Raw genomic sequence first — 49,119 nt, forward strand, 5'->3', positions numbered from 1 at the left:
CGTGACCCTCAATGCAAGGTTCAGAGAGAAAATCATCCAACAGAGTTGATGACACGTCGAGGGGTGAGGTTCGCGACCACCTGAGCCGTCCGTGGTGCACCTCTCTTCGACAGAACACTCTTCGAGACGCACCTATCGCCTGCACCAAACAAAACCCGTGCCCCATTCGACAGGACTTGCTATAGCCTCCGGCATCACCGCGAAAAGGCCATCATGACGTTCATCATGCCAACAGCATCAAGACGCGCGAACCGCAGCGTCATGCCGGGTTTCGGGCTGACGCTCGGGACCACGCTGCTTTTTGTCGCCCTGATCATCCTGCTGCCGCTGTCGGCGCTGTTCTGGCAGCTTGGCCAGCTCGGCTTTGCCGATTACTGGCGAATCATCACCAATCCGCGCACGCTCGCGGCCTTCCGCGTCACGATTTCGGCAGCCGCCCTTGCCACCGTCTTCAATGCCTGTTTCGGCCTGCTGCTCGCCTGGGTGATCGTGCGCTATAAATTCCCCGGAAAACGCCTGCTCGATGCGCTGATCGACCTGCCCTTCGCGCTGCCGACCGCTGTTGCCGGCATCGCGCTGGTGGCGCTTTACGACCGCAATGGCTGGATGGGCATGCTTCTGTCGGAGTTCAACATCAAGGTCGCCTATACCTGGTGGGGCATCGCGCTCGCCATGACGTTTACCTCAGTACCCTTCGGCGTGCGCACGGTTCAGCCGGTGATGGAAAGCCTGAGCCATGATCTGGAAGAGGCCGCGCAGACGCTCGGTGCCACCGATTTCCAGGTGTTCCGCCATATCGTGTTTCCGCAACTTTTCCCGAGCTTCATCATGGGCGCGTCGCTCGCCTTTGCCCGTTCGCTCGGCGAGTTCGGGGCGGTGATCTTCATCGCCGGCAACATGCCGTTCAAGACCGAGATCGCCTCGCTGCTGATCATGATCCGGCTCGATGAATATGATTTCCCGGCCGCAAGCGCTATCGCCGGAACGGTGCTGGCGCTGGCGCTTGCCGTGCTGATCCTCGCAAACATCGCCCAGAACCGCGCCGCGCGACATATGTCGAGGGGAGGCTGAGCCATGGTCCATCCGCAAGTCAGGGCGCTACGGCGCAGACGCAGCATGAAGCGGGCGGCACTGGTGTTCGTCGCCGTTGCCTTTGCCGCGCTCATCATGGGCCTGCCGAGCGTGGCAATCTTTGCCCGCGCCTTTTCCGAAGGCATCGGCGTCTATGCCTCGGGCCTCCTCGAGCCGGAAACGCTGCATGCGATCAAGCTGACCGTGATCACGGCGCTGATCGCGCTGCCCGTCAATATCGCCTTCGGCATCTGCGCCGCCTGGGCCGTGACCCGGTTCCGGTTTCCCGGACGCCGCGTGCTGATCACGATCATCGAGCTGCCGTTTTCGATCTCGCCGATCGTCGCGGGCCTTTGCTATCTGCTGGTTTACGGCTCCACCGGGCTTGTCGGCAGCTATGCCGATCAATACGGCATCCAGCTGATGTTCAACCTCACCGGCATCGTGCTGGTGTCGCTGTTCGTCACCTGCCCCTTCGTCGCCCGCGAGGTGATCCCGTTGATGGAGGTCGCCGGGCGCGATCAGGAGGAAGCGGCCCTCACCCTGGGTGCCAATGGCTGGCAGACCTTCTTCCATGTCACCCTGCCCAATATCCGCTGGGCGCTGCTTTACGGCGCGATCCTGGCAAACGCCCGCGTCATCGGCGAGTTCGGCGCGGTCAGCGTCGTCTCCGGCAATATTCGCGGCGAAACCATGACGCTGCCGCTGCAGGTGCAGCTGCTTTATGACGATTACAATGTGACCGGCGCCTTTGCCGCCGCCACCATTTTGACGGTGATCGCGGTGATCACGCTGATCCTTCGATCGGTGATCGAATCCCGCCACCCGCAAGCGCACTGAGAAAGACCGACAATGGCCCTCACAGTCGAAAACATTTCCAAGTCCTACGCCAGCAACAAGGTGCTGGACCGCGTCGACCTCGATATTCGCCCGGGCGAGTTCGTGGCGCTGCTCGGCCCCTCCGGCTCCGGCAAGACCACGCTGCTGCGCATCATCGCCGGCCTGCAATTCGCCGACGAGGGCCGGCTCCTGATGGAGGGCGAGGACATTACCGGGCTGGAGGCGCGGCTGCGCCGCTTCGGCATGGTGTTCCAGAGCTATGCGCTGTTCGAGCACAAGACCGTTGCCGAAAACGCCGCCTTCGGGCTGAAGATGCGCCCGCGCGCCAAACGCCCCTCACGCGAGGAGATCGGCAAGCGGGTGCGCGACCTGCTGGACATGGCCGAGATCGGCCACCTTGCCGATCGCTACCCCTCGCAGCTTTCCGGCGGACAGCGTCAGCGCGTGGCGCTGGCGCGCGCGCTTGCGATCGAGCCGCGCCTGCTGCTGCTCGACGAACCCTTCAGCGCGCTCGACACCAAGATCCGCAAGGGCTTGCGCGGCGCGCTCCGCGATCTTCAACGAAAGGTCGGAATTTCCGCCATTCTGGTGACCCATGACCAGGAAGAGGCCTTCGAGATCGCCGATAGGATCGCTGTGATGTCCGAGGGCCATATCGAGCAGTTCGGCACGGCGGAGGAATTGCTGCGCCGGCCCGCGACGCCGTTCGTCGCGGAATTTCTCGAAGGCATGAACAATTACCAGAATCAGGGCGCCGGCATCTGATCAACGATCTGATCAGCCTGTCATGGAGGCGGCAAACAACGTCAGGCCCAGAAGCGTGACGAGAAGCGCGCCGCCGATCTCGATGCCGTAGCCGATCCGCGTCGCGCGCTTCGAGCCGCGACCGGCGAGCCGCACGGCGAGCCCCTTGGCCGAAACCGCGATAATCGCCAGCACCGAGACCGTGATCGCGGTGCCGATCGCCATGGCGAAGACCGAGGCGATGCCGCCGAGGATCAACCCGTTCAGCAGCGCGAAGGTCAGCACGATCAAGGCACCCGAGCAGGGCCGCATGCCGATCGCAAGAACGGCGGAGCCCGCCCCCTTCCAGTCGAAATCCTTGCCGCCGAGATCCTTCGGCTCCGGCATGTGCACATGGCCGCAGCCGCAATCGGGGCCATGCACATGGTGATCGTGGCCATGATGATGGTCGTGATCGTGAAGATGATCGTGGTTGTGGGCAGCGTGGTGCGCGCCGTGCTCATGGCCATGCGCGTGATCGTGTCCATGGTCATGATCATGAGCCCCATGGCCGGCTCCCGCGAAGATCGCGCGAGTCTTGGTATAGAGCAGCCACAGCCCGAAACCGGCGATCAGCAGAAAGCTCGCGCGCTCCATGAACAGCGTGGCGTCGCGCATCGAGACGGCGGTGCCGCGCAGGAACAGATAGGCCGTGCCGACCAGCAGGATCGCCGTCACGCCCTGCGCCAGCGAGGAAACAACGGAGATCGCGATCCCGCGCTTCAACTCGGTTTCGTTGGCGATCATATAAGACGAGATCACCGCCTTGCCGTGGCCGGGGCCGGCGGCATGGAACACGCCATAGGCGAAGGAAAGGCCGACGAGGCCCAGCACCTTCACCGGATCATCCTTCATGGCCTTCAGCGCCGCCGTCAGAGACCGATAGAATTCCTGCTGATACTGGTTGATGGTCATCAGCACCGATTGCAGCGGGCCGAAGGATGAGGAGAATGACGGCTCGGACGAGCCGATGCCGAGCGGCGAGGCCGAGAACGATCTCTGGTTCAGGCCGAATATCAGAAAAGCCAGAAGCGCCAGAAGCAGGACAAGTGCGATCGGGCGGATCATTCGGTGCATGTGAGGTCCAGGCGAGTTGCGAAAAGCTTGCTCATGTCGGTCGGATCGTTGAAGAACGCCGCCGTCAGCGCATCGCTGTTTTCGGAGATGATTTCATCGGGATCAGGGCGCACGACCGCGGCCTTGCAGCGCTCAAAGGCATCGCCGATCGTCACCAGGTCCTCGTCGCGCTGGAAATCGATCGCGGTGTACATGCTGGCATCGTAGATGCCGAAGGTGAGATGGCCATCGAGTTTGACCGGCCTCGACGGCTTTGCCGAGAAGATCAGCAGCAATTGCCCGTCCATCATGTCGGCGTGAATGACGTCGGGCTCTGCCAGCGGCACGTCTTCGCCATTGTCGTTGATCTGGGTGTAGTAGCCGTATTCGGCGAGCGACTGGCGCACGGTATCGCCGATTTCCGTCAACTCGTCGCCCGTCAGTTGATTGTCCATGTTGGCGTCATAGTCGAGGATAACCGAGGACGAGAAGAACTCGTCGAAGCGCCAGACATTCTGCAGCGCGGTGACGTCGCCGTCGTCATCGGCCACCACCTCGAGCCGCGCGTCGACGAAGACATGCGGATGGGCGCCGGCCTGCGGAGCGGCGGCGAGGCAGAAAAGGGCGGCTATGCTGAGACTGCGGTGAAATTTCATGCAGTCTCATTGGAGCAAAACTGAGTCAGAAAAAAGCCCGAATGCGCAGAATTTGACGCGGGCGCGATTTCCGTGATCGAAAGGACATCCAGAAACGCCAGAGCGCGCGCCTCGGCTCTTGGACGCACCACGGTTTAACAACGAACGCCTCCCACATTTCGGGTCATCCTCGGGCTTGACCCGAGGATCCAGGCCGCCCGGCAAGGGTTCGCTATAGATCTTTGCAAATTCAATGGCTAGACCGCCTGGATGCTCGGATCAAGTCCGAGCATGACCCAAGAACGAAGGGCCGAAGACCCAAGATGGTGAAAGCGTGATGCTTGTTCAGCGGTCCAAGGCGCGCCCCTCGCCAAAGGGACGCGCCGTGTCGCGATGTTCGCGTTCAATGGGCGCTGAGGCCCTCTTCCGGCGCCGGCGCGGCTGCGGCCCCGGCGATGATGATCGGCGTCAGCAGGTCGCCCCACTTGCCGCCGCCATGGTGGCGGGCGGAGCGGATGATCTCGACCGAGACGCCAGCATCGACAGCGCGCATCACCGCCTGGTTCAGCCGGTGGAGATCATTGGCGACCATGCGGATGGCGGCCTGCTGCTCGGCGGACATTTCGCCCGATTGCGCCTCGGCGCGTTCCTTGACATTGAGTTTCGGTGTCATTGCGTAGTCCTCCCTTGCCTATTCTGCTGCCTCGAACTGGGCGGTTTCGGTGGATTCTCCCATCGCGGTTGTCGAGCCGGCGCCGCCGGTGATCGCCATCGACACGGCATCGAAATAGCCGGTGCCGACCTCGCGCTGGTGACGGGTCGCGGTGTAGCCGTTGCGCTCTGCCGCGAATTCCGCCTGCTGAAGCTCACTATAGGCCGCCATCTGGCGCTCCTTGTAGCCGCGGGCAAGCTCGAACATGCCGTAATTGAGCTGATGGAAGCCCGCCAGCGTGATGAACTGGAACTTGTAGCCCATCGCGCCGAGTTCGCGCTGGAACCGTGCGATATCGGCCTCGTCCAGGTTCTTCTTCCAGTTGAACGACGGCGAGCAGTTATAGGCCAGAAGCTTGCCCGGATGTTCCTTGTGAACGCCCTCGGCGAAACGCTTCGCCTGTTCCAGATCCGGCTTCGACGTCTCGCACCAGATCAGGTCGCAATGGGGCGCATAGGCGACCGCGCGGGCGATGCAGGATTCGAGCCCGTTCCTGACCTGATAGAAGCCTTCCGGCGTTCGCCCGGCATCGTAATCGACGAAGGGCCGGTCGCGCTCGTCGATGTCCGAGGTCAAAAGCTTGGCCGCTTCCGCATCGGTGCGGGCGATCACCAGCGTCGGCACGCCCATGACGTCGGCGGCAAGCCGGGCCGCCGTCAGGTTGCGGATATGGGCCGAGGTCGGGATCAGCACCTTGCCGCCAAGATGGCCGCATTTCTTTTCCGAGGCAAGCTGATCCTCGAAATGGACGCCCGCAGCACCCGCCTCGATATAGGCCTTCATGATCTCGAAGGCGTTGAGCGGACCGCCGAAACCGGCTTCGGCATCGGCGACGATCGGCGCGAACCAGGTGTCGACCGAAAGCCCCTGGCCTTCCGAAACCTCGATCTGGTCGGCGCGCTGCAGCGTCTTGTTGATGCGCTTGACCAGTTCCGGCCCGGCATTGGCCGGATAGAGCGACTGGTCGGGATACATCGCGGACGCGGTGTTGGCGTCGGCCGCGACCTGCCAGCCGGAGAGATAGATCGCCTTCAGCCCGGCGCGGACCATCTGCATGGCCTGATTGCCCGAGAGCGCGCCGAGCGCGTTGACGAAATCCTCGTCATGGATCAGCGTCCACAGACGCTTGGCGCCCTCCTCCGCCAGGGTGGCGCGGATCGGCATGGAGCCGCGCAGGCGCTTCACGTCTTCGACCCTATAGGGCCGCTCGATCCCGTCAAATCGGCCTTCAGCCGCACCTTCGACAAGTTTGTAAAAATCCGACATTATTTTCTCCTCACTTCAGTATTCACGTCCGTCTCGACCCGAGACATCTGCTTTCGATGTGACAGGATTAACGGGAAATAGACGTGCAATCCAATAAAATGAGCTGTATTCGGCGTGAAATCGGGTTATACTGTTGCTTCTTTTACAGATCGGCTTTGTAAATCTGTAAAATTTGTAAAGAGGATTTCGGGTTATGGAGAGCAAGATATTCGCTGGCCCCCGCCTGCGCCGGTTGCGCAAGCAGATGGAGCTGACGCAGACGGCGATGGCCGAGGCGCTGTCGATCTCGCCCTCCTATCTCAACCTGATCGAGCGCAACCAGCGGCCGCTGACGGTGCAACTGCTGCTGAAGCTCGCCGCCGTCTACGATGTCGACATCGCCTCGCTGCAGGGCGAGAGCGGCGGTACGATCGGCCAGCTCAAGGCGGTGTTCGCCGATCCGCTGCTGTCCGGCGAGTTGCCCGGCGATCAGGAGCTGATCGAGGTGGCCGAGGCCGCGCCCAATGCGGCGATCGGGATGATGAAGCTCTACCGCGCCTATCAGGAACAGGCCGCCCGCCTGTCCGACCTGACGGCGCTGCTCGCCGAGGAGGGCCGCCAGACCCACCTTGCCGGAAGGCGGCTGCCGCATGACGAGGTGCGCGAGGCGCTGTCGCGGCGACCATGGTACTTCGACGCGCTCGACCGCGCCGCCGAGACGCTTCATGCGGAGCTTGCGCCGGGCGACGAGATGTCGGCCGCGCTCAAGGACTGGCTGCGCGAGCGTCACGGCATCGCCGTCCGGGTGCTGCCGCCGCATGCCCTGGTCAATCTCGGCCGCCGGTTCGACCGCCACACCATGCGGCTGTTCATTTCCGCGCGGTTTTCGCCCCATGACCGCCAGCGCGAGATCGCGATCGAGGCGGCGCTGCTGGCCTTCCGGGACGAGATTGCCGAAGCGATCGAGACGCTGGCGCTCTCCGGCGACGAGGCGCGGCGGATCGCGCGGTTCGAGCTTGCCCGCTACGCCGCCCATGCGCTGCTGATGCCGTACGGTCCGTTCGTGGAGGCCGCCCGCCGGGACCGGTTCGATATTTCGCTTCTGGCCGGGCGGTTCGGCGTTTCCTTCGCCCAGGCCGCGACAAGGCTGGTCAGCCTGCAACGGCCGGACAATGCCGGACCGCCGTTCTTCGCCATGGAAATCGATGTCGCCGGAAACATCCTGCGGCGGATCGGTGAAGGCGGCTTTCGCGGCGAATGTCCGAGGCTCGATGTCTATGACGCCTTCGCGCGGGCCGGTCGGCTGATCGTCCAGCGCGTCGCAATGCCGGACGGCGCGGAACTCCTGACGCTGTCGCGCACGGTCGAGGGGCCGGAGCCGGCATCCGGCGAACGGCCGCATCTGACCGCCCTGCTTGTCGGTCTGCCCTATGCGCACGCCGCCGCGACAGCCTATGCGACGCCGGAACAGCCCGCCACGCCGATCGGCCCGGTCTGCCGGCTTTGCGAGCGGATCGGCTGCCTGTCGCGCGCCGAGCCGCCGGTGACCCGCCCGCTGGGTCTCGATGAGATGGTCGCCGGCCTTTCGGCCTTCGATTTCCGCTGAGGCAGCCAGTGACTATAGGCCAGCCTGCCCTCTCTGTTGCATGCGGAGAGCGCCGCTCGTCGTGGTCAGCCCGCAAGTGACCAATGCAGCGAGATGGCGCCGAAATGAGTGTATAACTAATCGTTACACTAAAAACGAAATTCTTCCGAAATATTTACACACCTCCCGCGCGCCCGCTATAGACGCTCCCACCTGACACCGCTTGGAGGAGCGCATGACCCGCACATTCACCACCCTTGCCGCCGCCGCGCTTGTCGCCGGGCTCATTGCCGCGCCGGCGCTTGCGGAACCCCGCAGCGACGTCATCGTCGGCATGGGGATCGAGCCGACCGGGCTCGACCCGACGGCCGCCGCCCCGGTCGCAATCGGCCAGGTGGTCTGGAAGAACCTGTTCGAGGGGCTGACAACGGTGGACGAGAACGGCGACATCGCGCCGCAGCTTGCCGAGGCGTGGAATGTCTCCGAGGATGGGCTCACCTATACATTCAAGCTTCGCGAGGGCGTGACCTTCCACAATGGCAAGAAGTTCAACGCAGATACGGCAAAATATTCGATCGACCGCATCATCGCGGACGACAGCGTCAATCCGCAGAAGGCGCTCTACAGCGCGATCGAGACCGTTGAGGCGACCGACGCGCACACGCTGACCCTCACCCTTTCCCGCCCCGCCTACGACCTGCTCTACTGGCTCGGATTCCCGGCCGCCGTTATGGTGGAGCCGGAAAGCGAGGCGACCAACGCCACCGTTCCGGTTGGCACCGGCCCGTTCGAATTCGGCGAATGGAAGAAGGGCAACCAGGTCACGCTCGCCCGCAATCCGAATTACTGGGGCGAGAAGCCCGCGCTTGAAACCGTGACCTTCCGCTTCATCGCCGATGCGCAGGCGCAGGCCGCCGCGCTCACCTCCGGCGGAGTCGATGCCATACCGGAATTCGGGGCCTCGGAACTGGTCGGCACCTTCGAGACCAATGACGCCTTCAAGGTCGTGCCCGGCACCACCGGAATGGAAGTCGTCGCCGGCATGAACAATGCCAAACCGCCCTTCGATGACGCCCGCGTGCGCCGGGCGTTGATGATGGCGATCGACCGGCAGGCGATCATCGACGCCACCAATTCCGGTTACGGCACGCCGATCGGCAGCCATTTCTCGCCGTCCGATGCCGGCTATGAGGACCTCACCGGCGTGCTGCCCTACGACCCGGAACAGGCGAAGGCCCTGCTTGCCGAGGCCGGCTATGGCGACGGCCTGTCGTTCACCATGAAGGTGCCGAACCGCGGATATGCCGAACGGGCGGCCGAAATCATGCAGGCCTATTTCGCCCAGATCGGCGTGACGGCCACGATCGAATCCTCCGAATTTCCGGCGAAGTGGCTGCAGGACGTGTTCAAGGACACCAATTACGACATGACAATCATCGGCCATGCCGAGCCGCTCGATATCGGCATCTATGCCCGCGATCCCTATTACTTCAACTATGACAACCCGGATTTCGATGCAACGATGACGGCGATCGCCGATGCGACCAGCGAAGAGGAAAGGCTTGCCGGCTATAAAAAGGCGCAGGAAATCCTGGCCGAGGACGTGCCGGCGCTGTTTCTCTATGCCTGGCCCAAGATCGGCGTCTGGAACGCGGACCTCGAGGGGCTGTGGACCAACGAGCCGGTGCCTTCCAACGACATGACCGGCGTGCACTGGAGCAAGTAGACCGTGTTGCAAACCCGGCCGGCGGTGCAGCGCATCGCCGGCAATCTCGCCTTTCTCGCCGCAAGCCTGCTTGCTGTTTCCTTCATCATCTTCGCGGTGATGGCGGCGGTTCCGGGCGACCCGGCGGAAATCATGCTCGGCACATCGGCGGCCCCGGATACGCTGGCGGCGCTGCGTCGTGAGCTCGGCCTCGACCAGTCCTTCCTGCTGCGCTATGGCGACTGGCTGGCGGGGCTGCTCACCGGCGATCTCGGCCTGTCCTACACCTATTCGACGCCGGTTGCCGCGCTGATCGGCGAGCGCCTCGCCGTCACCCTGCCGCTGGCCGGTTACGCCGTGGCGCTGTCGCTCGCGATCTCCCTGCCGCTCGGCGTGTTCGCGGGTCAGAAGCCGGGCGGGCCGGCGGATATCGTCGCGACCTTCTTTTCCCAGATCGGCATTGCCGTGCCCGGCTTCTGGATCGGCCTGCTCCTGATCCTCGGCGTGGCCCTGACGCTCGGCTGGTTTCCGACCGGCGGCTTTCCGGGCTGGCAGGCGGGCTTGCTGCCCGCAATGAATGCGCTGACGCTGCCGGCGATCGCGCTTGCCATCCCGCAGGCCGCGGTGCTGACGCGGGTCACGCGCACGTCCGTCATCGAGATCGCACGCGAGGATTTCGTACGCACTGCCCGCGCCAAGGGCGCAAGCCGCGCCTGGGCGCTGTGGGGTCATGTCGTGCCCAACGCGCTGATACCGGTCGTCACCATGCTCGGCATGCAGATCTCCGTGCTGATGGCCGGCACCGTGCTGGTCGAAAACGTCTTCACCCTGCCCGGCCTTGGAACGCTTGCCTATCAGGCGCTTGCCCAGCGCGACCTGATCGTGATCCAGAATGTCGCGCTGCTGTTCGCCGTCATCGTCATGGGCCTCAATTTCGCGGTCGACACGCTTTACGCGGTGATCGATCCGCGCCTGAAGGCCGCGCGATGAGATATCTTCCGCTCGTCCTTGGCGGCCTCATCACCGCCCTGCTGGTCGCCGCAGCAATCCTCAGCCGGTTCTGGACGCCGATGGACCCTGCCGCGATCAACATTCCGCTCCGCCTCAAGCCCCCCGGCCCCGGCGGGCTGTTCGGCGCGGATCAGTTCGGCCGCGACGAATTGTCGATGATCATGGCCGGCGCGTGGACCTCGCTGTCGATCGCGTTTTCCGCGGTCGCGATCGGGGGAACGCTTGGCACGGCGCTCGGCGCGATGGCGGCCGCAAGGCGGGGCGTCGCCGAGGCCGCAATCATGCGCGTCAACGATATCGTCTTTGCCTTTCCGCCGGTGCTGTCGGCCCTGCTGCTGGCCGCAGTACTTGGCGGCGGACCGGTAACCACCGTCACCGCCATCGCGCTGTTCATGGTGCCGGTCTTTGCCCGCGTCAGCCGGGGCGCGGCGCTGCAAGTCTGGGCGCGCGACTATATTCTCGCCGCCCGCATGGCCGGCAAGACCGGAACGCGGATCACGCTCGAACATGTGCTTCCCAATATCGCGACGCAGATCATCGTCCAGGTCGCGATCCAGACCGGGCTTGCGATTCTCACCGAGGCGGGACTTTCCTTCCTCGGCCTCGGCGTCGCCCCGCCGACCCCGAGCTGGGGGCGTATGCTGGCCGATGCGCAGACCTATCTTGCAAGCGCGCCGCATCTGGTGCTCGCCCCCGGCCTTGCCATCGCCTTCTCCGTTCTCGGCCTCAACCTTCTGGGCGATGGCCTTGGCCGCCTGACCGATCCACGCGAGGCATCATGATGCTCGATATCCGCAATCTCAGGGTCAGTTTCCCGGACCGGCGCGGCGGGCGGCGATGGGCACTCGCCGGCATCGACCTGACGCTGGAGAAGGGCGAGACGCTCGGTATTGTCGGCGAAAGCGGGTCGGGCAAATCGGTACTGGCGCTCTCGGTGATCGGCCTGTTGCCGAGGACGGCGCTGGCCGAGGGTGAAATCCTGCTCGACGGCGAAAACATGCTGGCGCTGCCGGAAAGCCGGCTCACCCGCCTGCGCGGGGCGGCAATCGGCATGATCTTTCAGGAGCCGATGACCGCGCTGAACCCGGCCATGACCGCCGGCAGCCAGATCGCCGAGGCGCTGCGCCTGCATCGCCCGATCTCACGGGCCGACGCCAGGATGGAGGCGTTACGGCTGATGGACATGGTCCGCATCCGCGATGCGAAGACAAGAATAAATTCCTATCCGCACGAACTCTCCGGCGGCGAGCGCCAGCGGGTCGGCATCGCGATCGCGCTGGCGCTCAAGCCCGGGCTGCTGATCGCCGATGAACCGACCACGGCGCTCGACGTTACCGTACAGGCCGAGATCCTCGACATTCTCGACGATCTCGTCGCCGAACTCGGCATCGGCCTGATCCTGATCTCCCACGATATCGGCGTCATCGCCCGCATATCCGACCGGGTTCTGGTGATGCATGACGGGCGGAAAATGGAGGACGGCAGAACCGAAGACGTGCTGCGCCACCCCGCCCATGAGTATACCAGGACGCTGCTCGCATCGCTGCCCCGAAGGGTCCGCGCCGGGCTGGAGGGCGGAACATGACCCCGCTGCTTCAAACCGAGGGACTGACCCGGCATTATGGCGGGCACACCGCGCTGAACGATGTCTCGATCACGCTCGAACCGGGTGAAATCCTCGGCATTGTCGGCGAGAGCGGGTCCGGAAAGTCGACACTTGCCCGGCTGGTCATGGCGCTCGACCGCCCGAGCGCGGGCCGGGTGCTGTTCGAAGGCGCCAACCTGTTTTCGCAGCGGCCGCGCGACCTGCGCCGGATGCGGCGTCATTTCCAGATGGTGTTTCAGGACCCCTACAGCGCGCTCGATCCGCGCCAGACGATCGGCCGCATCATCGCCGAGCCGCTGGCGCTTGATCCCGATGCCCCGACCGGCAAGGCCCGGCGGATGCGGGTGGCGACCCTTCTGGAAGAGGTCGGGCTTCAGGGACGCGACATCGACCTTTACCCGCACGAATTTTCCGGCGGCCAGCGCCAGCGAATCGCGATCGCCCGCGCGCTGATCACCCGCCCGAAACTGCTGGTCGCCGACGAGCCGACCTCGGCGCTGGACGTGACGGTGCAGGCGCAGATCCTGAAGCTCATTCTCGCTATGCGCGCCGAACACGGCCTCTCGGTGCTCTTGATCACCCACAATATCGCCGTGGTCGACGAAATCTGCGACCGCGCGGTGGTGATGCAGGCCGGCCGCGTGGTCGAGGAAGGGCCAGTCGGGCAGGTGCTCGACGCTCCGCGCGAGACCTACACAAAACGCCTGCTTGCCGCCGAACCGACACTGGCCCGGATCGGTCGAAAAAGACGCGGATAAAAAAAGCCCGGCCTGACCTTGCGATCGACCGGGCCATGCGGCTTTCACCGCGGGAGAGACTGCTAAACTGGTGCGCCGCATAGGGCGGTTCAAGAAAATAACGAATTTGTCATGATTGAAGGGGCCGGTCAGTCCTTTCGGGGCCGGAATGCTTCGCTGTTCGCCGCGGGTGAGGACGTCCAGCATTTCACGCGTTGAAACGCGGCATGATCGAATTGGCTGTGGGCGGCCGATCGGACTAGCGTGGACCTTGCGGTTTGGGAGAGCCGCACGGCGTTTTTGGGGAGGAGCATATGAGAATGTTTCGAAAAGCCATCGGAACAGCCATCGCAGCCGCCGGCGCGATCTGTGCCGTATTCGGTCCGGCAACGGCCTTGGAAGCCAAGGACTGGCCGGACGCCAAGCCGATCCGGATCGTGTTTCCGTTTCCGGCGGGGCCTGATTTCCTGGTGCGCATGATGGCCGCCGATATCGAGGAGCAGCTTGGCCAGACGGTGATCGTCGACAACAAGCCCGGCGCCGGCGGCACGCTCGGCATGGCCTCGGTCGCCCACGCCAAGCCAGACGGCTACACCTTCGTGGTCGGCTTTCCCGGCCCCTCCGCCAATTACACGAACACCTATACCGGTCTGCCCTATACGCCGCTGGAGGATTTCGACTATGTCAGCCAGATCACCCATGGCGATATGGTGGTGGTGGCTCGGGCGGACTTCCCCGCCGATGATCTCGGCGAACTCATGGAATACGCCAAGGCCCATCCGGGCGAGGTCAGCGCCGGAAATCCCGGCATCGGCTCCTACGGCCACATGATCGAACTGATGATGAGCGAACAGGCCGAGGCCGATCTCAAGATCGTGCCCTATCAGGGAACCGCGCCGACCCTCGTCGACCTGCTGTCGGGCAGCCTCGACATCTCGGTCGACTTCCTGTCGGAGGCCTACACCGAACATCTGAAGTCGGGCAGCATGAAGGCGCTGGGTATCGCGTCCGCGGAGCGCAACCCCGACTTCCCGGATGTGCCGACCTTTCAGGAGGCCGGCGTCGATCTCGTCGCGCCGCTCTGGTCCGGCATTCTCGCGCCCAAGGGAACGCCGCCCGAGGTGATCGCGGCGATGAACGAGGCGATCGCGACCTTCCTCGCAAGCCCCGAGGCGCGGGCGGCCTTCGCCAAGAACTACCAGCACGCGACCCCGTCCACGCCGGAGGAACTGCGCGAGATGGCGGTGCGCGAGGAAGCGACCTGGCGCGATATCATCAGGAAGTACAATATCCGTAATAACTAGGCCGCCTGGCGGACGGCTTGCTCCCGATAATCTCTCTCCCCTCCAGGGTGAGACAATTGGGGGATGCGGCGAGCGGGCAAGATAGCGGGCGGGAGACCGATATGAATGCAGGCGGCGCCGCGCGGCGGAAGAATATCATTTTCTCCGGCATATTCCTCATCATCTCCGCCGCCATGGGCGGCTATGCGCTCACGACCATGAACATGGGCACGCTGGACAAGATGGGACCGGCCTTCGTTCCGGTCGTCCTGTCGGCAATCCTTGCGGCGCTTGCGCTGATCGTGCTGTTTCTGCCCGCCCCCGCCGAAACGGAGCCATTCTCCATCGCACCGCCGCGGGCGATCCTGATCATCATCGTCTGCCCGATGATCTTCGGTTTCGCGATCGAGCCCTTCGGCCTGCTGATCGCGGTATTCCTGGCGATCTTCGCTTCCTGCCTTGCAAGCCGGGTGACGACATTGCGCCAAGCGCTGCTGCTTTCCGCCGCCTTCAGTCTCTTCTGCGTCCTCGTCTTTCATTATCTTCTGAGCATGACCATCCCCCTTTGGGGTTCGGTCTTCACGGGTTGATCCATGGACCTTTTCGCGCATCTCTCCCTCGGACTGGAAACGGTCTTTCAGCCCATCAACCTGCTGTTCTGCTTCATCGGGGTCTTTCTCGGCACCGCCATCGGCGTTCTGCCGGGCATCGGGCCGCTGGGAACGATCGCCATCCTTCTGCCGGTGACCTTCGGCTTTCCGCCCGAGGCCTCGCTGATCATGCTGGCCGGCATCTATTACGGGGCGCAATATGGCGGCTCCACCACCGCCATCCTGATCAACCTGCCGGGCGAGGCCTCGTCGGCGGTGACCGCCATCGACGGCTACCAGCTTGCGCGACAGGGCAAGGCCGGCACGGCATTGGCGCTGGCGGCGATCGGCTCGTTCATCGCCGGCTGTTTCGCGACGCTGCTGATCGCGATCTTCGCGATCCCGCTGACGATGCTCGCGCTCAAATTCACCCCGCCCGATTACTTCTCGCTGATGGTGCTGGGGCTGGTGGCCTCGATCGCGCTTGCCCACGGATCGGTGCTCAAGGGCATCATCATGATCGTGTTCGGCCTACTGCTCGGCACGGTCGGCACCGACCTCTACACCGGCCAGGCGCGCTTCACCTTCGGCATGTTCGATCTGGCGGAAGGCATACCGATCCTCGGCTTCGGCGTCGGCATCTACGCCCTTTCCGAAATCCTCAAGGGCCTGGAGGACGAAACCCCGCGCGAGCCGCTCAAGACTGATATTTCGGCCTTGTTGCCGAGCCGGAGCGACCTGCGCGAAGCTGGCATGCCGATCCTGCGCGGCACGTTTCTCGGCTCGTTTCTCGGCATATTGCCGGGCGGCGGGGCGATGCTGTCATCTTTCGCCTCCTACATGGTGGAAAAGCAGGTCTCGAAGAAGCCGGAGACGTTCGGCCGCGGCGCGATCGCCGGCGTCGCAGGACCCGAATCGGCCAACAATGCCGGCGCGCAGACCTCTTTCGTGCCGATGCTGACGCTCGGCATCCCGTCCAATCCGCTGATGGCGCTGATGGTCGGCGCGCTGATCATTCAGGGCATCACCCCCGGCCCCAACCTGATCAACGAACAGCCCTCGCTGTTCTGGGGCGTCATCGTGTCGATGTGGATCGGCAATCTGATGCTGGTCGTGCTCAACCTGCCGCTGATCGGGCTGTGGGTGAAGCTTCTGAGCGTGCGCGCCAATTTCCTCTATCCCGCAATCGTCGGTTTTTCAGCAATCGGCGTCTATTCGATCAACGAGAACCCCTTCGACCTGATCGTGATGTCGGTATCGGGCGCTGCCGGCTATGCGCTGAGCAAGCTCGACTGCGAGCCTGCGCCGCTTCTGCTAGGCTTCGTGCTGGGGCCGATGATGGAAGTCTATATGAGGCGCACCATGCTGCTTTCGGGCGGCGATGCCAGCGTGTTCCTCACCAGCCCCATCAGCCTGGGCCTGCTGATCGCGGCCGCGATCGTGCTGGTGATCGTGCTGATCCCGACGGTCAATCGCCGCCGTGCGGAAGTGTTCGTCGAGGAGGACTGAGCGTCAGTCCGCAACACTCAGGGTCCGACGGGCCGCATCAACCTAACTCTCCGCGTTTTGTGCTTATCGGCTCGCCATGTTGCCTATTTATACGGCACCCGTTTCGAGCCCTGCGTTTTTTGCATAGGGGCATTGCTGTTAACCCCCTGCCTCATGCTTCGCGGGCTCTGTATATATCCAATCAACAACAGCGCACCGAACACACGAAAGGAGCCGCAACATGAACATTCAACGCTCGTTCAACAACTGGCTCAAGTATCGCGAAACCGTCGCCGAACTTGGCCGCATGAGCAATCGCGAACTTTCCGACCTCGGTATCAGCCGCTCTGATATCCGTCGCGTCGCCCGCAAGGACGCGATCTGACAAGTTTTCGAAGGGTGCTATCCTCCTCCCGGCCCCCTTCGATCAGGATCGGCGATCCTCCTCCTCCTCCCAAATCGCCGATCATCACGATGACGCCCGCCGGATCCTCCTCCCCCGGTGGGCGTTTTCATGTGCGCAATTGAGGATTGCTGAGGCTCGGCGAACCTACGGATAAAGGTAAAGCCGCTCCCAGGCGCTGCGCGGGATTTCCTCACCGAGCTTGAAGCTGAAGGATTTGACCGCGATCTCGTCGCTTGCCGTCGCGCAGTGGTAGGAAAGCCTGTACCAGTGACCATGCGAGCGCACGGCCGCGCCCGGCGCATCGATCGTCGTGCCATGCACCTTTGTCGGCGCGAATGTGTAGGCGATCACCTTGTCGGGCGTCATGTCCTTGCGCGCCGCGTCGATCCGGCTCAGCGCCTCGACATCGCAGCGCTGCTCCAGCTTTTCCTCGGGTTCGAGCCGGTCAAGCTCATTTTCGATCCGCTGGCTGATGGCGAGGGCGGGCGTGGCAACGAGCGTCAGCGTCAGCAGCGCAAGCAAGGCCTTGATCAAGTCTCTGTCTCCGTTCATGGAAATCCGTCTTCAGCGCCTGCGGACAGTATCCGCTTTTCCGCAGATGCATTGCATATATCAGCACAGAGCAGCCGAATGCGGCAAGTCTGAGACCCGCGCTTGATGTCGTCCTCAAGCGCCCCTATCTTGCGCCGACATGAATGACCCGAAAGGCCTGCCCGTGACACCCTTCAAGACGCTGCCCGATGCTCCCAAGGCGATCAAAAAGCCCCTCGGCGATACCCGCCACGGCAAGACCCGCACGGATGACTATGCCTGGCTGAGGGCCGCCAACTGGCAGGCGATGTTCAAGGACCCGACAATCCTCGAAGCCGACATTCGCGCGCATCTGGAGGCCGAGAATGCCTATATGAAGGCCGCGATGGCCGACACCGAGGCGCTGCAGAAAAAACTGGTTACCGAAATGCGCGGCCGCATCAAGGAAGACGACAGTTCCGTTCCGATGAAGGAGGGTCCCTATGCCTACGGCACGGCGTTTCGCACCGGGGCCGAACAGCCCTATTTCTTCCGCATCCCGCGCGATGGCGAGGTCAATGACGAGAGCATCCGCGAGATCCTGCTTGATGGCGATCTGGAGGCCAGGGGCAAGGCCTATTTCGATCTCGGGGGCTTCGACCAGACCACGGATCACAGCCGCGCGATCTGGAGCTATGACGACAAGGGATCGGAGTTCTATACGCTGAAGGTTCGCGATCTCGAAACCGGCAAAGATATCGAGGACAGGATCGAAAATACCGGCGGCAGCGGCGTGTGGGCGCCCGACGGAAAGAGCTTCTTCTATACCGAAGTCGACGAGAACCACCGCCCCTCGAAGGTCTTCCATCACGTCATCGGCACGAAACAGGCCGACGACCGCCTGGTCTACGAGGAAAGCGATCCCGGTTTCTTCGTCGGCATCGCCGGCTCGCTGCTGGATGATTTCATCTACATCGACATCCACGATCACCAGACCTCCGAGGTCCGGATCATCCCGACCACAAACCTCGAAGCCGAGCCAGCGCTGGTGGCCGAACGCGAGACCATGGTGGAGTATGACGTCACCGAGGGCGGCGACGTCTTCTACATCCTGACCAATGACGGCGGGGCCAAGGATTTCAAGATCATGGAAGCGCCGGTCGCCGCGCCCGGCAAGGAAAACTGGAAGGAGGTCGTGCCGCATCAGGAGGGCCGGCTGATCCTCGCGCATACCGCATTCGCCCGCCATCTTGTCTGGCTGGAGCGTTTCGCGGGCCTGCCCCGCATCGTGATCCGCGACCGGGCGACCGGAGAGGAACACGCCATCGCCTTCGACGAGGAAGCCTATTCGCTCGGCCTGCAGGGCGCTGCCGAATACGACACGGACACGATCCGCTTCTCCTATTCCTCGATGACGACGCCGAGCCAGCTCTACGACTACAAAATGGCGACGCGCGAACGCACGCTATTGAAGACGCAGGAAGTGCCTTCCGGCCACAACCCGGACGACTATGTCACCCGCCGCATCCAGGCAAAGGCCGCCGATGGCGAACTGGTGCCGGTCAGCATCGTCTATCGCAAGGATACCCCGCTTGATGGCAGCGCCCCCTGCCTGCTCTATGGCTATGGCGCTTACGGCATTTCCATTCCCGCCTCGTTTTCCACCAATTGTCTGTCGCTGGTCGATCGCGGCTTCGTCTATGCCATCGCCCATATCCGCGGCGGCAAGGACAAGGGCTTTGCCTGGTATGAAAACGGCAAGATGGGCAACAAGAAGAACACCTTCACCGATTTCATCGCCGCCGCCGACGCGCTTGTGGCCGAGGGCTTCACCAGCCACGGGAACATCGTCGCCGAGGGCGGTTCGGCCGGCGGCATGCTGATGGGTGCCGTCGCCAACATGGCGCCGGAGAAATTCGCCGGCATCATCGCCGCCGTCCCGTTCGTCGATGTGCTGACCACGATGCTGGACGACACGCTGCCGCTGACCCCGCCGGAATGGAACGAATGGGGCAACCCGATCGCCTCCGAGGAGGCCTATGACTATATCGCCAGCTACAGCCCCTACGACAATGTGGAAGCAAAACCCTACCCGGCCATTCTGGCGCTCGCCGGCCTCACCGACCCCCGCGTGACCTACTGGGAGCCGGCGAAATGGGTGGCGAAGCTGCGTGAAGCGACCACCGGCACGGCGCCGATCCTGCTCAGAACCAATATGGACGCAGGCCATGCCGGCGCATCCGGCCGGTTCCAGCGGCTGGAGGAAAAGGCGCTGGAATATGCCTTCGCGCTGAAAGTTGCGGGCAAGGCGGAGCGCTGAGAGCCGGGCCGAGCTCCGCCCTGCCGCTGCCCCCGGGCGGAACCGACAGGCTCCGCCGCACGTTTCATGTCATGGCTGGAAGGGGCAGGGCTGAATGAAATTCGAGATGTCAAAGACCTGGTGGATGGTGCTCCAGGCGATGCGCCAGGTGTGGTTCGTCGCATCGCTCTATTGTGTCGCCGCCATCATGACAGCCCTGCTCGGCATCATGGCCGATCCCCTCATCCCCGATGACTTTCAGGACATTATCGGAAGCAGCGCGGTCAACAGCCTGCTGACCATCATCGCCACGAGCATGCTTTCCGTGCTGGTGTTCTCGCTGAACACGCTGGTGCAGGCCTCGACGGCGGCTGCCAGCAATGCCACGCCGCGCGCCGTCGGCACGCTGTTGCAGGACCGGATCGCCCAGTGGGCGCTTTCGACCTTCCTCGGCGCCTTCATTTTCAGCCTTGTCGGCCTGATCGCGCTTAACACCTCGCTCTATGGCGGCGGCGGCCGGCTGATCCTGTTCCTCGTCACCATCGTGGTCATCGTGCTGATCGTGGTGACGATGCTGCGCTGGATCAACTATCTCGGCCATCTCGGTCAGGTCACGAAAACGATCTCGCAGGTGGAATCGGCCTCCCGCCCCTCGATGGAGCATTATCGCCGCGCGCCCTATCTTCATGCCCGTCCGCAGGAAGGCCCCGTTCCCGACGGGCTTTCGATGATCGAGCATGACAAGATCGGCTATCTGCGGTTTATCGATGTCCCGGCGCTCGATGATATCGCGGACCGGCTCGAGGCGAATATCCACGTATTCGAGCGCCCCGGCGCCTTCGTGACGCCCGGCCGCCATATCGCCGGGATCGCGCTTCCCGACGGCAGCGCGATCGACGATGAAACCCGTGAGGCCCTGCGCGGCGCCTTCACTATTGGCAATGCCCGCAGCTACGACCAGGACCCGCTCTATGGCCTGACGGTGCTTTCCCAGATCGCCATGCGGGCTCTCTCTCCCGGCATCAACGACCCAGGCACGGCGATCGACGTGATCGGCAATATCGTGCGCATCATGGCCTCAGGCAAAAAGGCCGAAGCGGAAGTGTATCACGGCCGCGTCTTCATCCCGGCGATCGAGACCGACGATTTCTTCGACGCGGCCTTTACCGGCATTTCCCGGGACGGAGCGGACAAGGTTGAGGTGGGAATGCGGCTGCAGCACGCATTCGAATCCCTGTCGCTGCTTCCTTTTGTCGGTTACGGCGAATGCGCGCGGGATTATTCGGCCCAGGCGCTGGAACGCGCGCGGAAGATGCTCGATTTCGACAACGATATCAAACGCCTGGAAGCCTCCGCCCGAAAGGGCCGCCTGTCGCCCTGATCCCTGGCGTTACTCCGTCAGGAACAATCCGCCGCACGCGTCGTTATGCTTCCAAGGACGCCCCGACCCTGGGGCCGTCTGTCCATGTCCGCGGATGTGCCGGAGCCATCCGCAGGCGACGCGCGTCTACGGGGCTTTTTCAATGATTATTTTCACGACATTCATCTTTGCAGCCATCGGCCTGTTTCTCGGCGGCGGCGGCATCTGGCTGATCCTGCTCGGCGGCAGTTGGTTTTATCTCATTGCGGGCGCCGCATTTCTGGCGACCGCCTTTTTCGTGTTTACCCGCTCGGCGCTTGCCTATTGGGTCTATGCGGCGACTATCCTGGTGACGCTCATCTGGGCGTTGCTGGAGGTCGGCTTCGACTGGTGGCAGCTTGGCGCGCGCGGCGGCCTCGTGGTGCTGCTCGGCCTTTGGCTGCTTCTGCCCTGGGTGCGCCGACCGATCCTGCGCGACGATTATGGCTTTCCCGAAAAGACCAAACCCGCCCGCGCCGGCCCGTGGCCACTGGCGGCAGCGGTTCTCGTTTCGATGGTGGTCGCGGTCATCTCGCTGTTCACCGAACCGCATGCGATCGAGGGATCTCTGCCCGGCGCCCGCAGCGCCAGCGCCGAGACGGCCGATGCCGTTCCCGACGGCGAATGGCATGGCTACGGCCGCACCGAAAGGGGCCAGCGCTGGTCGCCGCTCGACCAGATCACCCCCGAAAATGTCGGCGACCTGGAGCTTGCCTGGCAGATCCAGACCGGCGACATGAAGGGGCCGAACGACGTTGTCGAGACCACCTATGAAAATACCCCGCTGATGGTCGAAGACACGCTCTATGTCTGCACCCCGCATAGCTGGGCGATGGCGTTTGACGCGAAGACCGGCGAGGAGAAATGGAAGTTTGACCCGAAGGTTCCGGTCGATGGCAACCGCCAGCACCAGACCTGCCGCGGCGTGACCTATTACGACGACCCGGACATTGCCGAAGGCGAACGCTGCAAGACCCGCGTCTACCTGCCGACCTCCGATGCCCGCCTGATTGCGCTGAACGCGGAAGACGGCACGATCTGCGAGGATTTCGCCGACAACGGCACGCTGCAGCTTCAGAGAAACATGCCCTACAAGACACAGGGCTACTACTACTCGACATCGCCGCCGCTGGCGATAAACGGCAAGATTGTGGTCGGCGGCTCGGTCAACGACAATTACTCGACCGACAGCCCGTCCGGCGTGATCCGCGCCTATGACATCGACACCGGCGAGCTGCTGTGGAACTTCGATACCGGCAATCCAGACCAAACCGAACCGCTTGGCCCGGACGAAACCTATACCAAGAACTCGCCAAACAGCTGGTCGGTGATGTCCGGCGACAGCGATCTCGGCCTGATCTACGCCCCGATCGGCAACCGCACGCCGGACCAGATCGGTCTCAACCGCTCGCCTGCGGTCGAGAAATACTCGTCTTCCGTTGTGGCTCTCGATGCCGAGACCGGCGAGCCAGTCTGGAATTTCCAGGGCGTTCACCATGACCTCTGGGACATGGACGTCCCGGCACAGCCGGCCCTTCTCGACCTGACGATTAACGGCGAGACCGTGCCGGCGCTGGTACAGGCGACCAAGCAGGGCGAAGTCTTCGTGCTGAACCGCGAAACGGGCGAGCCGATCCTCCCCGTGAAAGAGGTGCCGGCGCCCCAGGAAGGCGGGCTCGAAGGCGAAAACCTGTCGCCGACCCAACCTGTTTCGACGCTTTCCTTCAACCCGCCGAAGCTTGAGGGCAAGGACATGTGGGGCGCGAGCCTGCTCGACCAGCTCGTCTGCCGCATCAAGCTGAAGCAGTATAATTACGAGGGCCGCTACACGCCGCCTTCCGTTGATGGCACGATCGTCTATCCCGGCAATTTCGGCACGCTCAACTGGGGCTCGGTCGCCGTCGATCCGGAACGTCAGGTGATGTTCGCCATGCCGGTCTACATGGCCTACACCTCGACGCTGGTGCCGAAATCAAAGCCCGGCGTACCGACCCAGGGCATCAACTCCAATAACGGCGCCGACTATGCCGTTGCCTTCACCACGCTCCTCGGCCCGCTCGGCGTGCCCTGCCAGGCCCCGCCATGGGGTTATGTCGCGGGCGCGGATCTCACGACCGGCGAGATCGTGTGGAAGCACAAGAACGGCACGATCCAGGACATGACGCCGCTGCCGCTCAAGATCAAGATGGGCGTTCCCGGCATTGGCGGCCCGATCATGACCAGAGGCGGCGTCGCCTTCCTCGGCGCGACCATGGACAACTATATCCGCGGTTATGACGTCACCACCGGCGAGCAGCTCTGGGAATCCCGGCTGCCGGCCGGCGGTCAGGCGACTCCGATGACCTACGAGACATCGGACGGCACTCAATACGTGCTGATCGTCGCCGGCGGCCACGGCTCGGTCGGCACCGAGACGGGCGACTATATCCTCGCCTACAAGCTGCCGGAGAGCTGAATCCGGGCGAACCCGGAGAGACGAGAAGGTGCTCTTCGGGACCCGTTTTCACAGTGTCACAGGGGATCACGCAAACCGAAGTGATGATTATTGACTTTCATCACCATCTCGGTTCTAATGCTTTTTGAACCCGCCAGCCCGCCATGGCCTCATCGGCCTTGCCTTTTTGCGGATGACTGGTCCCGCAGTTCTTCAAAAGTCATATCAATGAAACACGTGAATACTCTGACCATGTCGGTCGGACTCGGCGCGATCACAGCGCTCGCTCCGCTTGCGACCGACATGTATCTGCCCGCCCTGCCCGACATCGCGCGCAACCTTCATGCCAGCGACGGCGCGGTCTCCTATTCGACGATGACTTTCTTCGCCGGCTTCACCATCGGCCAGCTTTTCTATGGCCCAATCTCCGATCGCGTCGGGCGTAAGCCCGTGGTCTATTTCGCCCTCGGCCTCTTCATTCTGGGTTCGCTCGGCACAATGCTCAGCCAGTCAGTCGAAACGATGCTCATCTGGCGGTTTATTCAGGGCCTTGGAGGATCGGTGGGCATGGTCACCTCGATGGCGATGGTCCGTGACCTTTACACCGGCGAACTTGCGGCCAAGCTGCTGGCAATTATCATGATGATTACCGGACTGGCACCGATTGTCGCCCCGATGCTCGGCAGTGTGATCATGCTGGTTGCGGGATGGCGCATCATGTTTGCTTTCTTCGCCGTCTTCGGTCTTGCAAGCCTCGCCTATATGCGCTTCATCTTGCCTGAAACGCGCATGTATGAATTGCGACGGCACAGCCGGCCAGGCCATGCAATCGTCCATTACGCGCGGCTTCTGACCAGCAAGCACTTCATCCCGTTCGCCGGCACGCTGGCACTCGCCCAAGGTGGTTTTTTCGCCTATGTCGGCGGTTCATCTGCGGTTTTCATCAACCTCAAGGGCCTTTCACCACAGATGTTCTCGATCGCCTTCGGCGCCAATGCGATCGGCATGGCGATCGGAGCCCAGGGAGGCGCGCGTCTGATCGGCGCGTTCGGCGCGCGCACTGTCGCGCGCATCGCGGCCACGGCCTATGCGCTTTCGCTGATCGCGTTGCTGGTCATTGAACTGACGATCGGCGCTGACCTTTGGTTGGTGATGATTCTTCTGTTCATTGCAATGGCAGCCATGGGTGCGATCCTGACCAACTGCAACATGCTGGCGATGGAAGCCCACGGCCAGATTGCTGGCGTTGCGGCGGCCCTTGCCGGCGCTCTGGGCTTCGGCCTGGGCGCCGTCGGCTCCGGTCTTGTCAGCGCCCTTGCGGATGGAACGTCGATCCCGCTCTTCGCCGTAATGGCCGGGTTTGCGACACTGTCGGCACTCGTCGCCCTGACCAGTTTTGGCAGGCAAGAACTTCACCCGATACCGCATCCCCAACATCATTAACCGATGAAACGCGCGCGGCGGGTCCTTTTTTCCCAACGGGCCCGCCGGTATTTTGACAAATTGCAGGTTGCCGATCACGGTCATCGCGCCTATGTAATGAGCAAGCGCCAATCGCAAAGTTAGGCTGCCAAAAGGAGTATTGAAGATGGCTTTTGAACTTCCTGAACTGCCCTATGCATATGATGCGCTCGCCCCCTACATGTCGGCCGAGACGCTCGAATACCACCACGACAAGCACCACAACACCTATGTGACCACCGGCAACAAGCTGGCGGAAGAAGCGGGTCTCGGTGGTCTTTCCGTCGAGGATGTCATGGTCAAGGCCTATGGCTCCAACCAGCCGCTCTTCAACAATGCCGCCCAGCACTTCAACCACATGCATTTCTGGAAGTGGATGAAGAAGGACGGCGGCGGCACCAAGCTGCCGGGCGCGCTCGAAAGCGCGATTTCCTCCGATCTCGGCGGCTACGCCAAGTTCAAGGCCGATTTCATCGCCGCCGGCGTTGGCCAGTTCGGCTCCGGCTGGGCCTGGGTCGCCGTCAAGGATGGCAAGCTCGAGATCATGAAGACGCCGAACGGCGAAAATCCGGTGGTTCACGGCGCCAAGCCGATCCTCGGCGTCGACGTGTGGGAGCATTCCTACTATATCGACTACCGCAATGCCCGCCCGAAATATCTGGAAGCCTTCGTCGACAATCTCATCAACTGGGACTATGTCGCCGAACTCTACGAAGGCGCCACCAAGTAAGGCAAACGCCTTTCGACTGATCATGAAGCCCGGCCCGAGAGCCGGGCTTTTTCGTGCTGTGCGCCACCTGCTTTCGCGCCGACCGCTTGCAACCACTCCCGTGACCAGATTCCGAAAATCTAGCAATATGCGTGGGAAACCCTTTTCCCACGCATGTTTCTTTGATATACAAACATGAGAAACCGGTTTCCCAGGGAGGGGATGGCGTGACGGATGCGAATGTTGGCGGGCGTGTTACGATTTACGACGTGGCCTCGAAGGCCGGCGTCAGCACCGCCACGGCTTCCAAGGCGCTCAACGACACCGGCCGCATGGCGGCGGAGACCCGGGCCCGGATCAGGCGCGTTGCGGAAGAACTGGGGTTCCGTCCCAACGCGCTGGCGCGCAGCCTCACCAGCAAGCGCAGCTTCACCGTCGGGCTTCTGACGGACGACACCTATGGCCGCTTCACCCTGCCGGTCATGGCAGGGGTATCGGAAGGGCTGATCGACCAGGGCGTTTCGGTGTTTCTCTGCTCGGTCGGGGGTGATCCCACTCTTGCCCGCATCCATCTCGATGCGATGCTCGACAAGCAGGTCGACGGGATCATCGCCACCGGCAAGCGCGTCGATCGGCCGCTTCCCGTTGATCTCTCGGCGGTGCCGGTCCCCGTCATCTACGTGTTGACCGAGGGTCCCGCTGAGGCAATCACCCTTGTGCCGGATGAACGGCAGGGCGCGGGCGAGGCGGTGCGTCATCTGATAGAGCGCGGCTGCCGGCGTATCGCCCATATCACCGGCCCCCAACATTTTCTGGTCGTGCGCGAACGCGCGCTTTCCTATCGACAGACACTGGAGGCCGCTGGCCTGAAAGAGCCCGCGGCCGACGTCCTTTACGGCACATGGTCGGAGCATTGGGGGCATGAGGCCGTCGCGCGGCTCTGGAGCTTCGATGAACGGCCGGACGGCATTTTCTGCGGCAATGACCAGATCGCGCGCGGGGTGATGGACGCCCTTCGCGAGCGCGGCGTGGCCATACCGCACGACGTGGCCGTGGTGGGGTTCGACAATTGGGAGATTGTCGCCGAGGAGACCCGCCCCCCGCTTACCACGATCGATATGAACTTGAAGGAGCTTGGACGCCAGGCCGGGCTCACGCTCGTGCGTCTGGTCAATGGCGAGGAGATTGAGAAGGGGCTTTTGCAGCTGCCATGCAAACTGGTCGTGCGCAGCTCCTGAGCCTTTCGAAAGCGTGCGAAGGGGCCGGCACGGAACACGGCCCCATATCGGAGGAGGATAGAAATGAAACCCGTTAAAATCGCGGCGCTGACGGCGCTCGCCCTCGCCATGACGCCCTTCGGCGCTTCCGCCGAAACCTACAGCATGTGGGCGCGCAACAGCAGCGAAGCCTTCATGCCGGACCTGATCGAGGCCTTCAACGCCTCGCATGAGGACCAGATCGAGCTGCAGATCGTGCCAAGCACGGAAATGGTGCAGAAATATGCCGTGGCGGCCGCGGGCGGCTCGGCTCCGGACTTCGTGTCGCTGGACCTCGTCTATACGCCGGCTTTCGCCAAGGCCGGACAGCTCGCGGACCTGACCGAACTGGCCGAGAGCCTTCCCTATTTCGATCAGTTGTCGAAGGCCCATGTCGAGGCCGGCACCTATGACGGCAAGATCTACGGCGTGCCGATGTCGGCCGATGTCTCGGTGCTGTTGTGGAACAAGCGGTTGTTCCGCGAGGCCGGGCTCGATCCCGAAAAGGCGCCGACCAACTGGGCCGAAATCGAGGATTATGCCGGCAAGGTCAATGCGCTCGGCGACGATACCTACGGCTTCTATTTCGCCGGCGCATGCGGCGGCTGCAATGCCTTCACCTTCATGCCACTGATCTGGGCATCGGGCGGCGACATTCTGGTCGATGACGGCAAGCGCGCCACCATCGGCACGCCGCAGATGCATGATGCGATCAACTTCTATCGCGACCTGGTCGCCAAGGGCTATGTGCCGGAAAGCGCGAAGACGGATACGGGCACCAATTTCTTCGGCGGCTTCGCGGCGGACAATGTCGGCATTTCGCCCATCGGCGCGTTTGCCATCGGCAACCTCGTCAAGAACTACCCGGATGTCGAATTCGGCGTGGCTCCCCTGCCGGGCAAGGATGGCGGCGTGTCCTCTTTCGGCGGCGGCGACAATTTCGTCGTCACGGCGGGTCGCGACACGCTCGGCGCGGCAAAGGAGTTCCTGGACTTCGCCTATTCGGCCGAGGGACAGACGCTGCTTGCCCGCCTGGGCAGCCTGCCGACGCGCGCCGATGTGGCCCAGGAGGCGCTTTCCGGCCTTGATGATCGTTACCTGACGGCGGTCGAAGCGATGGAAACCGCGCGCACGCCGTCTTCGCCGGTCTACAACGACATCATCAATTCCAAGACGGGACCGTGGAAGCAGATGCTTGGCGAAGCCTTCTTCGGCGACGATGTCGACGGTTCCCTGAAGCGGGCGCAGGACACGATGCAGTCGATCCTCGACGCGTCCAACTGATCGCGCTTTCGCCGGGCGCCTGACGGGGCGTCCGTCTACTTCCCGGGCGCCATTGACGGCGCTCCGGGCCCTTTTCCCACGACCCATGGAACAGGCGCCATGCCAGAAACGCAATTCACAACAGCGACGCCGCGCAGGCCGCGCCGGGGACGAGTGCGGCGCAAGCAGCTTGTCGGACTTCTGTTCGTCGCGCCGGCGGTTGCGCTGGTCACGGTTTTCTTCGTCATCCCTCTCTGCATGACCTTCTGGATGTCGCTTCACAACTGGCCGCTCATGGGCGCGCCGCGCTTCATCGGGCTCGGCAATTATGCCCAGATGCTGCATGACAGCCAGTTCTGGAGCTCTCTCCGCTTCACCGTGTTCTACACGCTCATCGTCACGGTCGTGCTTTTCGCGGTTGCCTTCCCGCTGGCGATCTTCGTTGAAAAGCCGGATGCGATGACCAGGTTCTACCGCACGGCCTATTTCCTGCCTTACGTCGTCGGCTTCGGTTCGGCCAGCCTGCTCTGGGTGTGGCTGATGAATGTCGACTCCGGCCTGTTCTCGCAACTCGCATGGCGGCTGGGCCTCACCGAAAAGCCGGTCAACCTGCTGGCGAGTTTCGACACCACCTTCATCTCGATCATCGTCATGGTGGTGTGGAAGACCGTGGGCTTCAACATGATCATCTTGCTCACCGGCCTGCAGGGGATTTCGACCGAGGTGCAGGAGGCCGCCCGCGTGGACGGCGCGTCCTCCTGGCAGCGCTTCCGCCGCATCACGCTTCCGCTGATGCGGCGGACGATCGCGCTCGCCCTGATCCTGTCGGTCTCGGGTTCGATGCTCGCCTTCGACCAGTTCTACATCATCTCGGACGGCGGACCGCAGAACCAGACGATCACCACCGTGTTCTGGATCTTCAGCCAGTCCTTCATGTCGTTCCATCTGGGCTACGGTTCGGCGCTGTCGATGGTGCTTCTGCTGATCCTGGTCACCATCAGCGTGATCCAGCTCAGGCTTCTGCGCAATCCGGAGGGGATGTGATGAGCCGCCGCAAGATGAAACTACGTCGCCAGCGGTTCCAGATGACCGGACGCAACATGATTGGCCTGTTTCTCGCCTTCCTGTTCCTGGCGCCGCTCGCCTGGAGCCTGATGGTGAGCTTCAAGACATCGGCGGAATCGCGAAAGCCGCCCTTGCCGCCATGGCCGACGACCGGCTTCAGCACCCAGAGCTACCAGAACCTCTCCGATTTCGGCAGCGGCATCTGGACCTATACCGGCAACAGCCTCACCGTGTCGCTGGCGACTGTGGTGCTGTCGGTGGTGGTGAGCCTTCTGGCCGGCTACGGCTTCTCCCGCTTCCACTTCCCGTTCAAGAACGCGCTGTTCGTGCTGATCATCGCCACGATCATGATCCCGTTCCAGTCGGTTCTGACGCCGCTATTCGTCATCCTGTCGAAACTCGGCCTGCAGAACACGCTGACCGGTATCGTCTGCGTCTACGTCACGCTGCAGATGCCGTTTTCGATCTTCATGATGCGCAACGCCTTCGACGCCGTGCCGAAGGAAATCGAGGATGCGGCCCGCGTCGACGGCGCCTCGGTCATCAAGGTGCTCTACCGGATCATGCTGCCGCTGGTGCTGCCCGGCGTGGCGACGGTCGCGATCTTCGCCTTCCTCGCCTCGTGGAACGAGTTTCTGGCCGCCCTCATCCTTCTGACCGACCAGCAGAAATACACCCTGCCGGTGCTGATGGTCGCGGTTCGCGAGGGGCAGTACGGCACGATCGACTGGGGCGCGGTCCAGGCGGGCGTGACGCTGATGATGGTGCCATGCCTCGTCGTCTTCCTGCTTTTGCAGCGCTACTACATCCGCGGCCTGACCGCGGGCGCCGTCAAGTGAATATCCAGATCAAAAAGGACTGACCCATGACTTCCTTCGACCTTCCCGCCATCAGCGGCTTCCGCCCTCCCGCGCTTCCCGATGTCGATGTCCAGGGCTTCTGGGGGGATCGCATCGATGCCGTCGCGCACAGGACGGCGATGATCCTCTATGATCGCTGCGTTGCTGCCGGCATGCTCGAGCAGATCAATCCCGATATTCCGGTTCCCCCGCTGCGGCTGCCCTTCCACACCCGGGGCGATGGCACGCCGGACACCGTCAATGTCCAGATGTTCTGGGATTCCGACGTCGCCAAGGTCATCGAGACAGCGGCCTACGCGCTCTACCGCACGCCCAACCCCGATCTCGAGGCGAAGACCGACGAGATCATCGCGATGTTCTGCAAGCTGCAGCAGCCGGATGGCTATCTCAATTCCTGGTTCATCCGCATGCGCCCGGGCGAGGGCTGGACCAATCTGCGCGATTGCCATGAGCTCTATTGCGCCGGGCACCTGATGGAGGCCGCCGTCGCCTACTTCCAGGCGACCGGCAAGCGTGCGCTGCTTGACGCGATGTGCCGCTATGCCGACCACATCGGCTCCGTCTTCGGCCCCGGCCCGGACCAGAAGCCCGGCTATTGCGGCCACGAGGAAATCGAGCTGGCGCTGGTCCGTCTCGGCCGCGTCACCGGCGAACAGCGCTATCTCGACCTCGCGCGCTTCTTCATCGATGCCCGCGGCCAGAAGCCGCATTACTTCGATATCGAGGCGGCCGCCCGCAACGAGGATCCGAAGCGTTTTCGCCACGACACCTATGAATACAACCAGTCGCACCTGCCGGTGCGCGAGCAGACCAAGGTGACGGGACATGCGGTGCGGGCGATGTATCTCTATTCCGGCATGGCCGATGTCGCCACCGAATTCGGCGACGACAGTCTCACGGATGCGCTGAAGATTCTCTGGGAGGATCTGACGGAAAAGCAGATGTATGTGACCGGCGGCATCGGCCCGGCGGCAAGCAATGAGGGCTTCACCGACTATTACGACCTGCCGAACGAGAGCGCCTATGCCGAGACCTGCGCTGCCGTCGGCCTCGCCATGTGGGCGAGCCGCATGCTCGGCCGCGGCCCGGACGGCCGCTTCGCCGACGTTCTGGAGCAGGCGCTCTACAACGGCGCGCTCTCCGGCCTTTCCCTCGACGGCTCGACCTTCTTCTACGACAATCCGCTGGAAAGCCGGGGCGGCCATCATCGCTGGACCTGGCACCGCTGCCCGTGCTGCCCGCCGAATATCGCCCGTACGGTCGCCTCGATCGGCACCTACATGTATGGCGTCGCCGCCGACGAGATCGCCGTCCATCTCTACAATGAAAGCACCGCCCGACTGACGGTGTCGGGCGGTCTCGTCACAGTGGAACAGAAGACCTCCTATCCGTGGGATGGGCACATCGATATCACGCTCGGCCTCGAAAAGCCGCTCACCTTCCGCCTGGCGCTGAGGGTGCCCGGCTGGTGCGACGGCGCATCGCTGGCGATCAACGGCGAGACCGTCGAATGCGAGATAGAACGCGGCTACATGCGCATCGAGCGCGAATGGCAGCCGGGCGATGCGGTGACGCTCGACCTGCCGATGCAGCCCTATGCGCTGCATGCCAACCCGGCCGTGCGGGCGGACCTCGGTCGCGCCGCGCTGGCGCGGGGCCCGCTGATCTACTGCGTCGAGGAAACCGACAATGCCGCCGGCCTTCACGAACTGGTCGTCGACGATACGATTGCGACGGCGAGCACAAGCGTGCTGAGCGCTCTGAAGGGCGGTGTCGCCATCGACGTTCCGGCTCACCGCGAAGACTGGCAGGGACGCGGCAACCGGCTTTACGACCGGCAGGCGCCCGGACGGCGTCCGGTAACCGCACGCTTCGTCCCCTATCACCTCTGGGATAACCGGGAGCCCGGCGAGATGCTCGTCTGGGTCAGAACGTGAGATGAGCACATTATCTGAGGAAAAGGCCGATATCACGCTTCGCGGCGTGCGCAAGAGCTTCGGCGCGGTCGATGTCATTCACGGCCTCGATCTCGCCATCAAGGGCGGCGAGTTCGTGGTCTTCGTCGGCCCGTCGGGCTGCGGCAAGTCTACGCTGCTGCGGATGATCGCGGGGCTGGAGGATGTCACCGACGGTGACATTCTCATCGCCGGACGCGACGTCACCGACCTCGATCCCTCGAAGCGCGGCATCGCCATGGTGTTCCAGTCCTATGCGCTCTATCCGCATATGAGCGTACGCCAGAACCTCGCCTTCGGCCTCGAAATCGCCAGGACGCCGCAGGCCGAAATCGAACGTCAGGTCGAAGCGGCCGCCGAAATCCTGAAGATCGGCCCGCTGCTCGACCGGCGGCCGGGCCAGCTTTCGGGTGGACAGCGGCAGCGGGTCGCGATCGGACGGGCGATCGTGCGCAAACCGCTCGCCTTCCTGTTCGACGAGCCGTTGTCCAATCTCGATGCCGAGCTCCGGGTCAGCATGCGCATCGAGATCGCAAGGCTGCATCGCGAACTCGGCAACACCATGATCTATGTCACCCATGACCAGACCGAGGCCATGACGCTTGCCGACCGGATCGTCGTGCTACGCGACGGCAGGATCGAGCAGGTCGGCACGCCGCGCGAAGTCTACGAGGATCCGAACAACCTGTTCGTCGCCGGCTTCATCGGCTCGCCGAGGATGAATATCATCGACGCGACCGCCGGTCCGGCGGGAAGCCTTTCCGTCGGCGGCCAGACGATTGTCGTCGATCCGCCCGCCGAAGCGATGACCCCAAACACGCCGGTCAGATTCGGTATCCGCCCGGAACACCTGGCGATCGGTGAAAACAGCGGTTCTTCATTTGAAGCCACGGTGGATTTCGCCGAATATCTCGGCGGCACGCGTTATCTTTACTGCCGTCTGCCGGACGGACAGGACCTCACCGTCGAGCAGCGCGAGGGAGAGGATCACGCTTCCGGAGAGCGGATATGGCTGACATGCCAGAAGGGCTGCATGCGGATGTTCTCGCCGGACGGCGAACGGTTGCGGTGAAGGGGGAGACAGCGACATGGATGCTGAGCTGCAGGGTGGAAAACGCCCGCTGATCGCGCTCGCGATGGGCGATCCGGCAGGAATCAGCCCCGAACTCACCGCCCGGCTCGCGGCTTCAGAACGCGTGCGGGATGCCGCGCGGCTGATCGTCATCGGCGACCGGCGGGTGCTTGAGGCGGGCGCGGCCGTCGCGGGGCTTGCCGCCGCCATCCCCGAAATCGCGGTCGAGGAGATCGGGAATGCGGTGACCGGGCCAACGCTGATCGATCTCGGCAATCTCGATCCGGCGGACATCACGCCAGGCGAGGCTAGCCTTGCCGGCGGGCGGTTCGCGGTCGAAAACTTCGCGCTGGCGCTGAGTCTTGCCGAGGCTGGCAGGGTGGATGGGGTCTGCTACACGCCGTTCAACAAGAAGGCGATGCGCTTTGCCCATCCGGGCTATGACGACGAAAGCCGCTTCATCGCCGAACGGCTTCATCTTGATGATGGCGGCGTTCGTGAGTTCAACGTGCTCGAGCGGATATGGAATGCCCGCGTCACCTCGCACATTCCACTGAAGGACGTCGCCGCGGTGCTGAGCGAAGAGGTAATCCTGCACGAAATAGCCAGAACGGAAAGCTGCCTCAGACTGGCCGGTGTTGAAAAGCCCCGGATGCTGGTTGCCGGCCTGAATCCGCATGCCGGCGATGGCGGCAGCTTCGGCATGGAGGAAATCGAGATCATCGCCCCGGCCGTCGAGGCGGCGCGGGCGCGCGGCCACGATGTCGACGGCCCGTTTCCCGCCGATACCGTCTTCGTCAAGGCGCTGAAGGAAGGCCATCACGCGGTGCTGACCATGTATCACGATCAGGGACAGATCGCGATGAAGCTGATGGATTTCGATCGGGGCGTCACCATGCTTGGCGGACTTTCATTTCCGGTCTGTACGCCGGCCCACGGGACTGCCTACGATATTGCAGGCCGGGGAATCGCCAATCCGCTCGCCGGCGAGGAGGCGGTGTTGCTGGCCGCCCGCATGGCTGCATCGGCAGCGACGGAGAGGAGACCGCAATGAGCGACGTGATTATCGAGCATCCCCGCATGGCCGATCTGGTCGCGCCGGATGCCAGGCTTGAGAAACTGTGGTCCGGAGCGACATGGAGCGAAGGTCCGGTCTGGTGGGAAGACGGCGGCGTCACGTGGAGCGACATACCCAACAACCGGATGCTGCGTTGGCATCCCGAAGAGGGCGGCACAGTATTCCGCGAGCCGTCCAGGCACACCAATGGCCATACGCGCGACCGCGAGGGGCGGCTCGTCTCCTGCGAGCACTCCGGCCGCGCGGTCAGCCGCACGGAGGCCGACGGCACGGTGGTGACGCTGGTCGACCGCTACCAGGGCAAGCGGCTGAACTCGCCGAACGACGTCGTGGTCAAGTCCGACGGCACCATCTGGTTCACGGATCCGCCCTACGGCATCCTCTCCGACTATGAGGGCGTCAAGGCGGATAGTGAAATCGGCGCCTGCTATGTTTATCGTCTCGACCCGGACACCGGCGAACTCACCGTGGTCGCCGACGATTTCGACAGGCCGAACGGTCTTGCCTTCTCGGTGGACGAGAGCCTGCTCTACATTTCCGATACGGGACGTTCCGATGCGCCCGACGGGCCGCCGCATATCCGCTGCTTCGAGGTGGAAGATGGGAGACGGCTGAAGAACGGCAGGATCTTCGCCGAGGTTTCGCCCGGCGCTCCGGATGGCTTCCGGCTCGATGTCCACGGCAATATCTTCACATCCGCTCATGACGGCATCCAGGTCTTCACACCCGGGGGCGAGCGGCTGGGGAAGATCCTGGTGCCGGAGATCGTCGCGAACTGCACCTTCGGCGGGCCTGGGAAAAACAGGCTGTTCATCACCGCCTCGACATCGCTCTACACCATCGACGTCCTGACCAGGGGGCTGCCGGGCCGATGAGCGAAGCAGATGCCGGCGCGCTGGTTATCGTCGAAAAGAGCAGTCACTGCCTGAGCTTCTACGACCGGCGGACGACCGAGCGCCTCGACAGTATCGACCTGCCCCGCTACTCGCACGAACTCGTGGTATCCGCCGATCGGGCATTCGCCTTCGTCGGTCACTACGGGTTGCGCACATCCGCCGACCATGGCGATGGCGGAAGTTCCGTCACCGTGGTCGATCTTGCCGCGCGCAGGATCGTCCGGACGCTGGACTGCCGGCCCTGGCGCCGGATTCACGGCATTGCGCTCGATGGCCAGGGCCGGCTGCTGGCGCTCAGTGAGGGCGACGATATCCTGATGACCTTCGACGACCCTCTGTCGCAGGACGCGCCGTCGCGGGCCGTGCCGAGCGGCGGGCTGAAAGGCCACCTTTTCCGGGTCGGCGCCGATGGCGAAACAGCCTATTGCTGCAACCTCCTGAGCCATACCGTGACGAAGGTCGCGCCGCGCGACGCTTCCGTCGCGCCCGTGGCGGTGACGCCGGGCGAAAAGCCCGAAGGCATATGGCTCGATGCCGGAGGCGACACGCTCTATGTCACGAACCGCCTCTCCGACACGCTCGTCGCCATCGAAACCGCCTCGATGCGCATTACGCGGGAGATGAAGACGCGCAGCGATCCGCTGCGCGTCTACGGCCTTGCCGGAAATCGGCTTCTGCTTTTGAACTGCGGCGACAAAAGCATTTCGGTGGTCGACGCGGAAGTCATGGGCGAGCTTGGCTGCCTGCCCCTCGGCAGCATTCCGCTCGCGGCCCATATCACCGACGATACGGCCTTCGTTTCGCTCGCCGACGATCGCTGCGTCGAAATCGACCTTGCCGGGCTTTCGGTCCTGAAGACCTTTGCCACGCAATCGGAGCCGGATTGCTGCTTTCTGCTGGATGCCGAAAACGACGCGGGTTCTGAAAAGGGCCCGTTCCGCTAACGATGATGCGGCGTGCACCGGGCCCCCTGCGCCCATCCACATAGCGATGTCGCCCGGCTACCTCGCAAGCGGAATTCAGGGGAGCGCGTCCAGCTTTCTTTCGGTGAGCAGTTGCACCAGCCAGTCCACGAATACCCGCACCTTGTTGCTCAGGTGTCGGTTCGGCGGATAGACGATGTAGAGCGGAATGGGGTCTATCTGCCAGTCCGGGAGAACCCGGAGCAGTTCTCCCCTGGCAAGCGGCTCGGCAGCCATGAATAGCGGCAATGGCGCAACGCCAAGCCCGGCCAGGGCGGCCGACAGGAAGCTGCGGGCGTCATTGACAGCCAAGATATGGCGGGCATTGATCTCCAGGGCTTCGTCATCCTTGCGGAAATCGAAGGCCACGGCACGATTGTTCAGCGCGGTGAAGTAGCTGACGCATTGATGGTCCGTTTCCAGCTCGGAGGGATGCTTCGGCGTGCCGTGCTTTTCGATATAGCCGGGAGCCGCGCAGATGATCAATGAGACTTCCGCGACGCGCCGCGCGATCAAAGACTGGTCGGTCGGCACGCCGCCGCGCAGCGCGCAATCCACGTTTTCGGCAAGGTAGTCGACGGTCCGGTCGCCAACGCCCATGTCGATATGGATTTCCGGAAATCTGCGATGGAAATCGCCAAGCGCCGGAATGACGATCCAGTCGGCGAAGGCGCCCGCCATTTCAACCCGCAGGCGTCCGCTCGGCAGGGTGTAGGACGCAGCAAGGCTGGTGTCGAGTTCGTCGATTTCGGCGATGATCCGGTTTGCGCGCTCGTAATAGAGAGCGCCGTCGGTCGTCACCACGACGCGGCGTGTGGTGCGGTTCAGAAGCTTGGTGTGCAGGTGCGCCTCCAACCCCTGGATGAGGTTGGTCAACGTCGCCTTCGGCAGGTTGAGCGCCTCCGATGCGCGCGTGAAATTGCCCGTCTCCACAACCCTGACGAAGGCGCGCATGGCGGAAAGCTGGTCCATGTGATCTCGCTTTGTGCGGTGCGTTATTATTCGAAATTTCGAACAGTGTTCTCATGATATGGCGCTTGTTCGGATTTTTGAATAAATTAAATTGTTTTTCGAGAAGTGCAGCGCGGACGACCGTCGACAAGGTGTGCTGGATGACGTGCGGGGACGTGAGAAACCGATATCCGGAAATCTGTCGGGCGATCGCCATGGCGAAGCGTGATTTGTCGTTTACAATGCCAGACCGAGGAAGGCGTCATCAGGGCGCACCCCAACTGTCTCTGTCTGGAATGGAAAAGATCAATGACTGTCGAGATCAAGGACATGTCTCTGGATAACGTTGCCGTCGGCCGTGTCGAGGTCCGTGTCTATCAGGGCGCCGAATACGCCAAGGGGCCGCCCGTGCTGATCTATTTCCAGGGCGGCGCGTTTCATCATACCGGTCTCACGCCCTGTCCGATGGCGGAGTGCCTGGCTGGACAGGGGGCGATCGTGGTGGTTCCGGATTACAATGTCCAGGGCTCGGTTTTTCCGAAGCCGCTGGAGGTCGGTTTCTCCATTTTCTCCTACATGGCGAAGAAACGGGCCGGTTTCGGCGACCGAAAATCGCTGCTCATCATCGGCGGCGAGGAAGCCGGCGGCAATCTCGCCACCGCCGTTGCGTTGAAGGCGCGGGACCATTTCGCAAACGAGCTCGACGGCCAGGTGCTCGCCTCCCCGCTTCTCGATCCCTTCATGGGCTCATCGTCTTCGCGCAATGCCGCCTGTATCGGCATGCGGGAACGCTGGGCCGAAGGCTGGAGCCACTATATGAGCGGCGGCATGTGCCATCCCTATGCGGCGCCTTCGCTTTGCTCGCGGCTGGCCGGCATGGCGCCCGCTCTCGTCCTGTCGTCCGAGGACGATCCGCTGCTCGATGAAACGATGTCATATGCCGGGCGGCTGGAAGCCGCAGGCGTTAAAGTTCAAAAGCACATTCTTTCCGCCGGATCGGGCTGGCCGTCCGTCTATGGCGGGAAAACCGGGGAGCCGCCGAACTGGCAGGAAAAGGTTGGCGGTCAGTTCGCTGCATTCGTTCGCGATATCTCCATTCACTGATTCAACAGGAAAATGAACTGAGCGGCCCTCCCAGCCGCAAGGAGTAACAACATGAAGACGACTTTGAAACGCTGGGCCCTGGCGGGCACCGGCCTGGGCCTGGCTGCGTCCATTTCAGCGGCCGTATTCTATTTCGAACTGCCGGTCGGCCTTGTTGCGAACGCGACGGAGGAGGCAAGCGCACCGGCCGCGCCGCCGCCGGCGACGCCGGTCACGGTCACCGAGGTGCAAAGCCGCGCGGTGACGATATGGCAGGAATTTTCCGGACGGCTGGAGGCCGTCGACCGGGTCGAGGTCCATCCGCGCGTCGGCGGCGCGATCCAGTCGGTGGAATTCCGCGAGGGGGCGCTGGTCAAGGCCGGCGATCTCCTGTTCACCCTCGATCCCGCCCCCTATGAGGCGGCCGTCGCCCAGGCCGCGGGACAGGTCGCCTCGGCACAGGCCAAGGTCGATCTCGCCAAGCTGCAGCTCGATCGCGGCCGCAGGCTGGCCGACAACCGCACGATCTCCGAAAGCGAGATGGACCAGCGCAGCAATGCCGTCGCCGAGGCCGACGCCGCGCTGAAGACGGCTCAGGCCGCGTTGCAATCAGCCCAGCTCGAACTCGATTATACCAGGGTCAAGGCCCCGGTTTCCGGCCGGGTCGGCAGGGTCGAGATCACGGCGGGCAATCTCGTCTCCGCCGGAACCGCCTCGCCGGCATTGACGACGCTGGTCTCGGCCGATCCCATCTATGTGAGCTTCAACGCCAGCGAGGAGGTCGTCGCGCGGATCCTTTCCGAATTGCCGACGGACGGTGCGCTTCCGGCGATCGACCAGATCCCCGTCGAGATCGGCACGCTGCTGGACAAGGGCACGCCGATCAAGGGCAAGGTCCAGCTCATCGGCAACGAAGTGGATGCCGCGAGCGGAACGATCGCCGTGCGCGCGGTGATCGACAACCCCGACGGGCGGCTGATCCCCGGGCAGTTCGTGCGCATCCGCATGGGAGAGCCCCGGCCGGAAGACAAGATCCTGGTGAGCGAGCGCGCGATCGGAACCGACCAGGACAAGAAATTCGTCTTCGTTGTCGGCGCCGACAACACGGTCGCCTATCGTCCGGTGGAACTGGGGCGCAGCAATGGCGGCGAGCGGATCATCGAAAGCGGCCTTGCCGATGGCGACCGGGTGGTCGTGAACGGTCTGCAGCACATCCGCTCCGGTGCGCTGGTCGCCCCGCAGAGCGAAAGCCCGCTGGCCGCCGCGCAATGACATGACAGGCGGTGCGGCAACGCCCCGCCGCACTATCCGAAAAACACAGGACCGCCGCAGAGCCCGCCTCTTCGGCAGCGGGTTGTTTTGTCCGAAATTTCCCTTGAACCGGACCTTCAAATGAACATTTCCAGATTTTTCATCGACCGACCGGTGTTTGCAGGCGTGCTGTCGATCCTGATCGTGCTTGCCGGCCTGATCGGCATGCGCATGCTGCCGATCGCAGAATATCCGAATGTCGTGCCGCCATCGATCGTGGTGCGCGCTGTCTATCCCGGCGCCAATCCTGTGGTCATCGCCGAGACCGTGGCGACGCCGCTCGAAGAGCAGATCAACGGCGTCGAGGACATGCTCTACATGAACAGCCAGGCGACCTCGGACGGCGTGCTCACGCTCACCGTCACCTTCAAGCTCGGCACCGACCCGGACAAGGCCCAGCAGTTGGTCCAGAACCGGGTGTCACAGGCGACGCCCCGGCTGCCGGAGGAAGTGCGCGCGATCGGTGTCACCACCGTCAAGAGTTCGCCGGACTTCATCATGGTGGTCAACCTGATCTCGACCACGGATCGCTACGACATCACCTATCTGCGCAATTATGCGACGCTTAACGTCAAGGACCGTCTCGCGCGCATTGAAGGCGTCGGCCAGGTGCAGGTTTTCGGCGCGGGCGACTATTCCATGCGGGTCTGGATCGATCCGCAGAAGGCGGCGGAACACGGGCTTGCCGCCAGCGACATCACCAATGCCATCCGCGAGCAGAACACCCAGGCCGCCGCCGGCATTATCGGCGCGTCGCCGGCGCCCGAAGGCGTCGACATGCAGTTCAATGTCAATGCCCAGGGCCGGCTGAGCACGCCGGAGGAATTCGGCGAGATCATCGTCAAGTCGGGCGCGGGCGGCGAGATTACACGGTTGAGGGACGTGGCGCGCATCGAGATGGGCGCCGACGACTATACGCTGCGCTCGCTCCTCGACGGCCAGCCGGCCGTCGCCATCGCCGTGCTGCAGGCGCCGGGCTCGAACGCCATCGAGATTGCCGACAATGTTCACGCCACAATGGAGGAGTTGCAGCTCGCCATGCCGGACGGGGTCCAGTACGAGATCGTCTACGACACCACCGAGTTCGTGCGATCCTCCATCGAGAAGGTGGTCGACACGCTGCTCGAGGCGATCGCCCTCGTCGTGCTCGTGGTCATCCTGTTCCTGCAGACCTGGCGGGCCTCGATCATTCCGCTGCTTGCCGTCCCGGTCTCGATCATCGGCACTTTCGCGGTCATGTACGCCTTCGGCTTCTCGGTGAACGCGCTGACGCTGTTCGGGCTGGTGCTCGCCATCGGCATCGTCGTCGATGATGCGATCGTCGTCGTCGAAAACGTCGAGCGCAATATCGAAAACGGCCTGACCCCGCGCGAGGCGACCTACCGCGCCATGCGGGAAGTGTCCGGGCCGATCATCGCCATCGCGCTGGTGCTGGTGGCAGTGTTCGTCCCGCTCGCCTTCATCAGCGGCCTTTCGGGCCAGTTCTATCGCCAGTTCGCGCTGACCATCGCGATCTCGACGGTGATCTCCGCGATCAACTCTCTGACGTTGTCGCCGGCACTCGCCGCTCTGCTGCTGAAAGGACATGATGCGCCTAAGGACTGGCTGACGCGGGTCATGGACCGCCTGTTCGGCTGGTTCTTCCGGGGCTTCAACCGCGGCTTCGGCGCCGCGTCCAACGGCTACAGCCGCAGCGTCGGCGGGCTCTTGTCACGCAAATCGCTGGTGATGATCGTCTATCTGGGGCTGATCGGCGCGACCTATGCGGTGTTCAACGCGGTTCCGGGCGGCTTCGTGCCGGCGCAGGACAAGCAGTATCTGATCGGCTTCGCGCAATTGCCGGACGGCGCCAGCCTTGATCGGACCGAGGACGTGATCAAGCGGATGAGCGACATCGCGCTGGAACAGCCGGGCGTATCTCACGCCATCGCCTTTCCGGGCCTGTCGATCAACGGTTTCACCATCGGCTCCAATTCGGGCATCGTGTTCGCCGTTCTCGACGACTTTCATGAGCGCGAGAGCCCGGAGCTTTCCGGCGGCGCGATCGCGATGCAGCTGAACCAGAAGTTCGCCGGCATCCAGGATGCGTTCATCGCCATGTTCCCGCCGCCGCCGGTCAACGGCCTCGGCTCGACGGGCGGTTTCAAGATGCAGATCGAGGATCGGGCCGGGCTCGGTTACCAGGCGCTCGACGGGGCCACCAAGGCGTTCCTCGCCAAGGCCTACCAGACGCCGGAGCTGGCCGGACTTTTCTCCAGCTTCCAGATCAACGTGCCGCAGCTCTATGCCGATCTCGACCGCGCCAAGGCGGAGCAACTCGGGGTTTCGGTCAGCGATGTGTTCGAGACGCTGCAGATCTATCTCGGTTCGCTCTACGTCAACGACTTCAACGCCTTCGGCCGCACCTACAGCGTCCGGGTGCAGGCCGATTCCGCCTTCCGGGCGGAGCCGGAGGATATTGGCCAGTTGAAGGTGCGCTCGCGCTCCGGCCAGATGATCCCGCTTTCCGCGCTTCTGCGGGTGGACAGCACCACGGGCCCGGAACGGACCACGCGCTATAACGGCTTCCTCTCCGCCGATATCAACGGCGGCCCGGCGCCGGGCTTCTCGTCAGGGCAGGCGCAGGCGGCCGTCGAGCGCATCGCCGACGAGACGCTGCCGGTCGGCATCGATTTCGAATGGACCGATCTGACCTATCAGCAGATCCTCGCCGGCAATTCGAGCGTGGTCGTCTTCCCGCTCGCGCTGCTCTTGGTCTATCTGGTGCTGGCGGCGCAATATGAAAGCCTGACGCTGCCGATCGCGATCATCATGATCGTGCCAATGGGCGTGCTCGCAGCCCTTGCCGGGGTCTGGTATACCGGCGGCGACAACAACATCTTCACCCAGATCGGGCTGGTGGTGCTTGTCGGGCTATCGGCCAAGAATGCGATCCTGATCGTGGAATTCGCCCGCGAGCTGGAATTCGAGGGTCGAAGCCCTGTGCAGGCGGCGATCGAGGCGAGCAGGCTGCGCCTCAGGCCGATCCTGATGACCTCGATGGCCTTCATCATGGGTGTCGTGCCGCTGGTGCTGTCGACCGGGGCGGGTGCAGAGATGCGCGCCGCCATGGGGCTTGCCGTGTTCTGCGGCATGATCGGCGTCACCTTCTTCGGCATCTTCATGACGCCGGTCTTCTATGTGCTGCTGCGCAAGCTCGCCGGCGAGCGGCCGCTGAGGCAGCACATCGCGGTCCCCGCGGATGACGAACCGGTCGCGCAGCATGCACCCGCCGAATAGAACGAGTGCGCCCCGAAAGGGGCGTACTCGGTCCGCCGACAAGCCTTTCCCCCTGTCCGGTTTTGCCGCATAAGGAGCGGACTGATTTGAACCGACACCGGTGCCATGCTACCCTCGATCTTCCTTACCGCGCTGAAGCTCACGGATTTCCGCAATTATGAAAAGGCGGCGCTGGCCTTTGACGGACGGCATGTGGTGCTGACCGGGGATAACGGCTCGGGCAAGACCAATCTGATGGAGGCGGTGTCGTTTCTTTCGCCGGGCCGCGGCCTCAGGCGGGCGTCCTATGGGCAGGTGGTTCGCAAAAACGCTGACGCCGGTTTTACCGTTTTCGCCGAACTCGAGGGCATGGAGGGTCAGGTCTCGATCGGTACCGGCACCGACGGCGCGGAGGGCGCAGGGCGAAAAGTACGCATCAACGGCACGCCGGCAGCGACCGGCGACGAGCTTCTCGACCATGCCCGCGTGATCTGGCTGACGCCGGCGATGGACGGACTTTTCACCGGCGCGGCCGCCGACCGCCGCCGCTTCGTCGACCGCATGGTGCTCTCCATCGATCCCGCCCATGGCCGCCGGGTTGCCGATTTCGAGCGCGCCATGCGCTCGCGCAACCGGCTGCTGTCCGAGCGGCGCATGGAGCCGGCCTGGCTTTCCGGGCTGGAGGAGCAGATGGCGGGCCTCGGCGTCGCGATGGCGCTGGCGCGGCGCGAACTGGTGACGCTGCTCGCCGCCCTGATTGCCGAGACCACGGGCGGCTCGCCCTTCCCTGCCCCCGAGATCGCGCTTTCCGGCTTCTTCGCCGATCATGCCGAAGCCCCGGCCATCGACCTCGAGGACCGCTACCGCGCGCTTCTGGAGGAGGAACGCTTCCGCGATGCCGGCGCGGGACGCACGCTCGACGGCCCACACCGCAGCGATCTGGAGGTGCGCCACGCGGCAAAGGCGATGGAGGCCGCGCTCTGCTCAACCGGCGAGCAAAAGGCGCTGCTGATCGGCCTGGTGCTGGCCCATGCCAAGCTCACCCGCCGCATCAGCGGCCACCCGCCGATCATGCTGTTCGACGAGGTCGCCGCCCATCTCGATGCCGGCAGGCGCGCAGCCCTGTTCGAACGGATCGACGATATCGGCGGCCAGGCCTTCATGACCGGCACCGACAGGGCGCTGTTTGACGCGCTCGGCGACCGCGGTCAGTTTTTCAACGTCGCAGCCGGTAGCGTCGCCGAGGAAAAGTCTCAATAGTGCGGCGGTTTGGTGATTGCCGGGCGCTCGCCGGCGGTTTCCTCCAGCGTCAGGAACCGGTCGGTCAGGACCTCGAACTGCTTCTTCAGCCGGTCGATTTCCTTCCACTGGGCGGCAAGCTGCTCCGACAATTCGTCGATGGTTTTCGCCTGGTAGGCGACGGTTTCTTCCAGTTTAAGAATACGGTCGTCACTCATGGGGTTTTCCATCACGTTTGCGGGATCCTGGTTATGCGTTCCTGCCGTGCCTGATATAGTGAAACGATGAGTGACATTGAACCCTTTTCTGCCGAAGAAATAGAGCGTTACGCCCGCCACATCGTGCTGCCGGAAATCGGCGGACCGGGGCAGCAGGCGCTCAAACGCGCCCGCGTGCTGGTGATCGGCGCGGGCGGGCTCGGCGCGCCAGTGCTCGCCTATCTGGCCGCCGCCGGCGTCGGGACGCTCGGCATCGCCGATCATGACGGCGTCAGCCTGTCCAACCTGCAGCGGCAGGTTATCCACGACACCGGCACGATCGGCCAAAGCAAGACGACAAGTGCTGCCCGCGCGATCGCCCGCCTCAACCCGCATGTCATCTGCCGGCGTTATGATGAGCGGCTTGAGGACGGCAATATCGACGCCGTGCTGAAGGGCTTCGATCTTCTGATCGACGGCTCCGACAATTTCGACACCCGCTATCGCGCCGCCGATGCGGCGGAGCGGGCGGAAATCCCGCTGGTGACCGGCGCCGTCGGTCGGTTCGATGGGTCGCTGACGGTTCTGAAACCCTATGCAGCCAGCAAGGACGGGACGCAAAACCCGCGCTACCGCGACCTCTACCCGAAAAAGCCCCCGGCCGGCCTCGTGCCCTCCTGCGCCGAAGCCGGGGTGATCGGGCCCGTTACCGGCGTGATCGGCACGCTGATGGCGATGGAAGCGGTCAAGCTGATCACCGGCGCGGGCGAACCGTTGATCGGACGGCTGCTGCTTTATGACGGGCTTGGCGCGCGGTTCGAGACCATCTACTACGCCCGCAAACCGGCGCGGTAAGCGGCAATATCAAAGCGCGTTGATCGGCAGTTTCAGCATCGGCCGGCCATCCTGGTCCTTCGGGATTTCGCCGGCGCGCATATTGACCTGCAGCGAGGGCAGGATCAGCCGGGGCATGGACAGCGTGGCGTCGCGCGCCTCGCGCATCTTCACGAACTCATCCTCGCTGATGCCGTCCTTAAGATGGATGTTGTGCGCGCGCTCCGAACCGACCGTGGTTTCCCAGGCGATATCGCGGCCATTCGGCCCGTAATCATGGCAGATGAACAGCCGCGTTTCTGGCGGCAACGCCAGAACGCGCTTGATGGAGCGGTAGAGCGTGCGGGCATCGCCGCCGGGAAAATCGGCGCGCGCCGAGCCACCATCGGGCATGAACAGCGTATCGCCAACGAAGGCGGCATCGCCGATCACATGGGTCATGCAGGCCGGCGTATGGCCGGGCGTATGCATGACGTGGGCCGTCATGTTCCCGATCTGATAGCTGTCGCCATCGCCAAACAGACGGTCGAACTGGGAGCCGTCGCGCTGGAATGCGGTGCCCTCGTTGAAAATCTTGCCGAACGTATCCTGAACGATCGTAATGTTCTCGCCAATGCCGAGCTTGCCGCCGAGTTGCTCCTGAATATAGGGCGCGCCGGACAGATGGTCGGCATGAACATGGGTCTCGATGATCCATTCCAGCCGCCAGCGACGGCTGCGAATAAACTCGATCAGCCGGTCCGCGCTTTCAAAGCTGATCCGGCCGGCGGCCTGGTCGAAATCCATGACGCTGTCGATGACCGCGCAGGCATCGGAGCCGGGATCCTTCACGATATAGGAGATCGTGTTGGTCGCGGGATCGAAAAAACCATGGACCTCGGGCTTCAGCGCCGGGTCCGGCGTAAAAGGAAGGGGCATGTTCATGACGTCGCATCCTCCTGGAGCCTTTCCGCATTTCAAGGAAACGTGGAAAGGCTCTATCTCTTGTTTTACGCAATTCCGGACGGTGAACCGGTGTCCACTTCACTTGGAATTGCTATGGAATTATTTTTCAAAAGAGATGTCATTTGTAGAAGTCGAATTCAAGACGCAGAATTGTCGCACACCACCCTGTCACGGGAAGGTGTCGCGAAGCCGAGCTTCGTGCCGCGCCTGTCGCGCTATGCCCGGTTCGATATCCAGCGGCACTGATAGGGCGCAAAGGAGATCTTGCCGCCGCCGGCGGTGATCTGCTCGCCGGTAATCAGGTCCGTCCAGTTCTCGCCGCCGATCAGATTGAGCGACATGGCCGGAATCTCCAGCGCCTCATCGGTGACATTGTTGATCGCGAACACGCTCTGCGAGCGGTCGACGCTCTGGCGCCAGAAGCCGAACAGCTTTTCGCCGAGATGGAGCGTGAACTGCGTCGCGTTCGGGTGAAAAGCCTGTTGCCTTGTGCGGATGCCGATCAGCCGGCACATTTCGTTGAACACCCTGGCATGCTGCGTTGTCTCGTCGCCAAGGGCTTGCTGCAGCTTGTCGTAATTCCAGCGGTGGCGGTTGATCGCGCGGTTGTGGCCGGATTTCTCGACGCCCTCGGCATCATTGCTGGTGGCCAGTAGCGAATGGATGTAGAAGGCCGGAATACCCTCCAGCGCCATGGCGATCGTCTGGCTGCAGAGGAAACGGGCGATATTGTGCTCGTCCTCGCCCTTCACCGTGCCCTTCAGCGCATCGAACAGCGACACGTTCATCTCATAGGGCCGCATCGAGCCATCGGAGAGCTGGCGCATCGACACCCGGCCGCCGAATTGCTGGATGGTCTCGACCATGCCGGTGATCGCCTCTTCCGATAGCAGACTTTCAGCGGGCCTGAGGCCGATGCCGTCATGCGAGGCGGTGAAATTGAAATAGGCGCAGCCCATCTGCGCCGGCGGCATCGCCATCTGCCAGGCGTTCAGGAATTGCGAGGTGCCGTTCAACAGCGCATGCACGATCAGCGGCGGCAGCGAGAAATTGTAGATCATGTGCGCTTCGTTGCGATTGCCGAAATAGCTGAGGTTTTCGACATTCGGCACGTTGGTCTCGGTGATGAGAACGACGCTTTCCTCGCTGAAATCGGCAAGCACGCGCATCAGCCGGATGATCTCGTGGGTCTCAGGCAAATGGATGCAGGAGGTGCCGACCTCCTTCCACATGAAGGCGCAGGCATCGAGCCTTATGGTGCGCACGCCGCGATTGATGTGGAAGCGCATGATGCGCAGGAATTCCAGCAGCACTTCCGGATTGGAGAAGTCGAAATCCACCTGGTCGTGGCTGAAGGTGCACCAGACATATTTGTCGCCATCGGCGGTCTCGACCTTGCGCAGCAGCGGATGGGCGCGCGGGCGCACGACGTCGGAAAGATCGTCCTCCGGCGAGGCGGTGAAGAAGAAATCCTTGTAGGGCGCGTGGCCCATGCGGAATTCATTGAACCACGCGCTCTGGCTGGAGCAGTGGTTCAGCACCAGATCCGACATCAGCCGGAATTCGCGGCTGATGCGCTCGATATCCTCCCAGCCGCCAAGGCCGCTGTCGACCACCCGGTAATCGGTGATCGCGAAACCATCATCGGAGGTGTAGGGAAAATAAGGCAGGATATGCACGCCCTTGATCACGCCCTTCAGGTTCTCGGTCAGAAAATCCTGCAACAGCGAAAGCGGCTTGTGCTCGCCGTCGATGATCGAATTGCCGTAGGTGATGACATAGGTGTTGTCCGCGCTCCACATATTGTTGCCGGCGGTGCGGCCGCGTTTGCGCGGCACAACACCATCGCTCCAGAAGGCCTCAAGCACCTGCCGCGTCAGCGCGCGGGAATCATGATCCGGATAGATATTCTCAAGATGGAGCCTGATGCTTTCCCGCAACCGGCGGGTGATAACCATAGGCTTTGGCGGCGTCTCGGAAACTGTCGTCATTCTTACCTGCTTTCCCCTTGATGCCAAGGTTATCACGTCGCATCCGATTGGCAATTGTGAATTGCACTGCAATATGAGCGTCCCCATTTGTTGCGCCGCAGCAGAAGCGATCGTTAGCGGTTCGGGGATGCTCAGTCCGATCATCTCCGTGGTCAGGTTGCATTCGCCTGCGTTGAGCAAATCGCCGGTGCGTTTTCCTTCTGATGCCCTCATGAGACATTCAGCGTGCGGGAAAGCCACGTGCCGCGCCTGGATTCCCGGACATAAAAAATTAAAGTTGACAGCGCTAACAATCGAACACAAAACAACCGCCAATAGAAGCGACAAAAAAATCCGCTTCCAACTGGATTTTTACCAGTTACTCTCTAATTTAGAAGATATGAAAGCAAATCAAATAAAGTAAAATCATTCTCTAAATTAGATTTTACTTAAAAACATGGGTCAACATCATGAATCACAACGGCGTCGTCATTCGCCTCAACCGGTCGACGGAAGCAGACGCAAAGCTTCACGGCGCGGCTGAACTCCTGTCGGCACTCGCCTTCGACCACCGGCTTGCCATTGCAAGGGCGCTTCAGTCCGGCTCCAGAACGCTGATTGAACTCAGCCACGCCACCGGCCTGGCGTTCAAGCCGCTGATCTCGACGATCGCAAAGCTTCTGCAGTCCGGCTTGATCGTCATGCGGCGGCAGAACAATGAAACGGTTTACGAACTCGGTAACCCGCGGCTGGAAGAGGTCGTGCGCCTGGCAGATCGCATCGTCGGGCGAAATCCGAACTGAGAGGGCCGGCCAGTTTCGGCGCGCCGCTTCCGCCTGTTAAAATTCTTGGAAATTCCGCTTTTTGCCGCTGGACTTGAAAAAACAAGATGCTATAAACGCGCTCACTCAGGGGCGCCTGCCGCCCTTTCCTCGCCCTCCGGGCGATGGCCCAGATAGCTCAGTTGGTAGAGCAGCGGATTGAAAATCCGCGTGTCCGTGGTTCGAATCCGCGTCTGGGCACCATTAAATTCAATGACTTAGCCCACACGGGTCTTAATTTTCATGTTGCATCGTGTTGCAACCGGTTAACCTTTGTTTTCAATGGTTTTCGCTGGTTATCGGCATTTACACGCGACATGAACGCAACATGTGTGGCAGCATTAATTGAGGGCCGAATCTGTGGCGCGCCGCCGCCTTTGGCACAAAAATGAAACACCTTTGGCACGGAAAACTTTGCGTTCGTTAGAAAACCCGCCCCAATCCGAGGCGGGTTTTCTCGCATCAATCCAGCGGCACTACCCTATGAATAGCCCGCGCCGCTGCCAGCAGCGAGGCGAGGCGCTCGATCGTGGCGTCG

42 protein-coding genes and 1 tRNA gene are annotated in these 49,119 nt (G+C 62.9%); 34 read left to right on the forward strand and 9 right to left on the reverse strand.

Annotation, left to right across the window (positions count from 1 at the left end):
* Positions 1 to 225 precede the first annotated feature (225 nt).
* Genes cysT through V6766_RS21205 form a run of 3 tightly spaced genes read left to right on the forward strand, consistent with a single transcriptional unit; the run spans position 226 to position 2,676 of the window.
* Positions 226 to 1,071, forward strand: a complete 846-nt coding sequence (gene cysT, locus V6766_RS21195) for a sulfate ABC transporter permease subunit CysT (protein WP_448469932.1) — start codon at positions 226 to 228, stop codon at positions 1,069 to 1,071.
* A 3-nt stretch (positions 1,072 to 1,074) separates the two neighbouring features.
* The gene (cysW, locus tag V6766_RS21200) at positions 1,075 to 1,911 is read left to right on the forward strand and encodes a sulfate ABC transporter permease subunit CysW (RefSeq protein WP_448469934.1); all 837 of its coding nucleotides are present in this window, start codon (positions 1,075 to 1,077) and stop codon (positions 1,909 to 1,911) included.
* Positions 1,912 to 1,923: 12 nt separating this feature from the next.
* Positions 1,924 to 2,676, forward strand: a complete 753-nt coding sequence (locus V6766_RS21205) for an ABC transporter ATP-binding protein (protein WP_448469936.1) — start codon at positions 1,924 to 1,926, stop codon at positions 2,674 to 2,676.
* Positions 2,677 to 2,688: 12 nt separating this feature from the next.
* Here V6766_RS21205 and V6766_RS21210 read toward each other — a convergent pair whose 3' ends face one another.
* The 4 genes from V6766_RS21210 to aceA all read right to left on the reverse strand — a co-directional run bounded on the left by V6766_RS21210 (position 2,689) and on the right by aceA (position 6,363).
* Positions 2,689 to 3,771, reverse strand: coding sequence for a nickel/cobalt transporter (locus V6766_RS21210; protein ID WP_448469938.1), 1,083 nt, complete (start codon positions 3,769 to 3,771; stop codon positions 2,689 to 2,691).
* On the reverse strand, positions 3,759 to 4,406 hold the full coding sequence (locus tag V6766_RS21215; protein WP_448469940.1) for a DUF1007 family protein: 648 nt from the start codon (positions 4,404 to 4,406) through the stop codon (positions 3,759 to 3,761). Before V6766_RS21215 ends, V6766_RS21210 begins: the two co-directional genes overlap by 13 nt.
* 382 nt (positions 4,407 to 4,788) lie before the next feature.
* Positions 4,789 to 5,058 (reverse strand): SMc00767 family acetate metabolism repressor, encoded by a 270-nt coding sequence (locus tag V6766_RS21220; protein WP_448431808.1) that lies wholly within the window; start codon positions 5,056 to 5,058, stop codon positions 4,789 to 4,791.
* Between the two features lie 18 nt (positions 5,059 to 5,076).
* Positions 5,077 to 6,363, reverse strand: a complete 1,287-nt coding sequence (gene aceA, locus V6766_RS21225) for an isocitrate lyase (RefSeq protein ID WP_448469942.1) — start codon at positions 6,361 to 6,363, stop codon at positions 5,077 to 5,079.
* 193 nt (positions 6,364 to 6,556) lie between these two features.
* On the opposite strand from aceA, the gene V6766_RS21230 reads away from it, so the two are divergent.
* The 10 genes from V6766_RS21230 to V6766_RS21275 all read left to right on the forward strand — a co-directional run bounded on the left by V6766_RS21230 (position 6,557) and on the right by V6766_RS21275 (position 16,732).
* Positions 6,557 to 7,948 (forward strand): helix-turn-helix domain-containing protein, encoded by a 1,392-nt coding sequence (locus V6766_RS21230; RefSeq protein ID WP_448469944.1) that lies wholly within the window; start codon positions 6,557 to 6,559, stop codon positions 7,946 to 7,948.
* A gap of 214 nt (positions 7,949 to 8,162) precedes the next feature.
* A complete protein-coding gene (locus V6766_RS21235) occupies positions 8,163 to 9,653 on the forward strand; it encodes an ABC transporter substrate-binding protein (RefSeq protein ID WP_448469946.1) in 1,491 nt (496 codons plus the stop codon).
* 6 nt (positions 9,654 to 9,659) lie between these two features.
* Entirely contained in the window at positions 9,660 to 10,622 is a 963-nt protein-coding gene (locus tag V6766_RS21240) for an ABC transporter permease (RefSeq protein WP_448470006.1), read from the forward strand.
* Entirely contained in the window at positions 10,619 to 11,425 is an 807-nt protein-coding gene (locus tag V6766_RS21245) for an ABC transporter permease (protein WP_448469948.1), read from the forward strand. Before V6766_RS21240 ends, V6766_RS21245 begins: the two co-directional genes overlap by 4 nt.
* On the forward strand, positions 11,422 to 12,228 hold the full coding sequence (locus V6766_RS21250; protein ID WP_448469950.1) for an ABC transporter ATP-binding protein: 807 nt from the start codon (positions 11,422 to 11,424) through the stop codon (positions 12,226 to 12,228). Before V6766_RS21245 ends, V6766_RS21250 begins: the two co-directional genes overlap by 4 nt.
* Positions 12,225 to 13,007 carry an ABC transporter ATP-binding protein gene (locus V6766_RS21255; RefSeq protein ID WP_448469952.1) on the forward strand — a complete coding sequence of 261 codons (783 nt, stop codon included), beginning with the start codon at positions 12,225 to 12,227 and terminating at the stop codon, positions 13,005 to 13,007. The genes V6766_RS21250 and V6766_RS21255 overlap by 4 nt, the downstream gene beginning before the upstream one ends.
* Before the next feature lie 299 nt (positions 13,008 to 13,306).
* Positions 13,307 to 14,290 carry a Bug family tripartite tricarboxylate transporter substrate binding protein gene (locus tag V6766_RS21260; RefSeq protein ID WP_448469954.1) on the forward strand — a complete coding sequence of 328 codons (984 nt, stop codon included), beginning with the start codon at positions 13,307 to 13,309 and terminating at the stop codon, positions 14,288 to 14,290.
* 101 nt (positions 14,291 to 14,391) lie between these two features.
* On the forward strand, positions 14,392 to 14,859 hold the full coding sequence (locus tag V6766_RS21265) for a tripartite tricarboxylate transporter TctB family protein (protein WP_448469956.1): 468 nt from the start codon (positions 14,392 to 14,394) through the stop codon (positions 14,857 to 14,859).
* Positions 14,860 to 14,862: 3 nt separating this feature from the next.
* Positions 14,863 to 16,368 carry a tripartite tricarboxylate transporter permease gene (locus V6766_RS21270; protein ID WP_448469958.1) on the forward strand — a complete coding sequence of 502 codons (1,506 nt, stop codon included), beginning with the start codon at positions 14,863 to 14,865 and terminating at the stop codon, positions 16,366 to 16,368.
* 220 nt (positions 16,369 to 16,588) lie between these two features.
* Positions 16,589 to 16,732 (forward strand): DUF1127 domain-containing protein, encoded by a 144-nt coding sequence (locus V6766_RS21275; protein WP_230718728.1) that lies wholly within the window; start codon positions 16,589 to 16,591, stop codon positions 16,730 to 16,732.
* A gap of 165 nt (positions 16,733 to 16,897) precedes the next feature.
* On the opposite strand, the gene V6766_RS21280 is transcribed toward V6766_RS21275, so the two are convergent.
* On the reverse strand, positions 16,898 to 17,287 hold the full coding sequence (locus V6766_RS21280) for a DUF930 domain-containing protein (RefSeq protein ID WP_448469960.1): 390 nt from the start codon (positions 17,285 to 17,287) through the stop codon (positions 16,898 to 16,900).
* Between the two features lie 181 nt (positions 17,288 to 17,468).
* Between V6766_RS21280 and V6766_RS21285 the strand changes: the two genes are divergently transcribed.
* The 14 genes from V6766_RS21285 to V6766_RS21350 all read left to right on the forward strand — a co-directional run bounded on the left by V6766_RS21285 (position 17,469) and on the right by V6766_RS21350 (position 35,954).
* Entirely contained in the window at positions 17,469 to 19,583 is a 2,115-nt protein-coding gene (locus tag V6766_RS21285; RefSeq protein WP_448470008.1) for a S9 family peptidase, read from the forward strand.
* Between the two features lie 94 nt (positions 19,584 to 19,677).
* Entirely contained in the window at positions 19,678 to 20,943 is a 1,266-nt protein-coding gene (locus tag V6766_RS21290) for a DUF2254 domain-containing protein (protein ID WP_448469962.1), read from the forward strand.
* A gap of 142 nt (positions 20,944 to 21,085) precedes the next feature.
* Complete coding sequence (locus tag V6766_RS21295) at positions 21,086 to 23,416, forward strand: glucose/quinate/shikimate family membrane-bound PQQ-dependent dehydrogenase (RefSeq protein WP_448469964.1); 2,331 nt, start codon at positions 21,086 to 21,088, stop codon at positions 23,414 to 23,416.
* Positions 23,417 to 23,647: 231 nt separating this feature from the next.
* Entirely contained in the window at positions 23,648 to 24,838 is a 1,191-nt protein-coding gene (locus tag V6766_RS21300) for a multidrug effflux MFS transporter (protein ID WP_448469966.1), read from the forward strand.
* A gap of 145 nt (positions 24,839 to 24,983) precedes the next feature.
* On the forward strand, positions 24,984 to 25,586 hold the full coding sequence (locus V6766_RS21305; RefSeq protein ID WP_448469968.1) for a superoxide dismutase: 603 nt from the start codon (positions 24,984 to 24,986) through the stop codon (positions 25,584 to 25,586).
* A 206-nt stretch (positions 25,587 to 25,792) separates the two neighbouring features.
* Complete coding sequence (locus tag V6766_RS21310; RefSeq protein ID WP_448469970.1) at positions 25,793 to 26,803, forward strand: LacI family DNA-binding transcriptional regulator; 1,011 nt, start codon at positions 25,793 to 25,795, stop codon at positions 26,801 to 26,803.
* 63 nt (positions 26,804 to 26,866) lie between these two features.
* Positions 26,867 to 28,105: an ABC transporter substrate-binding protein gene (locus V6766_RS21315; RefSeq protein ID WP_448469972.1), complete on the forward strand. Its 1,239-nt coding sequence runs from the start codon at positions 26,867 to 26,869 to the stop codon at positions 28,103 to 28,105.
* 99 nt (positions 28,106 to 28,204) lie between these two features.
* Positions 28,205 to 29,128 carry a carbohydrate ABC transporter permease gene (locus tag V6766_RS21320; RefSeq protein ID WP_018064984.1) on the forward strand — a complete coding sequence of 308 codons (924 nt, stop codon included), beginning with the start codon at positions 28,205 to 28,207 and terminating at the stop codon, positions 29,126 to 29,128.
* Positions 29,125 to 29,988, forward strand: a complete 864-nt coding sequence (locus tag V6766_RS21325) for a carbohydrate ABC transporter permease (protein WP_448469975.1) — start codon at positions 29,125 to 29,127, stop codon at positions 29,986 to 29,988. Before V6766_RS21320 ends, V6766_RS21325 begins: the two co-directional genes overlap by 4 nt.
* A gap of 26 nt (positions 29,989 to 30,014) precedes the next feature.
* Positions 30,015 to 31,946 (forward strand): glycoside hydrolase family 127 protein, encoded by a 1,932-nt coding sequence (locus tag V6766_RS21330; RefSeq protein WP_448469977.1) that lies wholly within the window; start codon positions 30,015 to 30,017, stop codon positions 31,944 to 31,946.
* Position 31,947: 1 nt separating this feature from the next.
* Positions 31,948 to 33,036, forward strand: a complete 1,089-nt coding sequence (locus tag V6766_RS21335) for an ABC transporter ATP-binding protein (protein WP_448469979.1) — start codon at positions 31,948 to 31,950, stop codon at positions 33,034 to 33,036.
* 16 nt (positions 33,037 to 33,052) lie between these two features.
* Complete coding sequence (locus V6766_RS21340) at positions 33,053 to 34,090, forward strand: 4-hydroxythreonine-4-phosphate dehydrogenase PdxA (RefSeq protein WP_448469981.1); 1,038 nt, start codon at positions 33,053 to 33,055, stop codon at positions 34,088 to 34,090.
* Positions 34,087 to 34,989, forward strand: a complete 903-nt coding sequence (locus tag V6766_RS21345; protein WP_448469983.1) for an SMP-30/gluconolactonase/LRE family protein — start codon at positions 34,087 to 34,089, stop codon at positions 34,987 to 34,989. The genes V6766_RS21340 and V6766_RS21345 overlap by 4 nt, the downstream gene beginning before the upstream one ends.
* Positions 34,986 to 35,954 carry a YncE family protein gene (locus tag V6766_RS21350; RefSeq protein WP_448469985.1) on the forward strand — a complete coding sequence of 323 codons (969 nt, stop codon included), beginning with the start codon at positions 34,986 to 34,988 and terminating at the stop codon, positions 35,952 to 35,954. The genes V6766_RS21345 and V6766_RS21350 overlap by 4 nt, the downstream gene beginning before the upstream one ends.
* A 75-nt stretch (positions 35,955 to 36,029) precedes the next feature.
* On the opposite strand, the gene V6766_RS21355 is transcribed toward V6766_RS21350, so the two are convergent.
* A complete protein-coding gene (locus V6766_RS21355) occupies positions 36,030 to 36,944 on the reverse strand; it encodes a LysR substrate-binding domain-containing protein (RefSeq protein ID WP_448469987.1) in 915 nt (304 codons plus the stop codon).
* 288 nt (positions 36,945 to 37,232) lie between these two features.
* On the opposite strand from V6766_RS21355, the gene V6766_RS21360 reads away from it, so the two are divergent.
* The 4 genes from V6766_RS21360 (at position 37,233) to recF (ending at position 43,835) form a co-directional block, all read left to right on the forward strand.
* Positions 37,233 to 38,027, forward strand: a complete 795-nt coding sequence (locus V6766_RS21360) for an alpha/beta hydrolase fold domain-containing protein (RefSeq protein ID WP_448469989.1) — start codon at positions 37,233 to 37,235, stop codon at positions 38,025 to 38,027.
* Positions 38,028 to 38,078: 51 nt separating this feature from the next.
* Positions 38,079 to 39,278, forward strand: coding sequence for an efflux RND transporter periplasmic adaptor subunit (locus V6766_RS21365; protein WP_448469991.1), 1,200 nt, complete (start codon positions 38,079 to 38,081; stop codon positions 39,276 to 39,278).
* A 120-nt stretch (positions 39,279 to 39,398) separates the two neighbouring features.
* A complete protein-coding gene (locus V6766_RS21370) occupies positions 39,399 to 42,596 on the forward strand; it encodes an efflux RND transporter permease subunit (RefSeq protein WP_448469993.1) in 3,198 nt (1,065 codons plus the stop codon).
* Between the two features lie 105 nt (positions 42,597 to 42,701).
* Positions 42,702 to 43,835 carry a DNA replication/repair protein RecF gene (gene recF, locus V6766_RS21375; protein ID WP_448469995.1) on the forward strand — a complete coding sequence of 378 codons (1,134 nt, stop codon included), beginning with the start codon at positions 42,702 to 42,704 and terminating at the stop codon, positions 43,833 to 43,835.
* Here the strand turns inward: recF and V6766_RS21380 are convergent.
* A complete protein-coding gene (locus V6766_RS21380) occupies positions 43,829 to 44,032 on the reverse strand; it encodes a SlyX family protein (RefSeq protein WP_018064972.1) in 204 nt (67 codons plus the stop codon). The genes recF and V6766_RS21380 overlap by 7 nt on opposite strands.
* A 66-nt stretch (positions 44,033 to 44,098) precedes the next feature.
* Between V6766_RS21380 and V6766_RS21385 the strand changes: the two genes are divergently transcribed.
* Positions 44,099 to 44,866, forward strand: a complete 768-nt coding sequence (locus V6766_RS21385) for a molybdopterin-synthase adenylyltransferase MoeB (protein ID WP_448469998.1) — start codon at positions 44,099 to 44,101, stop codon at positions 44,864 to 44,866.
* Between the two features lie 9 nt (positions 44,867 to 44,875).
* Here V6766_RS21385 and V6766_RS21390 read toward each other — a convergent pair whose 3' ends face one another.
* Positions 44,876 to 45,769 (reverse strand): MBL fold metallo-hydrolase, encoded by an 894-nt coding sequence (locus V6766_RS21390; RefSeq protein ID WP_448470000.1) that lies wholly within the window; start codon positions 45,767 to 45,769, stop codon positions 44,876 to 44,878.
* 236 nt (positions 45,770 to 46,005) lie between these two features.
* A complete protein-coding gene (locus V6766_RS21395) occupies positions 46,006 to 47,781 on the reverse strand; it encodes a sugar phosphorylase (protein ID WP_448470002.1) in 1,776 nt (591 codons plus the stop codon).
* A 449-nt stretch (positions 47,782 to 48,230) separates the two neighbouring features.
* Here V6766_RS21395 and V6766_RS21400 point away from each other — a divergent pair, with 449 nt between their 5' ends.
* A complete protein-coding gene (locus tag V6766_RS21400) occupies positions 48,231 to 48,563 on the forward strand; it encodes an ArsR/SmtB family transcription factor (protein ID WP_448470004.1) in 333 nt (110 codons plus the stop codon).
* Positions 48,564 to 48,709: 146 nt separating this feature from the next.
* Positions 48,710 to 48,785 (forward strand) — tRNA-Phe (locus tag V6766_RS21405).
* Positions 48,786 to 49,119 lie beyond the last annotated feature (334 nt).

The organism is Martelella sp. AMO21009, assembly GCF_053484295.1.

Bases quoted from the DNA above. Each gene is read 5' to 3' on its own strand.
- cysT (WP_448469932.1), top strand. From the start codon at position 226: ATGCCAACAGCATCAAGACGCGCGAACCGCAGCGTCATGCCGGGTTTC.
- cysW (WP_448469934.1), top strand. From the start codon at position 1,075: ATGGTCCATCCGCAAGTCAGGGCGCTACGGCGCAGACGCAGCATGAAG.
- V6766_RS21205 (WP_448469936.1), top strand. From the start codon at position 1,924: ATGGCCCTCACAGTCGAAAACATTTCCAAGTCCTACGCCAGCAACAAG.
- V6766_RS21210 (WP_448469938.1), bottom strand. From the start codon at position 3,771: ATGCACCGAATGATCCGCCCGATCGCACTTGTCCTGCTTCTGGCGCTT.
- V6766_RS21215 (WP_448469940.1), bottom strand. From the start codon at position 4,406: ATGAAATTTCACCGCAGTCTCAGCATAGCCGCCCTTTTCTGCCTCGCC.
- V6766_RS21220 (WP_448431808.1), bottom strand. From the start codon at position 5,058: ATGACACCGAAACTCAATGTCAAGGAACGCGCCGAGGCGCAATCGGGC.
- aceA (WP_448469942.1), bottom strand. From the start codon at position 6,363: ATGTCGGATTTTTACAAACTTGTCGAAGGTGCGGCTGAAGGCCGATTT.
- V6766_RS21230 (WP_448469944.1), top strand. From the start codon at position 6,557: ATGGAGAGCAAGATATTCGCTGGCCCCCGCCTGCGCCGGTTGCGCAAG.
- V6766_RS21235 (WP_448469946.1), top strand. From the start codon at position 8,163: ATGACCCGCACATTCACCACCCTTGCCGCCGCCGCGCTTGTCGCCGGG.
- V6766_RS21245 (WP_448469948.1), top strand. From the start codon at position 10,619: ATGAGATATCTTCCGCTCGTCCTTGGCGGCCTCATCACCGCCCTGCTG.
- V6766_RS21250 (WP_448469950.1), top strand. From the start codon at position 11,422: ATGATGCTCGATATCCGCAATCTCAGGGTCAGTTTCCCGGACCGGCGC.
- V6766_RS21255 (WP_448469952.1), top strand. From the start codon at position 12,225: ATGACCCCGCTGCTTCAAACCGAGGGACTGACCCGGCATTATGGCGGG.
- V6766_RS21260 (WP_448469954.1), top strand. From the start codon at position 13,307: ATGTTTCGAAAAGCCATCGGAACAGCCATCGCAGCCGCCGGCGCGATC.
- V6766_RS21265 (WP_448469956.1), top strand. From the start codon at position 14,392: ATGAATGCAGGCGGCGCCGCGCGGCGGAAGAATATCATTTTCTCCGGC.
- V6766_RS21270 (WP_448469958.1), top strand. From the start codon at position 14,863: ATGGACCTTTTCGCGCATCTCTCCCTCGGACTGGAAACGGTCTTTCAG.
- V6766_RS21275 (WP_230718728.1), top strand. From the start codon at position 16,589: ATGAACATTCAACGCTCGTTCAACAACTGGCTCAAGTATCGCGAAACC.
- V6766_RS21290 (WP_448469962.1), top strand. From the start codon at position 19,678: ATGAAATTCGAGATGTCAAAGACCTGGTGGATGGTGCTCCAGGCGATG.
- V6766_RS21295 (WP_448469964.1), top strand. From the start codon at position 21,086: ATGATTATTTTCACGACATTCATCTTTGCAGCCATCGGCCTGTTTCTC.
- V6766_RS21300 (WP_448469966.1), top strand. From the start codon at position 23,648: ATGTCGGTCGGACTCGGCGCGATCACAGCGCTCGCTCCGCTTGCGACC.
- V6766_RS21305 (WP_448469968.1), top strand. From the start codon at position 24,984: ATGGCTTTTGAACTTCCTGAACTGCCCTATGCATATGATGCGCTCGCC.
- V6766_RS21315 (WP_448469972.1), top strand. From the start codon at position 26,867: ATGAAACCCGTTAAAATCGCGGCGCTGACGGCGCTCGCCCTCGCCATG.
- V6766_RS21320 (WP_018064984.1), top strand. From the start codon at position 28,205: ATGCCAGAAACGCAATTCACAACAGCGACGCCGCGCAGGCCGCGCCGG.
- V6766_RS21330 (WP_448469977.1), top strand. From the start codon at position 30,015: ATGACTTCCTTCGACCTTCCCGCCATCAGCGGCTTCCGCCCTCCCGCG.
- V6766_RS21335 (WP_448469979.1), top strand. From the start codon at position 31,948: ATGAGCACATTATCTGAGGAAAAGGCCGATATCACGCTTCGCGGCGTG.
- V6766_RS21340 (WP_448469981.1), top strand. From the start codon at position 33,053: ATGGATGCTGAGCTGCAGGGTGGAAAACGCCCGCTGATCGCGCTCGCG.
- V6766_RS21345 (WP_448469983.1), top strand. From the start codon at position 34,087: ATGAGCGACGTGATTATCGAGCATCCCCGCATGGCCGATCTGGTCGCG.
- V6766_RS21350 (WP_448469985.1), top strand. From the start codon at position 34,986: ATGAGCGAAGCAGATGCCGGCGCGCTGGTTATCGTCGAAAAGAGCAGT.
- V6766_RS21355 (WP_448469987.1), bottom strand. From the start codon at position 36,944: ATGGACCAGCTTTCCGCCATGCGCGCCTTCGTCAGGGTTGTGGAGACG.
- V6766_RS21360 (WP_448469989.1), top strand. From the start codon at position 37,233: ATGACTGTCGAGATCAAGGACATGTCTCTGGATAACGTTGCCGTCGGC.
- V6766_RS21365 (WP_448469991.1), top strand. From the start codon at position 38,079: ATGAAGACGACTTTGAAACGCTGGGCCCTGGCGGGCACCGGCCTGGGC.
- V6766_RS21370 (WP_448469993.1), top strand. From the start codon at position 39,399: ATGAACATTTCCAGATTTTTCATCGACCGACCGGTGTTTGCAGGCGTG.
- recF (WP_448469995.1), top strand. From the start codon at position 42,702: ATGCTACCCTCGATCTTCCTTACCGCGCTGAAGCTCACGGATTTCCGC.
- V6766_RS21380 (WP_018064972.1), bottom strand. From the start codon at position 44,032: ATGAGTGACGACCGTATTCTTAAACTGGAAGAAACCGTCGCCTACCAG.
- V6766_RS21385 (WP_448469998.1), top strand. From the start codon at position 44,099: ATGAGTGACATTGAACCCTTTTCTGCCGAAGAAATAGAGCGTTACGCC.
- V6766_RS21390 (WP_448470000.1), bottom strand. From the start codon at position 45,769: ATGAACATGCCCCTTCCTTTTACGCCGGACCCGGCGCTGAAGCCCGAG.
- V6766_RS21395 (WP_448470002.1), bottom strand. From the start codon at position 47,781: ATGACGACAGTTTCCGAGACGCCGCCAAAGCCTATGGTTATCACCCGC.
- V6766_RS21400 (WP_448470004.1), top strand. From the start codon at position 48,231: ATGAATCACAACGGCGTCGTCATTCGCCTCAACCGGTCGACGGAAGCA.